Genomic DNA, 55,774 nt, shown 5'->3' with positions numbered 1-55,774 from the left:
ACGCGCACCACTTCCGCACCATCTGCGGCAGACAACCACGGTCAACGGCGGTCCCCCCGCCTTGAAAGATGAGCGACCGGATGACGGCCCGTTGACCGAGCAGGTACTTGCTTGGCTCGTCACTTCCAAAGGACGAGCCACTCCGATCACTGTGGACGCGCACGGGATGTGGACGACGCAGAGAGCGCTGACCGACTCTTTCCGCCTGGCGAGGAGTGAGGGGACCCTCCGCCGCCTGAGTGTCTAACTGTGTGACAACCACGGCGGACAACCGCGAACGACCGTGGACGTCAGCGGACCGTCAGTGCAGGTGACGAGTACGGCAGCCCAAGGCAGTGACCGCACCGAGTTGCTTCGGGACGAAGCAGTCCGCAGGCCGTCCTAGGTCGACAAGTCAGCCAGCAGAGCCAGAAGCCCATGGCATCTGATCTGGTCAGAGCCATGGGCCTCTCTTGCTGTGCTAGTCCGCGGGATCGTGGATCAATAGGCGGGCTTACGCGGATCGCTCGTTGCCCGGAGGTGGCCGCGGCTCGTTGCGACGCGGTAGACGTCCCGCAGAGCCCCGGTCAGCTCTTTGACCAGGCTCCGCATCCCTTCAAGGGACGTGTCCTGGTTGTCGAGAGCTTCCCAGGCCTCCTCCAACAGTTCTTCTGCCGTGCCGAGTTGGATCGTTTCGATGCTGTCGGCAAGGCGGGACATGTAGCCGTCCGGGTCGTCAGTGCTCAGGTAGCAGGGCTTGTCCCCCGGGCCCGACCATGGGAGGAGCCGAAGTTCGTTCGGAGTCGTCATCCTTGGGTTGGCCTCTCGTTGAGCACGTGGTGGGCGGTGAAGACGGCGTCGACTCGGTCTCCCGGAAAGGCCAGGAGCGCGGCTTCAACGACGCGACCGGTGGTGTCGGTGGCGATGCGCGTGATCGCGAGAACGCCCATGTTGTTTCCGATCCGGAGGGCCGACGCTTCGTCTGGGGTGGGAGAGCGGGCGGAGACCGTCTCTCGGATGGTGGCCGGCGACGGGCCGAGGACGGCGAATCGCGTGGCTGCCTCCCGGCATACGGCGTCGTCGTCGAGGACTCCGGCCGGGGCCAGGTCGCGCGGGATGTAGATGCGGGCCAGCCCGTGCGGTGACCCTTGTTCGAGGCTGAGGCAGGTGTACTCCGCGAGAGGGCTGCCCGTTGGCACCTTCAGCAACGTCGTCAGGTGCAAGGAGGCCGGAACCGTGCTGCTACGAACCGTGATGCGCAAAGTCGGCTCAGCGGCGGTCCAGGGGTCCAGCGTGCCCCAGCCGCCGACGTACATGATCTTGCGGCGGGGGCGACGGACGTAGTTGCCCTTGCCGTGGATCTTCTCGACGAGTCCTTCGCCCTGGAGCACGGCGAGAGCACGTCGCAGGGTCACCGTGCTGACCCTGTACCGGGCGGCAAGACCGGCTTCGGACGGGAGACGTTCGCCAGGCTTGATGCTGCCCGTCGTGATCTGGTGGCGTAGGTCGTCGGCGATGTCGAGATGGCGTCGGGGCACGGAGCCGGTCACCGCCTTCTCAACAGTCGCAGTGCGATGAGCCGGGTACGGGCGTGTATGGCCAGCAGTTCGCCCGACTCGAAGACCAGTTGCTTGGCCCCCTGGGGAAGCTGGAAGAGGTCGCTCACTCGGCAGACCTGACCGCCGAGTTCGATGATGTCGCCGCGCTGCACGGTGGCCGCAGTGACCTCGACGGAAGAGACCAGTGCACCACCGGGGGCCGGGGTCCTCATGCCATCACCTTCACGGGCACGGACGGGTCCGGGGTCGAATGGCACGGGCAGATGCACACCTCGTAGATCACCGGCACGTCGTCCGTCGCCGCAGGCGGGGACGGCTCGATGCAAGAGTGGTGCGTGCCAATCCAGCAGGCGATCGAGCGGTAGGGGACGGAAGCTGTGCCCGTCGGGTGCGGTTGTCGGCGAGGAGGCATCAGTGGGCCCCCGCGAGGACCGACCAGGCATCGGCCGGCAGGTGCGGGACGACGAGCACTGTGCGCGTCCGTGCACGCTGCTCTTCCCACGCCAGCAGGTACGGGCGGACAAGCGCGACGTCCTCTCCCCTCAGCGGGTAACGGTGGACTGTGCCGGCCGGAGTCCGTCCCAGAGCGACGGTCGAAGCGTCAGCGGGTGCGGGGCAGGTGAGAGGAACCAGCGGACGGGAGGGCGTTAAGGGGCGGCAGTGCCGACCGTTGGGGAAGCACCGCGCTCTGGTGCGCGAGATGGCTTGGCGGATACGGTTGAGCATGCTGTTCAGCTCCTATCGCTGATAGCCCGGTCCCCCGACGTCGCCTGTCGTGGGGACCGTTTTACGTACGACCGCCCATAAGGTGCGGCCGTTCAAGCTGGTGGCCACGAGCCCGAATCGATCGGCATCGGCCACCGCGTTCAGGACCTCCCGCCATGAGTCGGCGGAGAGTGTGTCTGGTACTTCTGCCTCGACGGTCGTGAACTGGGTGTGCTCCTCCACGCGTGGGCGGAGGCCAGCGGCAGACAAGCGGGCGGCGATAGCCGCCGCGGTCACTTCCGAAGCGGACACAGCACACCCTCCATTGCCAGCGATCACTTTCGGTAAAGCTAGTTAACTAGATTAGAGCTAGTGGACTAGATTTTCCATATGTCTGAGCAACCGCCGTACCTCCGCATCGCCGACGAACTCCGGCAGCGCATCGCGGAGCACGTCTGGGAACCGGGCGACCGCCTCCCATCCCGCGCCCAGATCGGCCAGGAGTGCGGCGTGGGTGAGAACGTGGTGCGCAGGGCACAGGAGTTGCTGATCTCCCAAGGCGTGCTGGAAGGCCGGGCCGGATCGGGCACCTACGTCGCCGAGCCCCGGGAGCGCGTGAGAGTCGTCCGGTCGTCGGCACGTGAGCAGCCCAGTGGATCCCCGTTCCGCCAGGACATGAAGGCCCTTCGCCGACAGAGCGACTGGGAGAGCCGGACCGACGCCAAGGTGCCGGCCCCGGCGGAGATCGCGACGCGGCTCGGCATCGCTGAGGGGGAGCTGTGCGTGCGGACGACGTACGAGTTCCTTGCGGACGGGAAGCCGGTTCAGCTGTCGACGAGTTGGGAGCCGTATGCCGTCACCGGCGGCACCCTCGTCGTTCTCCCCGAGGGAGGGCCCCACGCGGGGGCCGGGGTCGTGAACCGCATGGCCGAGATCGGAGTCACCATCAGCCACGCGGTGGAGCAGCCCGAACCCCGGCACGCGACCGCCGAGGAAGCATCGCTACTCGGCATCCAGAAAGCCGCACTCGTGACGCACATCCGGCGGACGTACTACAGCGACGACGGCCGTCCCGTGGAAACAGCGGACATCGTGGTGCCCGCAGCGCACTGCGAGATCGTCTACGAGATCCCGATCAACCGCTGACGAGCTGCCCCGGCAGCTCCAAAGCCGTGGCCCAGCCGTGCCCCCTGCGTGCCCCTTCCGTGCCCGAAAGAGCGGGAAACCAGGGGGAACAGCGGTGCCCGGCGGGGAGCGGGCATGGCAAAGGCCCCCGACCATACGCACTGGTCAGGGGCCTCTCGCCTGCGGTGGGTGTGGGATTTGAACCCACGGTGACATCGCTGCCACGACGGTTTTCAAGACCGTCTGCGTTCTCCTACGCGCAAGCCTGTGGCCTGGCTCTTTGCCCGCAACTGCCCAGATCCGCACTGCCGTGGCCCACACATGGCCCACCGCGCCGCGACTCGCGCCCCACCGGCCAGTCCGGGCACCACTCTCAGCAGGGCCGACGAGATGGAGGAACATGGCAAGCTTGGACCGACTACGACGGAGAGAGGGGAGACTCGTGTCGCAGCAGGCCAGCCCTCGCGGAACCTTCCTGAAGATCGCTGAAGTCGTCAGAGCTCGGATCGATGCCGACCCGAAGATGTCCGAGCTGCCAACGGCTGCGGACCTGATGGGCGAGTTCGGCGTCTCCCGGGGCGTAGCTCTCCGGGTCTTCGATGTCCTCCAGGAGCAGGGCGCCGCAGAACGCGTTGCTGGCAGTCGCTTGCGAGTAGTGCGACGCGGGGAAGCCGTCGACCGCCGGCCGTTGGCCGAACGACTCACCGACGTGATCACGAATGACCAGCTCCCCGTGGGGGCGACCTTCCCGAGCTCGACCAAGCTGTGCGCGCGGTTCGGCGTCTCCCGGCCCACCCTGGCCAAGGCGCTTCACAAGCTGGAAGCCGCCGGGCTTCTGTCGGAAAGCAAGCAGGGCAAGCCTCGCACCGTACTGTCCCTGCCGAAGCGAGAGGAGAGTGCCAGCCCGTGAGCACCAAGGCATTGACCGATTGGGCATACCCCCTTGCCGAATCGCTGCTCTCAGAGCCTCTGCCGCGTCGGTGGGCGCACTCGCAGGGCGTGGCAGAGAGAGCCCGTGTGCTTGGCCCGATCCTCGGTTCGAACGCCGATCTGCTGGAAGCAGCAGCAGTGCTTCACGACATCGGCTATGCACCCGATCTTGCCAAGACGGGCTTTCACCCGCTGGACGGGGCGCGGTATCTGCGGGATGTCGCTCGCGCTGACGAGAGGGTGGTGCGCCTCGTGGCTCATCACTCCTGCGCGTGGATGGAGGCGGAAGCCCGAGGGCTCCGGGACGAACTGGAAGAGGAGTTCCCCCGGGAGGATCCCCACCTGAGCGATGCTCTCTGCTTCTGCGACATGAACACCACGCCGGACGGCACTCCGACGAATCCGGTGGACCGGATCAATGAGATCGCTGGTCGCTACGGTCCGGAGAGCTTGATCGGGATGTTCATCCGCCGAGCCGAACCGGAAATCCTCGGCTGCACGGTGCGCGTCCTTGAGCGACTCGCCACCGTCAAGCGTCAGCCGACGTAGGGCGCAGTCCGCTCCCGGTCCAGAGCGTGCTCGATCCTGAGCCGCATGGTGGGGTGGATGTCGAACTCCCGCAGGTCCGATGGGCTGACCCATCGGACCTGCGTCGTCTCATCACTAGTCCGGACGTCTCCACCGACCGGGCGGGCGCGAAAACAGATGCTGAACTGCTGACGTGCCTCGCCGTCGTCGTACAGCATCACGTGCCCGGGGTCGGTGTAGATCCCAGATAGGTCGACGACTTCGGCTTTGATGCCGGTCTCTTCCCACACCTCGCGCACCACGGTGTCGCTGATGGACTCACCCACGTCGTGCCCGCCGCCTGGCAGTGCCCAGCGGCCGTTGTCCGACCGCTGGATCAGCAGCACGTCGCCTGAGTCGTTCTGGACGAAAGCGACGACGGAAGGCACGACCGAGTTGGCCGGCGGGGCGTCGGGATCGTGAAGGTAGTCGATGCGTCCCATGTTCAAGCTCCCGTGATGTCGCGGTCCGTGACCGGGCGGGCACTGCCCCAGGCCTGTTCGATGCTATTCGCATAGGTGTCGAAGAGCCCGCCGCCTGGCAGCCGCCTCAAGTGCAGGACGGGTGCCATGTAGGCGCCGATTCCGTAGACGTGGGTATTCACCAACATCTCGTCGTCGGATCGGAAGAGCGAGTTGTAGAGCGTTCCGTCATGCAGACGGAAGCCGATGTCCGGGTGGCTGACGAAGAGCGGGCGGTAGTTCACCAGTGCGTTGCGGATCTTGCCGTCCATGATGCGGTGACCTTCGTCTATGCCGCGCTGTCGCACTGCCTCGCAGTCCGGGTCCCCCAGCAGGATCCGCACCTGCGTGGCCTCCTCGGCCTTCTCCTTCAAGAGGTCATGAAACAAGGGGTCTTCCGAAAGCCAGAGCCCGGAGTACACGAGGACGTCGACCCGAGACTCGGCTCGCTCATAGATCTCGCGCCACAAGGTGTTCGGCACCTGGTGGCGGTGCGGGTAGATGGTAACGATCTCAGCCTTGCTCAGATCGGCTGATGTAGCGACAGCACGCGAGTCGTCCCACAGGGTCGTCACATCGACGTTGAGCTTCGCGGCCGTGGCGTACTGATGACGCCTGTACGGGACTTTGCCCTGCGTGATCCAGCGTTCGACTGTCTTCGGGTTGACCTCGATCGAGTCGGCCAGTTCCTGAATGGTCACGCCCTGAGCGAGCAGGGCCGACCGCAAGCGTTCGTTGGACATCTCAACCCCCGTGGGACGTCTTGGGACCTCTCGAAGGTAGTCAGATGAACTTCAGCTGTCCACGGACGGGGTAAACAACGCCCCCGACCTGGGCCGATGCTGATGGTGCGCCAGGAAGTCAAGGCGCGAAACAAGAAGTCACCACCGCCTCGCTTGACAGAACCCCGATGCGGGACCTGTAATACAGGTATCGCATCAGCCCGCAGGCGGAAGCGAAGGAGGGCCCTCTCGGGGGTGCTTCGACGTGCACGACCAGAGCGCCCGGAGGGTCCCGGTATCGGGAGTGAGCCCAAAGGAAGCCCTGTTCCTTGAGAACTGAAGATCTGCTGTGTCCCGCTGGTGACAACCCCACAGGTGATGTGGGCGGTGACAGCGGTTGAGCTGGTCGGCGCGCTAGGACGCGTCGGGAGCGAGCAGGGCAGGTCAGAACGGCGGCCGGGGAGGCCAGAACTTCCCCGGGAACGTGGCGCGTGGTGGCTTCGGGTAAAACCGGGGCCGCCGGGCTGAGCGAGCGGACCATCCCCGTACCCGCAAGGGCAGACGGGCGCGATGACCGAGGCGAGCGGGCCACGCAGCAGTAAGGGCGGCACACGGGCACCTGGAGAGGGCCTGTCGGAATGCCGCACCTGCGAAGGCGATCCCCGCGTGATGAGCACCGGATCGCCCTCGTCAAGCAGGCAGGAAGACACCCCGATGGGGCTGTCTTCCTGCCTGCTTGATGAGGCACCACCACCAAATCTGAAGGAGCCCACCATGTGGGGAAGCGTGATCGCGGTACTGGGGACCCTGCTGGGTTCGGTGACCGCCTACCTGCTCCAGCAGCGCACCGCCCGCACGGACCGTGCGGATGTCCGCCGGCATGAGGAGCGGCGGGACCGGATCGCGGCCGTCACCGCGTTGACGGTGGCGCTGGCTGATCACCGCCGGTCGATGTGGGTCCGTGAGGACCTGCGGTTGTCCGGCGCTTCGGACGCCGACTACCAGGCCGCCCGTGCGGCCAGTCACAACACCCGCTCCGCTCTGACCGCGCCGCTGACCACGCTGGCGATCCTGGCCCCCGAACTTGCCGGGGTCGCTCAGGACGCGGCCGGTGCGACGTACGCCCTGCGGAACACCGAGAACCGCGAACTCCTCGACTTCTACCGCCGGGCCGCGATCGAGGCCGCGGACGAACTCGTCCGCGCCGCCGCCACCGCCTGACACCCCCACCACTTCACAACGCAGCGCGGCCCCGGGATGCACCCCGGGGCCGCTGTTGAGCCGCCACACCTTCACAGGGAGAGAACGACTCATGAAGACCATCGTTGCTGGTCGCGAGCCCGTTACCGCGACCGAGTTCGTTGAGCTGGCTCTGGGCATCGACCTGGAGCTGTTCACCGGTTCGCCCACCGAGTCCGTGATGGACCGGGCGGCCCGTCTGGACGTCGCCCGGGAGGTCCTCGCGGACCTGCGGGAGAGCGACCCGGAGACCGCGGCCTACGCCGAGAGCCTGATGCGGGCCCTCCCGCTCAAGCAGCCCCGCCCCAGCGGCCGGCGCGCCCGCCGCACCGCCCGGCGCCCGCTGCACGAGCGCACGGCGGTGGCCGCATGAGCGAGCACACCGCGCAACTGTCCATCCGCACCGGCAGGTGGACCCTGTACGTCGCTCTACTGGGTGTTCCGGTCTCGCAGTGGCCGGAGCACGACTTCGGCACCGAGGTGGTGCCGACCCCGGCGGAGCGTTCACGAGCGCTCACCGATCTCGGGTTCGTGTTCACGGACGGGGCCGAGTGGGTGTGGCAGGAGTACCCGGAGGGGCCGGACGACGACACGTCGCCGGTCCGGCTGCTGGCCTCGGTCCGGGTGTGTTCACGGGACGGTGACCTGTCGTGAACAGTGTTCAGATCCGTTCAGCAGAGACCGCGCTGTCGGTCGGGACGTGGCTGATCGTGGGCGGCGCGATGCTGTTCTCGATCCTCACGGTCACCCCGCTGATGGAGCGCCACAGCCCGAAGGGCTGGGAGTGGACGGCCCCGATCCTGCCGCTCGTGGTCGATGCCGCGGTCGTCATCGTGGTCCGCCTGGACTCGGTGCTGGCGGCCCTGGGCGGGGACGGGGGCCGGTGGCCCATCGCTCTGCGGTGGATGACCGGAGCGATGACCCTCGCCCTGAACGTCGCGGACTCCGCGTTGAAGAAAGAGCTGGTCGGGGTCGCGGTCCACGCGGTGGCCCCGCTGCTGCTGATCGTCACGGCGGAGACCGGTCTCGCCTACCGGCGGGCCATCACCGCCGCCCACACCGCCCGCGAAGCGCAGCTCAAGGCCGAGCGCACGGAGCGGGAGCGGGCCGCCGACGAACGCCGTGAAGCCGATGAGCGGCGGCGGCGTGAGGAGCGGGAGCACGCGGCCCAGTTGGTCCGTGAACAGCGCGAGCACGAAGCCCTGATCGCCCGTGAACAGACCGCCCGGGAAGAAGCCGCGCGGCGTGAGGAACGCGAGCGGGCCGAGGCGAAGGAGCGGGCCGAGCGGGAGGCCCGTGAACGCCGTGAACAGATGCGTGAACAGCAGCAGGCCGAGCGTGAACGCCTCGACCGCGAAGCCGCCCAGCGCCGGGAGCTGGAGGCCCGGGAGCGTGAGGCTCGTGAGCGCCGCGAGCGTGAGCGTGAACAGCAGCAGGCCGAGCGTGAACGCCAGGCCCTGCTGTCTGCCGGCCCCGCCGTGGAGAAGCAGGACGAGGAGCGGGCGCGGGCCACGGTCCGGGCCGCGTTCGACGCCGGGCTTCCCGTCCGTACGGCTGCCGAGCTGTGCGGCTGGTCGGTCGGCTGGGTCTCCACCCGCTACCAGGAACACCGCGACACCACCACCACCGCCGTCGCCCTGGACCTTGAGGGAGCCACCGCATGATCACCCTGATCCGCACCCGCACCCTGAACGCCCTGCGCACCGACCTCACCGAGGCCGAGACGGAGGCCGAGGCGGCCCGTGTCGAGGCCGAACTGTGCCTGGAGCAGAGCGGAAACCTCCTCAACTCCATGGAGCGGGCCGAGGACGAGGCGGAGGAACTGCGGGCCGCACTCACCCGCGCGACCACGGATGCGGCCCGGCTCGAAGGCGAGCTGGCAGCCCTGCGGGCCCAGTCCCTGCTGGACACCGAGGACCGCCAGGCCCTGCGCACCCTGCTGCGCACCACCCGCAAGCAGAACAACAGGGCGGATCGGGTCTACGTCCTGTTCCACCACGGGAACCTCCACAGCATCCATCCCACCGTTGAAGCGGCGGAGATCGCCGCTGAGGCCGAGGGAGCCCCGCGCTCCAGCTGGACCACCCACACCCCCGGGGCCGCCCTGCCCCCGGCCTGTGAGGTCACCTGGCGGGTCCAGCCCCTCCCCTTCGGCACCACGACACCGTGAGCGGCCTGCCCGCCTACCGGTGGCACCTCGCCCCCGATGGTCTGGCCACCCGCCGACAGCTCCGCGCGCTGGGGCTGCGGCCGGGTGGTCAGGACGTCGTCGCCGAACTCCACCGCCCGCGCCGCCGGCGCGACCCGCTGGTCGCCTACCTCTACCGCGTCGACCGGGCCAAACCGGTCCGCCCGATGACACCTGCCCGCCGAGCTGCGCTGGCCGCGGCGATGCTCGCCCGCCGCACCTGCCCCACCTGCCGTCTCGACGCCGGGTACTGCATCCCGCGCTCGCTCGGCATGTGCGTGACCTGCCACGACCTTCCGCTGAACCGAGAGGACACCCCCTCATGAACGCCGCCGAGTACCGCGCCGCCGCCGAACTCATCGTCAGCAGGGACACGTACCGCTTCGGGGGCATCCACCCCGACGATCTCCGCAAGGCCGAGATCTTCGCCCAGCTCGCCATCGCCGCCGCGACCTCCGAGACGGCCGGCGCGCACACCGGGTCGGAGCACACGGAGACGTTCGAGACCATCCGCTACACCGCCGACGTGGTCTGCATCCGCGGTGGCGACGTGCTGGTCATCGAGCGGGGCTGGGACCCGCACAAGGGCATGAACGCACTGCCCGGTGGTCACGTCGACCCGGGCGAGTCCTCCCGCGCCGCCGCCGCCCGCGAACTGCTGGAGGAGACCGGCGTTCAGGTCGACGCCTCCGACCTGACGTTGGTCGGGGTGTGGGACGCCCCGGACCGCGACCCCCGCGGCCGATACATCACCGCCGCCTACCTGGTCACCGTCCCCGAGGACACCACCGCCCGGGCCGGTGACGACGCCGCGGCTGTCCGATGGGTGCCGCTTGGCGCCCCCGGGGCGCTGGCGTTCGACCACGGGCAGATCGTGGCCACCGCCCGACGCCAGCACCCCGCCTGCGGCCGGGCCATCGGCACCGCCCGCCGGGCCTGACCACCAGCTGGGGGCTGTCGTGTTCGCTTCGCTCTTTGTCCTGCTCTACCTCGGTCATCTGCTGGCGGACTACCCGCTGCAGACCGACCACCAGGCCGCCCACAAAGCCGACTGGTGCGCGACCGGCTGGGCCGCAAACCTCACCCACGCCGCCACCCATGTCGCGACCTGCGGGGCCGCGCTCGCCCTGGGCGCGGTCGTTCTGGACGACGTGGCCCTGTCTCTCCCGGTTGCCCTGGTGGCGCTGGGGTGGATCGGCGGAAGTCACGCGTTCATCGACCGGCGGTGGCCGGTGCAGTGGTGGATGACCCGCACCGGCCAATCCTCCTGGGCCGCCAACGGCGGTGCCGCGCACGTCGACCAGACCGCGCACATCCTCGCCCTGGTCCTCGCCGCCCTCGCACTCACCGCGGCCTGACCGCAGGCAACCCGCTCAACGTACGTGCCGCACACAAACGCAGGGCCCGGCCCACTCCTGGACAGATTCGGCCGGGCCCTCCTACTCCGCAAGGGAGTGCGCACAGCATGACGGACACCACGATCACTCCGGTAGTGGCCCCCGAGGCCACCCCCGACATCCCGCCACCCACACCGCCCGAACAGAAGCCCGAACCCACCACCCCCGCCGTGGAGCACACGCCGGGCGGGTGGCCGGTCGTCCCGCTCGCCGTGACCGGCACCAACACCGGCACGTCCCTGGTCGCCGCCGCCGCGTTGGTCGGCGGCGGTCCGGCCGCTCTCGCGGTCGCCGCGACCGGCGCCGCCGTCCTCGGCACCATCGCCATCGCCCGCAAGCACCGCGACAAGAAGAAGCCCCGCAAGACCACCAACCGCACGTCCCACACCGCGACCGGCCTCGGATCGACCGGCCGGGGCAGTGGCTCCCGGCGAGTGCCCGGGCAGGCCCGGGGCGGAACCGCCGGCAGCGGTAAGAGCGCTGGTCGCGGGCGGGGTAAGTCTGGGCGGGGCAGTGCTGGTTCGGCGCTGGGCTCCGGAGCGGTAAGCCGACCGAAGAACACCACGCCCCCCAACCGCAAGTCCACGGCCAAGCACGGATCGGCCGGGGCCGGGGCTGGTGCGGGGAAGTCCGGCGGTCGTGTGGGGCAGGTCAAGGCGCTCCGGGACTCCGCTCGCACCTCGTCCCCGTCCCGGGCTGCGCGCCGGTCGGAGACGGCCGGTGCGCGCCGCTCGGTCGCGGACGCCCGCAGGAACGCGAAGAACAACGCCCGGACCGGTTCCCTGAAGGGGAAGGGGAAGGGGGCGTTGGGCCGGGCCGTGGGCAAGGCCGCGGGCCGGATCAGCGCCGCCAAGGGTGCCGCTGTCGAGCGCAGCCGGAAAGCCCGTGACCGCAAGGCCGCGGGCACGGTCGCATCGCGGCGGGACGCGGTCCGTAAGGCGCCCGCCCGCAAGGCAGCCCGTAAGGCGCTGCGGCGCTCCGCGATGCGGTTTCAGGGCCGCCGCCTGCTGGCCGCTGTGCTGGCGGGGGCGTTGGGGCTGGTCGGGCTGGTGTCCACCCCGCTGGGCCGCAAGCTCGGCTGGGCCTGGCTCATGTACCCGGGCCGTCGTCTGTACGCCCGGCTGATGCGCACCGCCGAGGAGCAGCGCCGTCTGCGCGATGAGATCGCTATCGCCGCCCTTGGCGAGGCGGAGGCCGCTGTGGATGCGGAGGCGGCCGAGGACAGCGAGGAGATCGGCGACACGGCGGAGCGGCCTCAGGGGCCGACGCCGGCAGCACCCACCACCACTCCGTTTGAGGGAGAGATCGTGTCTGGTTTCCGGTTCGAGGAGTACGCCGCGGAGATGGAAGCGGCAGCCCAGCAGTACGACCCCGAGAACGCCATGGAGATCCTCGCCATGGTCGAAGGGCTCCCCGCGGCGCTGGCGAGCGTGGCGAACGTGATGCAGATCCTCGCCGAGCGGGCCGACTTCGAGTTCCCGCTGGAGAAGCAGGTCGCGGACGGCTTCAACGACATCTACGGGGCGCTCATGGCCGCCGTGGCGGTCGCGGAGGACATGGGGCCGCTGTTCCGCCAGGCCCACGAGCAGGACATCGCCCGCCACGAGGACCCCCGCAACGGAGTCGAGGCCGAGAAGGGCTGGAACGTCTGACCATGACCACCAACACCACCACCGCCAAGAAGGACAAGGACGCTGCTGGTGGTCCGGTGTGGGACTGGGCGGCCGGTCACGGACCCGTGACCGGCGCTCTGTCCGCCACCACCGGATGCCTCGCCCTCGCCACCACCGGGGCCGCCACCGGCATGCCCCCCGCCTGGGCCCTCACCGTCGGCGCCGCCGGAGCCATCGGCCACACGGCCAGCAGCCTGCGCGACCGCCTCTCCGCCCGCACCATCGCCATGCGCTCCGCCTCCTGGCTCGTCGGCGCCGGATGGACCACCTGGGCCATGACCAGCGGCCCCCTCACCTGGGCCGCTCTCGGATCCCTCGCCACGATCGGCGTCGGCATCGGAGCCGCAGCCCGCACCACCCTCCTCCACGAAGAGGCCCGGGAACTGGAAGCCATCGCCGCCGACGAACGCCAGGTCGCCCGCGAACTGTCCGCGGAGCGGCGGGCGATCGCCGCGGAGTGGGTGGACCGGGTCCAGCGGGTCTGCCGCATCACCCTCCGCATCGTCGCCGTCGAAGCATGGCCCACGGGCACCGGCTTCACGATCGACGCCGAACTCCCCGCCGGCGGAACCACCTACGACCGCATCGCCCAGCACTCCGCCGCCCTCTCCGCCGACGCGAGGCTGCCTCACGGCTGCACCGCCGTCGCCTCCCAGGGCATCGACCAGGGGCGCGTCCTGATCGACGTGACCACGGTCAACGTCCTCGCGGAGGAGCGCACCTACCCCGACACCTACACCCCGCTGTCGCTCTACACCGGCATCCCGTGGGGCTACCGCACCAACGCCGAAGAGATCTGCGTGTTCCTGCGCGAGCAGTGCGCGCTCGTCGTCGGCCCCACCGGGTCCGGCAAGACGAACATGGTCCACATCATCCTCGCCGGATTCGCCCGCGCCACCGACGTCCTCACCTGGGTCATCGACCTCAACGCCGGATCCGCCGGCCTCCCCTGGGTCCGCCCCGCACTCGACACCAACGGAGCCCCCGTGGACGGGGTCCGGCCGGGAGTCGACTGGCTCGCCTCCACCTACGAAGAGGCGGTCCTGATGCTCGACGCCGCGCTCGCGGTCGGGCTCCGTAGGAAGGTCGCCTACCAGGACCTGATGGCCCGGGCGAACACGGACCTGTTGCCGGTCAGCGCGAAGATTCCGCAGATCATGCTGGTGGTCGATGAGGGTGCGGAGATCCTGACCAGCACCGACCGGCGCATGAAAGACCTCGCCAAGAAGATCCTTGAGGTCATCCGGATGCTGCGGGCCATGGGCGTCCGCACCGTCCTCACCGCCCTCGGAGCCACCGGCTCGGTGCTGGGGAATCTGATGATCCGGCGCGAGGCCAAGGCCCGGGTCTGCCTCACCGGCGGGGAGACCGAGGGCATGGACCTGTCCAAGGTCTTCCCCGGCGCCCGTGGGCTGCGCCCCGACCAGGCCCCGTACAAGGGGGCCGGGTTCATGGGCACCCCCGAATCCGTCGCGGCCCTGTTCAAGGTATGGCGGATCCTGCCCAACCAGATCCGCGACATCGTCCACGCCACCACCGACATCCACCCCACCCTCGACGACATCAGCAGCAAGGCCGCCGGGCCCGCCTACGCGACCCGGTGGGACCCGGACCGAACCGCGTGGATGCGCGACACCAACCCGGCCCCGGCCACCAACAGCCCCGCAGACGACCAGCCCGCCGCTGCCGGGGGTGGGCTGAACCTCTCCGCGTTGCGGGGGGAGTCGGCGGAGGAGGCGTTGGCCCGGAAGTTCCGGGAGCAGATCGACGCCCAGTTCGCCACCTTCGACCAGCCCGCAGCACCCGGGGAGCCGGACACCGAGCGGCCCGCGCCGCCCAGGCTGAACCTGTCCGCCCTCCAGCCCGAGGACAACGCCGCCCGGCAAGCCGCCCTCGCCCTGCTCCTCGCCGCCGGCCCCGACGGCACCGGAGCATCGGCCATCGCCCGCGGCCTCGCGGACGAGCACGGCACGACCCGTCAGACGGTTGTCGGCTGGCTCAAGACATGGTCGGAGGACGGCACCGCGGTCCGCGTCGGCACCGGCACGAAGACCCGCTACGTCCACCGCGACCACGCCCCCGGCAACCCTGCCGAGGGGTGAGCGCTTGTCGCTTGTCGGCACCGGCCCGGGAAGGGCCCTGGACGGCTCCGTGAGGGCCGGAAACGGCTTGTGACCTGCAAGGCGACAAGCGACAAGACAAGACAAGCGACAAGGCACACGACAAGCGACACGACAAGCCAGCACGGCCCACACCCCCACCCAACGAGGGTGTGGGCCGTGCTGCTGAAGGAGCCCCGTCGTGCATGAAACCGCGTACCAGATCACCACCCTCACCTCCCAGCAGCCCACCGCGAACCCCGGTCTGCTGCCCACCGAGATCCCGCCCGGCGTTCAGATGGTCACGCTCCCTGGCGGCATGCGGACCCTGGCCTACACGCCGCAGCAGGCCCCGCCCGCGCCGCCGGTGCCGGTTGCCCAGCCGATCCCGACGTGGGCCAAGACCACCGCCCTGCTCACCCCGACGATCGGCGGCGGCATCGCCGCCGCCGGGATCGGGCTCTCCTACGCAGCCCCGGGACTGATCGCCATGACCGACGCACTCTGGGCCGCCGTAGCCCTCATCGCCGCAGCAGCGATCGGCGTCCCCATGCTCCTCCGCATCGGACGGGCCAGCGCCGCAAAAGGCACCACGACCATCACGCAGAACATCACCGCCAGCGGGATGTTCGGCAAGGCCAACGGAACCATCAACCACCGCTGACAAAGGGCGGCCCCCGTCTCAGCCAATGATCCGGGGCCGCCCTCGTCTGCCAGCACTCATCAGAACTGGAGACCTCCAGCATGACGCATCACGTACCAACCGCAATGCTCTCCGCAGCCTTACAGGCCGCCGAGCACGGCTGGCACGTCTTCCCGCTCCGCCCCGCGGACAAGCGCCCCGCCCTCCACCGTGAGGCGGTCTGCCCGCTGATCGGGGACTGCGCGAGCGGTCACCGCAAGTGGGAGGACCGGGCCACTACCGACCCGGACCGCATCCGCCGGGCCTGGTCCCACGGCCGGTTCAACATCGGGATCGCCACCGGCCCCTCCGGGCTGATCGTGGTGGACCTCGACATGCCCAAGCACAACAGCAGTGCGGACACGCCTTCCGGCGTGACGACCTTTGAGGCGCTCTGCGAGCGCGCCGGGCAGCCCGTCGCCACCACCTACCGCACCCGGACCCCGAGCGGCGGACACCACCTCTACTTCACCGCCCCGACCGGCATCCGCCTCGGGAACACCGCGGGCACCCTGGCCCCCCTGGTGGACACCCGGGCATGGGGGGGATACGTCGTCGCCCCCGGCAGCACCACACCGTGGGGCCGCTACGAGGTCACCGACCCGGTCCCCGTCGTGCCGCTGCCCGGCTGGCTGCTCGCCCTGCTCCGTCCCGCTCCTCGCGGGCCGGTCGGGCCGCTGGCCATGCCGGTGGTCAGTGGCAGCCGGGCCGGGCAGGCCGCTTTGGAGCGGGAGTGCCGGCGGGTTGTCGCGGCGCCGGAGAAGCAGGGCAACAACACCCTCAACCGCAGCGCGTTCAAGGTGGGGCGATTCGTCGCGTGGGGCGACCTCGCCCGGCACGAGGTTGAAGAGGCCTTCCAAGGGGCGGGAGAGGCCCGGGGACTCACCGCTGCCGAGTGCCGCGCCACGATCCGCAGCGCCCTGGACAGCTCCATCCGCACCGCCCGGCCCCGGGAGACGGCATGAGCGCCCCGCCCCGCCCCCGCTTGGAAGGCCATCCGCCTACTCCCCGGCTCAGGCTCGCCGGACCAGCCCCCGCCGCATCCGGCAGTGGTGCGCCGAAGGTCGTCGCCGAAGGCGTCCCCTCTGCTGTTCGCCCTGACCAGCAGAGGGGTGACGGCCGCTACCCCATCGCCTGGCTCACCATCACCGCACCCCGCGGCGCGACCCCCACCGCCACCAGCATCTGCGCATGCGGCCGCAACCTCTTCGCCGCCGGCCACCACAAGGCCCTCGCGCTGATCGCCGACCACACCGACCACAAAACCCGCTGCCCGCTGCGTGCCACTCAGGAAAGGACCGCGTCATGACCGCGACACCGACCTCTGCGCCCATCGACGGTGCCGCCCTCCTCGACGAGGTGGAAGCCTTCCACCGCCGGTTCAACGTCTTCCCCACCGAACACGCCTACGTCGCCGTCGCATTGTGGGACGCGCACGCACACCTGATGGACGCCCTCGACGGCACCGCCCGCATCGCTTTCCTCAGCCCCGAACCCGGCTCCGGGAAGTCGCGTGCGCTGGAGATCATCGAGACGCTCACGCCGCGCGCGGCGACGACCGTCAACGCCTCCGCGAACGCCCTGTTCCGGCTCGTCTCCGCAGACGAGGGAACGCCCACGCTCCTCTTCGACGAGATCGACACCGTCTTCGGCCCGAAGGCGGGCGGGAACGAGGAAGTCCGCGGCTTCCTCAACTCCGGCTACCGGCGCGGCGCCAAGTCCCTTCGCTGCGTCGGAGACGGCTCCGAACAGAAGGCAGCGTTCTTCCCCTCGTTCTGCGCGGTCGCCATGGCCGGACTCGGCTCCCTGCCCGACACGATCCTGACCAGGTCCGTCATCATCCGCATGCGGAAGAAGGCCCCCAACGAGAAGTGCGAGCCCTACCGGCGCCGCGTCCACGAGAAGCAGGGCCACCTCCTGCGGGACCGGCTCGCCGACTGGACCGCCACCCTCCACGACCAGGTAGCCGAAGCCTGGCCCGAGATGCCCGAAGGCGTCACGGACCGGCCCGCCGACGTGTGGGAACCGCTCCTCGCGGTCGCGGACGCGGCCGGAGGGCACTGGCCGTCCCGGGCCCGCGCGGCGTGCATCGAGCTCATCAAGTCCGCGTCCAGCAACGACGAAGCCTCCCTCGGTGTGCGGCTGCTGACCGACCTGCGCGACAAGGTGTTCTGCGGCGTCGACAAGATGCCCACCGCCGCCATCCTCGAAGTCCTCCTCTCCCTCGACGACTCCCCGTGGGCCGACCTGAGCGAGGACGGGCAGGCCATCAAGCCGCTCACCGCCCGGCGGCTCTCCAAGCTCCTGAGCCAGTACGTGCGGCCCGACAACAGTCCGATCAAGCCCAAGGGGATCCGGGTCGGCAGCACCACCCCCAAGGGCTACTACGCCGAAGACCTCACCGACGCGTGGAACCGCTACTGCCGCCCCGACCCCCAGGAATCCGCAACATCCGCAACATCCGCAACACCGCAGGTCAACCAGGGTGAATCTGTGGCGGAAGACCCTTCCGGGACCCGCCACATGTTCGCTGAATCCGACACACCCAGCCTTCGCTGCGTGGTCTGACACCACCCGCCCGACAGGTGCCGCCGCACCCACGTGCGGCGGCACCTATCCGCAACAGAAACAGCATCCGCCACAGATACAAGCCGCTGACCAGCAATGTTGCGGCGTGGCGGATGTTGCGGATCCCTCAGAGCGAAGACGAGAGACCACCTCGAAGAGGAGTCGCAACGTGGCCCGCCCCCAAATGCTGAAGCTGCCCGAAGTCCTCATCGAACTCAACATGAGTCGCGCCGCCTTCTACCGCCTGCGCGCCCGGGGCCTCGCGCCCAAGCTCATCAAGCTCCCCAACCATCAGGTGCGCGTACGCCGTGCCGACCTCGACGCCTGGCTCGCCAGGTACGAGGAAGCTGCCTAAGTCCGCACCGACCAGATCTGAGAGGGCCCGCCACGGCGGGCCCTCTCTTCATGGAGAGACATGCTCACCTTCGACGTCGTCATCTGGTCCATCCGGCAACGGAAAGGCCGGCCGAAGCCCTGGGAGCTCCGCTGGCGCGTCGGAGCCGAGGGGCACTCGAAGAGCTTCACCCTCAAACCGCAGGCTGACGGTCGGCGCTCACAGCTCATGTCCGCTCTGCGAGCGGGGCAGCAGTTCGACGAGGCGACCGGGCTCCCCGAGAAGGAGCTTGCCGCCCTCGCGATGCCGACGTGGTTCGAGCACGCCAGGGCGTACGCGCTGATGAAGTGGCCTGGTGCGGCGGCGAAGCATCGGGCGAGCATCGCGGAATCCCTTGCCGTCGTAACGCCTGTCTTCACGACCGGCACCGGCACCCGACCTGATGCCCGCGTGCTCCGTGCTGCTCTGTACCAGTGGGCGTTCCGAGCCGTGGACGGTCCGAAGGGTCAACTCGTCTCGCGAGCCGACGCCCAGGAGCCTCCCGCAGACGTCCGGAAGGCGTTGGATTGGGTTGCTCAGCATTCGATGCGGGTGGACGAAGCTGCGAAGCCGGAGCACGTACGCGCGGCGCTCGCGGCCCTTTCCCGGCTCCTGAACGGGAAGCACGCGGCGGAGAACACCGCCAACCGGAAGCGCATGGTGCTGAGCAACGCCTTCCGCTTCGCGGTTGAGGAACGCGCCCTCCTCACCCGCCACCCGTTTCTGTCGGTGGACTGGGCTGCTCCCCAGACTTCGGATGAGGTCGATTTCCGGTGGGTACCGGGCCCTCGAATCGCTCGCGCGTTGCTCGCCGCCGTGGCCGCGCAAGGTCCCCGTGGTGAGCATCTGGAGGCGTTCTACGGGGCCGTCTACTACGTGGCGACGCGCCCCGGCGAAGCCGCGGCGCTCAAGGAGTCGGACTTCATCCTGCCGTCTGAGAGCGAGCCGGAGGCGTGGGGCGAAGTGCTGGTGTCAGAGAGCCACCCGGAAGTCGGGGGAGGCTGGACCGACAGCGGGAAGTCCCACGACGAACGAGGCCTGAAGCACCGGGCACGGAAAGCCGTACGGGCCGTTCCCGTCCCGCCGATATACGTGCGCATGGTCCGCGCCCACATCGCGCGCTTCGGTGCAGCGCCGGACGGCCGACTGTTTCGGGCGGTGCGCGGCGGCCGTCTGACGTCGAACGAATACTCCGAGGTCTGGAGCGAGGCGCGGAAGGTCGTACTCAGCGAGCAGGAGCTTCGGACCGCGCTGGCAGAGGTCCCGTACTCCCTGCGGCACGCCGCCATCTCGCTATGGATCAAGTCCGGCATGGACCCGGTGGAGGCCGCCTACCGCGCCGGCCACAGTCTCGCCGTGCTCTACCGGTTCTACGCCAAGCTCCTCAAGGGCGGATCGGCGGCGGCCAACCGGCTCGTTGAGCTGGGGCTCAGTGCCGAGGAGTAGGGCCGATCCTGGCCCACACATGGCCCACACGCTCTGGTCGGCACCGGGAATCAGGGGCACGAGGTGAGACAAGGTGAGCACAGAGGGCGGGCCCCCGTTCCGGAGACCCGCCCTCTGACCTGCTACTTCTCTTACCTGGCGGTGGGTGTGGGATTTGAACCCACGGTGACATCGCTGCCACGACGGTTTTCAAGACCGTTCCCTTAGGCCGCTCGGGCAACCCACCCCGCGTCGGCGGTCCGGTCGCTGTGCAAGCCGATGGGCCGTCAGGCCCGCATGGGGCCGGTTCGACGCGTGGGACAGCCTAGCCGGTCAGCTGTCGCCCTCGCGCTGGCCCAGGGTGACTTCGGCCGTGGCCGTCTTGCCGTCGCGCTCGTACGTCAGGGTCACCTTCTCGCCCGGCTTGCGGGTCCAGATCTCGCCGATCAGGGTCGGGCCGCTGTCGATCACGGTGTCGTTGAACTTCGTGATCACGTCGCCGGCCTTCAGGCCCGCCTTCGCCGCCGGGCCGTTCGGGGTGACGGCGGGGGTGCCGCCCGCGCCCTCGGCGGAGATGGCCGCGCCGCCCGTCTTCTCCTCCATCGTGACCGTCGCGCCGATCACCGGGTAGACCGGCTTGCCGGTCTTGATCAGCTGCTCGGCGACGTTCTTGGCCTGGTTGACCGGGATCGCGAAGCCGAGGCCGATGGAGCCTGCCTGGGACTGGCCGAGGCCGCCGCCGGTCGACTGGATCGCGGAGTTGATGCCGATGACCGCGCCCGTCGCGTCCAGCAGCGGGCCGCCGGAGTTGCCCGGGTTGATCGAGGCGTCGGTCTGCAGGGCGCTCATGTACGAGTTCTTGTTGCTGGAGCCGTCCCCGGACGCCACCGGGCGGTTCTTCGCGCTGATGATGCCCGTGGTGACCGTGTTGGAGAGGCCGAAGGGCGCGCCGATCGCGATCGTCGAGTCCCCGACCGCGACGCCCTCCGAGTTGCCCAGCGGCAGCGGGGCGAGGCCCGCGGGCGGGTTCTTGAGCTTCAGTACGGCCACGTCGTAGCCCTGTGCCCGGCCGACCACCTCGGCGGCGTACTTCTTGCCGTCGGAGAAGGTCGCCGACAGTTCGCCGGACTCCGCGGCGGACGCCACCACGTGGTTGTTGGTGAGGATGTGGCCTTCCTTGTCGTACACGAAGCCCGTGCCCGTGCCACCCTCGCCCTCGCCGCCCTGCGCGTCGATGGTGACCACGCTGGGGAGCGCCTTCGCCGCGACCCCGGCCACCGTGCCCGCCGGGCGCTTCAGGTCCCTCGGGGTGTCCGACGCCGAGATGGTGGTCGAGCCGCCGCCGTTGCTGTCGTTCCGGTCGGCAGCCCAGAAGCCGAGGGCCCCGCCGATGCCACCCGCGACGAGCGCCGCGACGGCCACGGCCGCCACCAGACCGCTGCCGCGGCCCTTACCGCTCCTTCCGCCCGGGGCTTCGGATCCGGGCGGGACCGGAGCGCCCCAGACCGGGCCGTGACCGGTGCCGTTGCCGATACCGCCGGACGCGTGACCGGCGCCCCCGTCGGCGTACGACGGGACGGCGGGCGGGGGCGGCGGCCAGGACGCGGCCCCCGGGGGAAGCCCGGGCTCCGCTCCGTATCCGGGCTCCGCTCCGTATCCGGGCGTCGCTCCGTACGGGGAATGCTGCGGTGGCTGGGCCGGCGGCGGGGTCTGGTGGGCGCCCTGGGCGTACGCGGGCGTGGCCGGAGAGGCCGGGGCGCCTTGGTGCGTGGGGTCGTGGCGCGGCGCTTCGGCGTGCGCCAGCGCCCCTGGTGCCGGAGCACCCGCGCCAGGGGCGGGCGGAGCGGCCTCGGCTGCTCCGGCGTCGTGCAGGGGAAGGCGCGCTGTGTCGTGCGCGGGGTCGTGCGCCGTCTTGTGCGCGGCGTCCTGGGCCGGAGCCGGCGGCGGCGTGGTTCCGTCGGTCGCCGGTTCGGGAGTGACGGCCGGCCCGGGAGGTGCGGACGGCACGGCCGGTACCGCGTTGCCCTCGTTGCCCTCGTTCTCGGTGCTCACAGCTCTTTACTCCTCGGTTCCACTCGGCATCCAGTCGGCGTTCGGCAAGAAATCCGCTGTGCACGTGTCTGCGGTCAGCTTTTCCCACAACACGTCGGGCCACTGTAAGCAGGACCTGTGCATCCGCACACCAATCTTCACATCCGACAAAACGGACCCCCAGGGTGACATGTGCTCAGCCTTCCCCGCGGCGGTGACACCATGGCGCGGGTGACCCACGCACGGCAGCACAGCGCGCACACCTCCATCCAGGTCATCGCCCACCGCGGGGCCTCCGACGACGCCCCCGAGCACACCCTGGCCGCCTACCGCAAGGCGATCGAGGACGGTGCCGACGCCTTGGAATGCGATGTCCGGCTCACCGCCGACGGCCACCTCGTCTGCGTCCACGACCGGCGGGTGAACCGTACGTCCAACGGGCGCGGCGCCGTGTCGGCCCTGGAGCTCGCCGACCTCGCCGCCCTCGACTTCGGCTCCTGGAAGGACCGCGAGGAGTCGCCCGATTGGGATCCGGTGCCGGGCGAGCTCACCTCCGTACTCACCCTGGAACGGCTCCTGGAGCTCTTCACCGAGGTCCGGGCCTCCGGGCGGCCGCTCCAGCTGGCCATCGAGACGAAGCACCCCACGCGCTGGGCCGGGCAGGTCGAGGAGCGACTGCTGCATCTCCTGAGGCGCTTCGGGCTGGCCGATCCGCCCGCTGACGGGCCCTCGCCCATCCGCGTCATGAGCTTCTCCGCCCGCTCCCTCCACCGAGTCCAGGCCGCCGCGCCCACGCTGCCGACGGTGTACCTCATGCAGTTCGTATCGCCCCGGATGCGCGACGGACGGCTGCCCGCCGGGGCCCGGATCGCGGGGCCGGGCATGCGGATCGTGCGCAGCCACCCCGGATACATCGAGCGCCTGCACCGTGCGGGGCACCGGGTGCACGTGTGGACGGTGAACGACCCTTCCGACGTCGACCTGTGCGCCGAACTCGGCGTCGAGGCGATCATCACCAACCGTCCGAAGCAGGTTCTGTCCCAACTGGGCCGCATTTAGTACGGATGAGGACCCGCCAGGGCCCCGACCTCGGCTGTTACGGGGTGTGCACCGGCGCACTCGGTGCGCGTTCGATCGTTACGAGTGCGTCACCGGCAGTGCATTGGCCGGTTTCCGGTGCAGCTCAGTGGGGCATCCAACCCGTGGCGTGGGGCAAAGGAGGTCTCGGGGGTGGCGTTGGTGGTGGCACAAGAGGTGCCCGCGTCGTCGAGCATGGCCATTCCTCATGGCCCTGCCGGCGTGGGGCAGGCACGACACCGGATGCGTGAACAGTTGCGCGGCAACGGAGTGTCGGACGCGGTCGTCGACGACGCTGTTCTGATCCTGTCCGAACTTCTCAGCAACGCCTGTCGGCACGGCAGGCCCCTGGGGCGGCACACCGACGTCGGCGACGGAGACGTCCGCGCCGCCTGGCGGGTGGACACCGCCGGCGCGCTCACCGTGGAGGTCACGGACGGCGGCGGCCCGACCCGCCCGGTTCCGGCCACTCCTTCGGTGACGGCACGCGGTGGCCGGGGCCTCAACATCATCAACGCCCTGGCCCAGGAATGGGGCGTACGGGACGACTCCTCCGGCGAGGTCACCGTCTGGGCCCTGGTCTCCTCGAAGAAGCCGCCCGGAATCGGCGGCACCGGCCCCGCCCCGAACGGAACCGGTGCCAACGGCTCCGGCACCGGTGGCATCGACGCCAACGGCATCGGCGGGCTCACCGGGTTCGAGGGGCTGGACCTCTCCGAGGCTTTCGACGACGTGGGCTGAGCGCGCGGGCGACGGGGCCGAGCCCGCACGGCGGAGGAGCGGCGCTCCCCGGGCGGCTAGGCTCGCGCCGAGTCCGCACTGTCGCAATCGGGAGAATGCCCACCATGGCCAAGAAGCGCCCTCAGTCCAAGGCCGGGAAGCAGCAGCTCAAGGACGGTGAGATCCCGGTCGTCGGGGCCCGTGAGCCCTGCCCGTGCGGATCGGGCCGCCGCTACAAGGCGTGTCACGGACGCGCCGCCGCCCAGGCCGTGACCGAGCTCGTGCACCGCCCCTTCGAGGGACTCGCGGGCGAGTGCGACTGGGTCGCCCTGCGCGAACTGGTGCCCGCCGCCACGGTCGAACTGACCCTCAAGGACGGGCTGCCCGAGGGAGTTCCGTCGGTGACGCTCGCGACGGTCCTGCCGATGGCCTGGCCGGCCCTGCGCCGCGACGACGGTTCCGTCCTGCTCGCCCTGCAGAACGACACCTCGTCCGGCGACCTCAGCCGCGATCTCGCGGACACCCTCCAGCGCGCCCTGGAAGCCCAGCCCGGCTCCCCGGTCACCGCACGGCGCGTCCCGGCCGACGGCCCGCGCCTCCAGGACCTCCTCGCCCCGGACGCCACGTTCGAGCCGAACGTGCACTCCGGATTCGAGTTCTGGGTTCCGGACGCGGAGAACGCCACGCCGGAGGTGTCCGCCTCGCTGGAGCGCGCGAACGCCGCCGCACTCCCGACGACGCTGCTGTCCGGCGTCGACGCCGCGTACTGGTGCGAGACCCCGGAGAAGAACCACCTGCGCTGGGTCATGCCGCACCCCGAGGAGCAACTCCTCGACGCGCTCGCCCGGCTGCACGCCGCCGGCACCTCCTCGCTCGGCGACGACACCCGCCTGGTCGGATCGTTCCGGGCGCACGGGCTCGTGGTCCCCGTCTGGGACCTGCCCAGCTCGATGGGGGCCGAGGCGTGCGAGAAGCCCGCCGTCGAGTTCGCCGAGCGACTGGCGACGGCACTCGCGTCCGACGCCCCGCTCACCGCCGAGGAACGGCGCGCCCGGGGCGGTCTCACCAACCGCCAGGTGACCCTCAGCTGACAGTGACGACGGAGCGCCGCCGACGGTGACCCTCGTCACAACTCGCCGTACTGGCAAGTAAATCGGCGTCCTTACAGGCGAGATCGAATTTGCGAACGGCAGATCTCTTGTTACGGTTCTAGAAGCCCGGTCGCTGGTGCATCCCCCGTCGCCAGCGACCGGGCGTCTTCGTTTCCTGCTGCGGACCGCCCCGTGACACCCCCGGGCGCGCAGGCCGCACCGCTCCCGAAACCCCGCCTGCCGCGTCGGAGCCCCCGGTCGGCGCGCCATCGCGGCACCTGTCGCCCTCGCGGTCCATGCCATGCATGCCGCCCATGCCGTCCATGCCGTCCATGCCGTCCATGCCGTCCATGCCGTCCATGCCGTCCATGCGATCGTCACCGCCAGAAGAGGCCTACCGATCAAACTCAGGCAGAGATTCGGCCTCTGCGCTCATTCCCGGTGACGATTTCAGCAACGCCGGAGACAGGGCGACAGATTTATCTCCGGATAGCCCATCAGGAGCCTTTTCCTCTGCCCTTTCTGGCGATCCACCAGACGGTTGAGCCCCGGCTGCCGGATCACCCGATACGGCAACCGGAGCACCGGAGCAACGACGGGTTCCGCGAAGCGGCCAGCGGCACCAGGCAGGCGAACACGACGGCGACCGCCGGACCGATGACCGTCGGACCGTCGGACCGTCGGACCGGTCGTCGGACGGATCAGGCGGAGATTCACGATGGCGCAACTGGCGACTGCGCGGAATTCCTGACGGCGGGGCGCCGATATCGACGCAATGCGCACCGTCAGGCCGCGCGGCACCGTCTTGTCGGGGATCCGGCCCGGCTCACACCCGTTCGAGTGAGCCGGACACCGGACCACGAGCCGGCCACCGCGATCCGGGCTCCTCCCGGTCGCCACGATTCCCGCCGTTCGGCTGGCTCAGTGGGCCAGCCGACTGCCGCCGCCCGGGGCGCCGGTGCTCGCCTCGACCAGGGCGTCCAGGACCGCTTCCACGTCCGGGAGCCAGGGCGCCGCGACCGCGGGAGCACCGCCCTTTGCCCGCCCCCGGGACACCGGGGCGGCGACGGAGGTCCCTGCCTTCGCGGGGGGCCGCTCCCAACGGACCTGGCCCGAGCCGGTCCGGGACGGCGGCAGGACGAGATAACCACCCTCACCGTGGAACCGGAGCGAGCTGGGCACCCAGTCCTTCGCGTACAGCAGTTCCCCGAGCCGTTCCAGGCTGTACGGGGCGACCAGCAGCGACCACCGGGTGGGCGTCGCCACGACGGGGCCGAGCCGCATACCGAGGACATCGAGGGCGCTGAGCGCTCTGGCGCCGGCCACGGCGGGCAGGCTCACCGCGCAGGGCGCGCGGCCGCCGGTCGCCAGCATCACGGGGGCCGTGGGGCGGTGGGTCCACCACCAGCGCACCATGCGCTCGTCCGTGGTGGCTGCCAGCAGGCCGGGATCGAAGGGGTGTGCGCCCGGTACGGCGCAGTCGGGTTCGGGGCAGGCGCAGCCTGGGCCGCCGCTCTCGCCGCGCGGGCCGGCCTGCGCCGTCCCCACTCCGGGGAGCACGGGCCATTGCCATACGGTGGCACAGGTCAGGGCCGCGTCGAGCCGTGCGGTCCCCTCCTTGCGCCGGAGCCGGAGCCTGCGTCGCCTTCCGAGGATCTCGCGCATGAGCGCTCGTTCCTTTCCGTTGAACGCCGAGTCCACATGACACACGCGTGTGTGACACCACGTGCGTATCTCTTCGCTGTGCGTACGCGCTCATCAGTTCTGCGGTACGGGCGTGCCGTCGATACCGCGCGTGAGCCGAGCCGAGCCGAGTGGAACCGATCCGAATAGAACCGATCTGGGGTGAAACAGAGCCGAACCGAGCAGAGTCGAGCGGGTCGAGCGGAGTCGAACCGAACGGGGCCGAACTGACCGATCGGTCCGAACCGACCGAGCGGAGTCGTGCTGCCCTGGCAGAGTCGTGCGGGTCGAACCGAGCGGGTCGAGCCGGACCGGCGATCGCTGGGCGAGGGCGGCGTGCGCCTCGCCTGCCGCCCCTGGTGCGAACCCCGCCGTCCGGGGCGAGGCCGTCACCTTCACGGGTAAGGACGCCCGAACCCGCTGCCGGGTTCCTGAGCGATCACCACCGCACCCGCGCATCACCGTTTACGTACCCAGCATGCCCGGAATGACGCTCCTCCGGCGACTTGACCCCGGAGGTCCCCCTGTTGAGCAGCCCCAGTCGATCGTAAATAGCGTCCATAGGGTGCAATTTTCAGCCAAGTTAACCGACACTGAGAGAGCACGAATCGCCCAGCACCCGAAGGGACAATGCTGGACATCAGGTTACTTGTGCGTGTACATGTGGATGTATTGATAGTGGCGCAGAATCACATGGGGGTTTGCGATGCTATTCGACGAATCACACCGGTCGGAAAGCTGGCTGCCATGAGCGCCCCACACCTGCCGAAAGTGGCTGGAATCGATCCAGAGGTTCCGGTTTCAACGCACACTCCCGCTCCTCTGACGGTGGTCCCGGGACCACCCGGAGCCTTCATCCAGGACCGGCTCGCGGGCTGGGTCTCGGACCTCACGACCCTGCACGAACTCACCGAGCGGCTGGCCGGGACGAACACCCTCGACGACGCCCTGAACGAGCTGCTGCACGCCGGAGCCGCCCTCGTCGGCGCCCGCCGCGGACTTCTCGTCCTGGAGCCGGCGAACGGCGAAGGCCCTTCCGCCACCCTCGGCCTCGGCCTCGGCCACGCCGAACTCGGCAACATCGAGACCGTGCCGCGCGCGGCCACCGCGCTCGGCCGCGTCCTCGACGGGCGGCCGGACACCGCCGACGGGGTCGCCAGCCCCGACCTGCTCGGCGAGAAGGACCTGGACCCCCGGCACCGCGAAGTCGCCACCCGCCTCGGCTACGCCGCCAGCTACGCCCTCCCGCTCGCCTCCGAGACGGCGGGCCGCCTCGGCGCGGTCCTCTGGCTCTACGACGAACCGGCCGAGCCCGCACAGAAGCAGCGCCACCTCGTCGGCCTCTACGCGCGCTACGCCACCGAGCACCTGGCCCGCCTGATCGAGCTGGAGCGCGCCCGCGCGGATGTCGCCGCCGTCGCCGAGGAGCTGCTGCCCAGCCGGCTGCCCCGGGTCCCCGGCATCCGGCTCGCCGCCCGGCACCGCACCGGCCCCCGGGGCGGCGGCGACTGGTACGACGCCCTGCCGCTGCCCGACCGCACGCTCGGCCTCGCCGTCGGCTCCGTGGGCGGGTCCGGACCGAGCGCCATGGCCGCCATGGGCCGACTGCGCGCCAGCCTGCGGGCGTACGCCGTGATGGAGGGCGAGGACCCCGTCGCCGTCCTCTCCGACCTGGAGCTGCTGCTGCGGCTCGCCGAACCCGCGCGGACCGCGACCGCCCTCTTCGCCTACTGCGATCCGGCCGCCCGCAAGGTCGTGCTGGCCGGGGCCGGGCACAACCCGCCCCTGGTGCTCGGCGAGCGGCGCTGCGAGTTCGTCGAGACCACGCTCTCCGCCCCGCTGGGGATGCTCGCCTGCTGGGAGGCGCCGAGCGTGGAGTTCAGCCCGGCGCCCGGCGAAACGGTGCTGCTCTACACGGACGGGCTGCTGCGCCGCACCGGGGACGCGATGGACCGCGCCTTCGCCCGGCTGCACTCCGCCGCCGCCTCCGTACCGAAGTCGGCCCGACACGATCCGGCGGCCGTCGCCGACCATGTCCTGCGCACGATGCTGCCCGACGGCCTCGATCGGAGTGACTCGGCCGAGGACGTCGTGATCCTCGCCGCCCACTTCGACTGACCTCCCACTTCGACTGACCTCCCGCGTCGGCTGACCTCCCGCGTCGGCTGACCTTCGATCGATCCGTCGGCGGTATCCGGTAACAGGTCCTTCGGCCCTGGGCCCCCATCCGTACGCCCGTACGATGGGTGATGGTCCAGTGTCGTACTCAAGGAGAGACAAAACGTGTCTGAGGAGCTCATCCCGGAGAACCCGGAGCAGGAGACCGAGGAGAACGAAGCAGAGGAACCGGTCAAGCAGCGGAAGAACGGCCTGTACCCGGGCGTCTCCGACGAGCTCGCCGACAACATGAAGTCGGGCTGGGCCGATACGGAGCTGCACGACCTCCAGCCGATCGCCCAGGCAGAGCACACCGCCGCCCGGCGCGCCGCACTCTCCGTCCGCTTCCCCGGCGAGCGCCTGGTCATCCCCGCGGGCAACCTGAAGACCCGCTCCAACGACACCGAGTACGCCTTCCGCGCCTCCACCGAGTACGCGTACCTCACCGGTGACCAGACCCAGGACGGCGTGCTCGTCCTGGAGCCGAAGGGCAGCGGCCACGAGGCGACCCTGTACCTGCTGCCGCGCTCCAACCGGGAGAACGGCGAGTTCTGGCTCGACGGCCAGGGCGAGCTGTGGGTAGGCCGACGGAACTCCCTCTCCGAGGCCGAGCAGCTGCTGAACATCCCCGCGAAGGACGTCCGCGAGCTGACCGCCGTGCTGGCCGAGGCCACCGGCCCGGTCCGCAACGTGCGCGGCCACGACGCGTCCGTCGAGGCCGCGCTCACCGACAAGGTCACCGCGGAGCGCGACGAGGAGCTGCGCGTCTACCTCTCCGAGGCCCGTCTGGTGAAGGACGCCTTCGAGATCGCCGAGCTGCAGAAGGCGTGCGACGCCACCGCGCGCGGCTTCGAGGACGTCGTCAAGAGCCTCGACAAGGCCGAGGCGACCAGCGAGCGCTTCATCGAGGGCACGTTCTTCCTGCGCGCCCGGATCGAGGGCAACGACATCGGCTACGCCTCGATCTGCGCCGCCGGTCCGCACGCCACCACCCTGCACTGGGTCCGCAACGACGGTGACGTCCGCGCCGGCGAGCTGCTGCTCCTGGACGCCGGCGTGGAGACCAACGACCTCTACACCGCCGACGTGACGCGCACCCTGCCGATCAACGGCACCTTCTCGCCGCTCCAGCGCAAGATCTACGACGCGGTGTACGAGGCCCAGGAGGCGGGCATCGCCGCCGTGAAGCCCGGCGCCACCTTCCGCGACTTCCACGACGCCTCGCAGCGCGTGCTCGCCGAGAAGCTCGTCGCGTGGGGCCTGCTCGGCGACCTGGACGTGGACAAGGTCCTGGAGCTCGGCCTCCAGCGCCGTTGGACCCTCCACGGCACGGGCCACATGCTCGGCATGGACGTCCACGACTGCGCCGTCGCGCGCACCGAGGCGTACGTCGACGGCGTCCTGGAGCCGGGTGTCTGCCTGACCGTGGAGCCGGGGCTGTACTTCCAGGCCGACGACCTGACCGTGCCCCAGGAGTACCGGGGCATCGGCGTCCGGATCGAGGACGACATCCTCGTCACCGAGGACGGCAACCGGAACCTCTCCGACACGCTGCCCCGCCAGGCGGACGAGGTCGAGGCCTGGATGGCTCGGCTGAAGGGCTGACCCATCGCCGTACCTCTCGGGAGGGCGCGCCGTTCACTACGCCGTGAGCAGCGCGCCCTCGCGCCATTTCAGGACCTTGTCGAAGCGCACCACCGCGCCGTGGCCCGGCCGGTTGCCGAACTGGACGTGATCCGAGAGCTGCTGGATCAGGTCCAGGCCCCGGCCGCTCTCGGCTTCGGCGCCCCGCGGGGGGAGTGGCTGCTGCGGGTTCTGTGACTGCTGTGGGTGCTGTGAGTGCTGCGACTGCTGTACTGAATGCGCGGCTGGGCGAAGCGCGCGGCGGGCAGGAAAGCCCGGCCCCGAGTCGCTGACCTCGATACGGCATTTCTCGCCGTCCAGATAGGCCGTGACCCGGTACTGCCCGGAGTCCGCGGCAGGGTGTCCGTAACCGAAATCTCCCGACTCCCCGAGAGCCGTCCGGTCGCCGCCGTGTTCGACGGCGTTCGCACAGGCCTCGCTGAGCGCGACCGACAGGTCGAAGGAGATGTCCGGATCCACCCCTGCGGTTTCCATGGTGCCGAGCAGAAAACGACGGGCGAGCGGGACGCTCGCGGCTTCGCGCCGCAAATGGAGAGACCACCAGATGCTCATCTTTCAGCCTCCTGGCTGCGGCTCGACGTATCGATACGTATTGCCGCCCTCGGCACTTCGTAAGCACGGATCGGGTGTGAGAGCCCTCATTCGGCGGATGCGGATATTCGGCCGCCCGGTGTATGGAACCGCCCGACCCCAGGTCACCGGGCGTCCGACCGGTGACCTGGGGTACCCGCCCCTGGTCCGTACATCCCCCGCGAACGGGCGCAACAAGCACGGTTGGGGACGGAGCCTGATCTTCCGGACCTGCCGTACGGCACAGGGGGGTGCAGTGCGATGATGTCCCGGCCATGTCCACGCCTCTCGCACACGCAGGAGCCGGTCTGCGGCTCATGAGGGCCGCGGTGTTCACCGCGGCCTGCGTCGTGCTGTCCGCGGCCGGACACGCGCTCGCCGCCGGAGCGCCCGTCCCCGCGTGGACACTGCTCGCCGGATTCCTCGGCGTCCTCGCCGTCGCCACGCTCCTCGCCGGACGGGAACGTTCCCTTCCGTCGATCGTGGGCGCGCTGGTCGGCGGACAGATCCTCCTGCACGTGCTCTTCGCGTACGGCAGCCACGCCGACGCCCCGGCCGCCGCCGCGCCCACCGGCGCCGACAACCCGGTCATCCGGTTCGCCGCCGGACTCGTCTGCGGTGCCGGACCGGAGCAGCTGAACGCGACCGACGCCCATCGCATCGTCTCCTCCGCCGGCATCGACCCGTCGACGCTCGCGGGGGCCCACGGCCATCTCGCGGACGGCGGGGCCACAGCGGTCGGGAGCGCCGCGTCGGTGGCCCCGGACGGCGTCTTCGGCATCGCTCAGCTCTGCGCCGCGGTCTCCGCGCTGCTGCCGAGCCTGCCGATGTTCCTGGCCCACGTCCTCGTCGCGGTCGCCACCGGCTGGCTGCTGCGGCGCGGCGAGATCGCCCTCTTCGGACTGGCCCGGCTCTCCGCCCACAGCGCCCAGGCGCTGGCGGCCGGGGCCCGGCTGCGGTCCCTGCGGGCCGCGCTCGCCCTCGTCCGCGCACTGCGGGCAGGGGCACGCGAGCAGCTCATGGCCGGGCCGCGCGTTCCGCGCCACTCCGACGATGTGCCGGTACCGGCCGTCGGAGATCCTCTGCAACACCTGGTGATCAGGCGCGGGCCCCCGGCCCCGTACGCCCTCGCAGCCTGACACGACACCTCCGACGGCCCCGCGGATCACATCCGCGCACGTTCCCGTGCACGCATGTTCCCGTGCACGCATGTTCCCGTGCACGCATGTTCCTGTGCGCGCACGCCCACGGAACCGGACCACGAGGTGTCGTGATGCCGCCGCGCATCCGCGCGACGGACCACCGTGTTCCCCTTCCCCTGTGGAGATTCCTGCCATGAAGCTTTCCCGTATCGCCCTCGCCGGCGGCGTCGCCGCGTCCACCGTCCTGCTGATCGCCGGTCCGGCCGCCGCCCACGTCAGCGTCCAGCCGGTCGGCGAGGCCGCCAAGGGCGGATACGCCACGCTCAACTTCAAGGTCCCCAACGAGCGCGACCAGGCCTCGACCGTGAAGCTCGAAGTGAACTTCCCGGCCGACCACCCGCTGTCGTCCGTGACCCCGCAGGCCGTCCCCGGCTGGAAGATCGACATCTCCAAGAGCAAGCTCGACAAGCCTCTTGAGGTGCACGGCAAGAAGATCACCGAGGCCGTTTCCAAGGTGACCTGGACCGCGGACGAGGGCGAGATCGCCCCCGGCTACTTCCAGCAGTTCCCGGTCTCCGTCGGCGCCCTTCCCGAGGACGCCGACCAGCTCGTCTTCAAGGCGATCCAGACGTACGACAACAAGGAAGTCGTCCGCTGGATCGAGGAGCCCACGGCCGGCGGCGAGGAGCCCGACAGCCCGGCCCCCGTCCTGAAGCTGACCGCCGCCGCCGAGGACGGCCACGGCGGCGCGGCCGACGACGCCAAGAAGACCGACGACCACAAGGCCGCCGACACCGACGCGTCGGCCAAGGAGAGCAGCACCGCCGCGTCCTCCTCCTCCAGCGACACCACCGCCCGCACGCTGGGCATCATCGGCATCGTCATCGGCATCGGTGGCATCGCGTTCGGCGTGCTCGCCGGACGTCGCCGCTCGGCCTGACCGGCCGGTTCCCTCACCCGCACCACGTTCAGGACACCTCATCCCATGCGCAACAGAAAAGCAGTGACGGCCGTGGCGTTCGCCGCCGCGGCCGCACTGGCCCTCTCCGCCTGCGGCACCGGTGACGACAAGGCGGGCTCATCGGCAGTCGCCGACGTCAGCGCCGCGCCGAAGGACAAGGCCGCGACCGTCCTCGACCAGCCGTTCACCAAGCCGAACCTCGTCCTCACCGACACCCACGGCAAGGAGTACGACCTCCGGGAGGCGACCAAGGGCAAGCCGACGCTCATCTACTTCGGCTACACCAAATGCCCCGACGTCTGCCCGCTGACCATGAGCAACATCTCGCTCGCCAAGCGGGAACTGCCCAAGGCCGACCAGGAAAAGCTCCAGGTCGTCTTCGTCACCACCGACCCCGAGCGCGACACCCCCGCCTCGCTCGGCGCGTGGCTCTCCGCCCAGGACCCCTCCTTCACCGGCCTCACCGGCGACTTCCCGACCATCCAGGCCGGGGCGCGGCAGATCGGCATCGGCATCGACGCGCCGAAGAAGGAGAAGGACGGGACCGTCGTCTCGATGCACGGCGCCCAGGTCATCGCCTTCTCCCCGAAGACGGACAAGGGATATGTGCTCTACGGCGAGGACACCACCGCCGAGGAGTACACGAAGGACCTTCCCAAGCTGCTCAAGGGGGAGGCTCCGTGAACCGCCGCGCGGCCCTCGTCGGCGTCCTGGCCCTCACCACGGGGCTGACGCTGGCCGGGTGCTCGTCGGACAGCACGCCCGACCTGGAGGTCGTCGGCGCGTATCTGCCGCAGCCCGTCAGCGACATGGCCGCCGGGTTCCTCGTCGTCCAGAACAAGGGTGATGCCGGGGACCGGCTCACCTCGGTGACCAGTCCGCTCTCCGACGACGTCACGATCCACGAGACGAAGAACCAGAAGATGCGCAAGGTCTCCTCGTTCGAGGTGCCCGCGGGCGGCGAGCTCGACCTCGAACGCGGTGGCAACCACATCATGTTCATGAAGCTCAAGCAGAAGCCCAAGCAGGGCGAGAAGGTCTCCGTCGAGCTGCACTTCGAGAAGGCCGGCCTCATCACGGTCGACCTGCCGGTGAAGGAAACCACCCACAACCCGAAGAAGCAGTGAGGGACTGAACCGATGTCTGCCACCGCCCCGTACGCCGGACCGTCCCCGATACGCCGGCCCGTCGCCGCCGCCGCACTCCTCACCGCGCTGGTCAGCCTGGTCTTCGGACTGCTGCTGGCCGGCGCGGGCCCGGCGTCCGCGCACGCCGCCCTCACCGGGAGCGACCCGCAGGACGGGGCGGTGGTGGACACCGCGCCCAAGGAGGTCACCCTCAGCTTCTCCGAGGCCATCGCCGTGGGCGACGACTCCATCCGCGTCCTCGACCCCAGCGGCAAACGCGCCGACACCGAGGCCGAACCGCGCGATCTCTCCGAAGGCTCCACCGTCCGCTACGGCGTCGCGCTCCACTCCGGTCTGCCGGACGGCACCTACACCGTGGCCTGGCAGGCGATCTCCGCCGACAGCCATCCGATCTCCGGCGCGTTCACGTTCTCCATCGGCGCCCCGTCCGAGACCACGGTGGCCCTGTCCTCCCAGGAGGCGGGCGGCGGCCCGGTCGGCGTCGTCTACGACATCGCGCGCTACGCCGCCTACGGCGGTTTCGTGCTGCTCGTCGGCGGCAGCGCGTTCGTCCTGGTCTGCTGGCGGAGCGGCGCCACCGCCCTGCCGATGCAGCGGCTCGTGGTCCGCGGCTGGCTCACGCTGACCGCGGCGACCCTGGTCATGCTGCTGCTGCGCAACCCGTACACCGGCAGCGGGCAGTTCGCCGACGCCTTCGACCTCGCCGGGCTCCAGTCCGTCCTGGACACCAAGCCCGGCGCCGCCCTCGTCTCCCGGCTGCTGCTGCTCGGGGCCGCCGCCCTGTTCATCGCCGTGCTCTTCGGCACGTACGCCCGGCGCGAGGACGAGCAGGAGAAGAAGGACCTCACCTTCGGCCTCGCCGTCGGGGGCGGGGTGGTCGCGGCGGGCATCGCCGCCACCTGGGCGATGTCCGAGCACGCCTCGACCGGCATCCAGGCGTCCATCGCCATGCCGGTGGACGTGGCGCACCTGTTGGCCGTCGCCGCGTGGCTCGGCGGGCTCGCCTCGCTCCTGGTGGCGCTGTACCGGACGCCGGACATCAAGAGCGCCGCGGTCCGGCGCTTCTCCGCGGTCGCGTTCGGCAGTGTCGTGGTCCTGGCGGCGACCGGGATCTACCAGTCCTGGCGGCAGGTCGGCTCCTGGTCGGCGCTGACCGGGACGCGTTACGGGCAGTTGCTGATCCTCAAGGTGGCGCTGATCGCCGTCCTGCTCGCGGTCGCCTGGTTCTCCCGGCGCTGGACCGGACGGCTGACGGACACCGCTGTCACCCCCTCCGCGGCCGAGGTGGAGGACGCCGCGACCGAAGACGCCGCGACCGAGCCGGGGAACACCGCCCCGGTCACGTCGGAGGACGCTTCCGCTGCTTCCGCTGCTTCCGACGACATCGCCCCCGAGCGCGCCGCGCAACTGGCCCGTCAGCGGGCCGTTCTGACCGCGACGAAGAAGAAGCGGATACGGGACGCCGATCCGGAGCGCTCCGGACTGCGCCGCTCGGTCCTGGCCGAAGCCGCCGTCGCTGTCGTCCTGCTGGCCGTCACCACCATGCTGACGTCCACCGAACCCGGCCGTACGGAGGAGGAGGCCGCGGCCGGCGCCACCGCGGCCACTGCTCCCGCCGCCGGCGGCGCCCCGGTCAACCTGAGCATGCCGTTCGACACCGGCGGCGAGAACGGCAAGGGCACCGTCCGCATCGACATCGACCCCGGCCGCACCGGGTCCAACGATCTGCACGTGTGGATCGACGGCAGCGACGGCGAGCCGATGGACGTTCCCGAGCTGAAGCTGGCCCTCACCCTGGAGTCGAAGGACATCGGCCCGCTGCCGGTGGTCCCCGACCGGCTGGCCGAGGGGCACTGGACGGCGAGCGGCGTGCAGATTCCGATGGCCGGGGACTGGAAGGTCGACGTGACGGTACGGACCTCCGACATCGACCAGGTCACCATCGACAAGAACGCGAAGATCGGCTGAGCACGGTGAGCAAGACCAAGAAGCTGAGCACGGTGAGCAAGAACAAGAAGCAGACCTCGGACGAGACCGCCGCCACCGGCTCCCCGGGCAGCCCCGCCACCGGCTCCGCGGGCGCCGACAACACCGGCGGTACCGGCGTATCGCGGCGGCGGCTCCTGGGCACGGCCGGTGCGGCGGGCGCCACGGGGCTGGTGCTCGGAGCCGGGGGCGGGGCCGCCGGTTACGCCGCCACCCGCCCCGAGGAGACGGTCGCGCTGACGACCGTCGGGGCGACCGAGGCGATGTTTCACGGGAAACACCAACCGGGGATCACCACTCCGCTTCAGGCCCGGGGCCATCTCGTCTCCTTCGACCTGGCGGCGGGTGCCGGGCGCAAGGAGGCGGCGGCTCTGCTGCGGCGCTGGTCCGCGGTGGCGAAGGAGCTGATGGCGGGCCGCCCCACCGCGGGCGGGCCGGACGGCCCCGGACACGACACCGGGATCGCCCTGGACGCGGGGCCGTCGTCCCTGACCGTCACCTTCGGCTTCGGCCGTACGTTCTTCGCGCGCACCGGTCTGACCGCCCGCCTGCCCGCCGCGCTCGACCCGCTGCCCGCGTTCTCCGCCGACGCCCTCCACGCAGAGCGTTCGAACGGCGACCTGTGGGTGCAGATCGGCGCGGACGACGCGCTGGTCGCCTTCCACGCGCTGCGGGCCCTCCAGAAGGAAACCACGGGCACGGCACGGGTGCGGTGGCAGATGAACGGCTTCAACCGCACCCCCGGCGCGACCGCCCGGCCGATGACCGCCCGCAATCTGATGGGCCAGATCGACGGGACCGGCAACCCGAAGCCGGCCGACGAGGACTTCGACCGTCGCGTCTTCGTCCCCGCGTCCCCCGGAGAGCCGCAGGAGTGGATGGAGGGCGGCTCGTACGCCGTCGTCCGCCGGATCAGGATGCTCCTGGACGACTGGGAGAAGCTTCCGGTGGAGCGCCAGGAGCGGGTCATCGGGCGGCGCAAGGCGGACGGGGCGCCCCTGAGCGGGGGGACCGAGACCACGGAGATGGACCTCGACAAGGCGGGCCCGGACGGCAGGCTCGTGATCCCCGACAACGCCCACGCCCGGATCTCCTCGCCCGAGAAGAACGGCGGGGCCGCCATGCTGCGCCGCCCGTTCTCGTACCACGACGGCATCGCGGAGGACGGCGCTCCGGACGCGGGGCTCCTCTTCGTCTGCTGGCAGGCGGACCCGTTCCGCGGTTTCGTGCCGGTGCAGCGCAAGCTCGACCGGGGAGACGCCCTGTCGCCCTTCCTCCGGCACGAGGCGAGCGGGGTGTTCGCGGTCCCGGGCGGGGCGGCGGAGGGCGAGTACGTGGGACAGCGGCTGCTGGAGTCGTAGAGGGAGCGCCCGCCGAACCCTTTCGCGCTCTGCCCCGCCCTCCCGACCGCATTCTGAGACAGCCCGGCGGGCCTCGCGGGGCGCATTAGGGTGACCGTATGTCAGCCACGCGCTACGCCTATCTCGGTCCCGAAGGCACCTTCACCGAGGTCGCCCTCCGCACGCTCCCGGAAGCCGCCACCCGGGAACTCGTCCCGATGGTGTCCGTGCCGGCCGCCCTGGACGCCGTGCGCAACGGCGAGGCGGCGGCGGCGCTCGTGCCGATCGAGAACTCCGTCGAGGGCGGCATCACCGCGACGCTGGACGAGCTGGCCGGCGGGGAACCGCTGATGATCTACCGCGAGGTGCTGCTCTCCATCACCTTCGCGCTGCTGGTACGCCCCGGGACCAAGCTGTCGGACATCAAGACGGTCACCGCCCACCCGGCCGCCCAGCCGCAGGTGCGCAACTGGATGGCGACCCACCTCCCGGGCGCCCTGTGGGAGTCGGCGGCGTCCAACGCGGACGGGGCCAGGCTGGTCCAGGAGGGGCGGTACGACGCCGCGTTCGCCGGGGAGTTCGCCGCCGCGACCTACGGCCTGGAGCCGCTGGTGACGGAGATCCACGACGCGGAGAACGCCCAGACACGCTTCGTCCTGGTGGGCCGGCCCGCCCGGCCCTCCGCACCGACCGGCGCGGACAAGACCTCCGTGGTGATCTGGCTGGGCGACGACCATCCCGGCGCCCTCCTGGAACTGCTCCAGGAGTTCGCGGTGCGCGGCGTCAACCTGATGCTGATCCAGTCCCGCCCGACCGGCGAGGGCATCGGCAACTACTGCTTCGCCGTGGACGCCGAGGGACACATCGCGGACCGGCGGGTCGGAGAGGCCCTGATGGGGCTCAAGCGGATCAGCCCGAAGGTGCGATTCCTCGGCTCGTACCCGCGGGCGGGCGTCTCCCCGGACGAGGTACGGCCGCTGCGGGCGGGCACGTCGGACACGGCGTTCACGGAAGCCTTCGACTGGCTGGCACGGAGCCAGGACGGCCGGATCTGACGGAAGGGCGGGCGCAGCTTCGGTGCGCCCGCCTTCCGGGGCTGCCTTCTTCGCGCGCTCCGCGACGATCCGATCTACAGATAGTCACGCACTCCGGAGAGTTATCCACAGGCGGGCTCTCGACCTGGGGACAAGTCGACACGCCAATGCGACATCGTCGACAAATCCACCCAGCAACCCTGGAGCCATCCACAGAGTCACGAGGCGCCACGGGGTGCCACGGGGTGCCCGCATGACCCCGAATTCCCTTGATCAACTCTTTAGGGCGGCGAATTCCCACCCGAACGAGCACGCGGGACGGGTTTGGGTGAGGATTCCGCAGGGCTTCGTCCGAGTTCCGGAACAATGCCCTCCGGCATCCACAGAACTTCCACACAGCCTGTGGACAACTATTCCGACCTGAGGGTCCCCTGTGGACAACAGCGCTCCCCATGTCCCCAACTCCCGCCCCGCTCAAGGCGGATACGTCAAGGTGGACCGCACCTTGTGCCCTGTTCAGGGGAGTTAACCACCGTTATTGACACCCCTCCCCACTCCGGCGCGACGCCGACACCGACACTCGCCTGAGGGCCGGTAAGGATGTCCGCACGGGAGTCGGCGCCAATGCCCCCGGGGCCGGCATCGACACCCCCGGAGGCCGAGGCCAACACCGACTTCCGCACCGCCAGCGATTCCCCTTCAGGAATATCAATTCCGGCAATTCGGTCAAAGTGACACGCTCGGCAATATCGGTTCGAGTGCAAACCGCGCACCGGTAGCCTGGTGGGGTGATTGACCTTCGCCTGCTCCGTGAGGACCCCGACCGTGTTCGCGCCTCCCAGCGCGCCCGTGGAGAGGACGTCGACCTCGTCGACGCCCTGCTCTCCGCCGACGAGCTGCGCAGGTCGTCCGGCGTCCGCTTCGACGAACTCCGCGCCGAACAGAGGTCGCTCGGCAAGCTGATTCCCAAGGCCACCCCCGAGGAGCGCACCGAGCTCCTCAAGAAGGCCGAGCACCTCAAGGCCGACGTCAAGGCGGCCGACGTCGCCCAGGACGAGGCCGACGCGGACGCCAAGCGCCTGCTGCTCCAGCTCGGCAACATCGTCCACGAGGACGTGCCGGTCGGCGGCGAGGAGGACTTCGTCGTCCTGGAGACCCACGGCACCATCCGGGACTTCGGCGCCGAGGGCTTCGAGCCCAAGGACCACCTGGAGATCGGCGAAGCGCTCGGCGCCATCGACATGGCGCGCGGGGCCAAGGTCTCCGGCTCCCGGTTCTACTACCTCACGGGCGTCGGCGCGCTCCTGGAGCTCGCCCTCGTCAACGCGGCGATCGCGCAGGCCACCGAGGCCGGCTTCATCCCGATGCTCACCCCGGCACTGGTCCGCCCCCGCGCCATGGAGGGCACCGGCTTCCTCGGCCAGGCCGCGGAGAACGTGTACCACCTGGAGAAGGACGACTACTACCTGGTCGGCACCTCCGAGGTCCCCCTCGCCGCGTACCACATGGACGAGATCATCGACGCCGACAAGCTGCCCCTGCGGTACGCCGGGTTCTCCCCGTGCTTCCGCCGTGAGGCCGGCACGTACGGCAAGGACACCCGCGGCATCTTCCGCGTCCACCAGTTCGACAAGGTCGAGATGTTCTCGTACGTCGACCCCGCGGACGCCGAGGCCGAGCACCGCAGGCTCCTGGGCTGGGAGAAGCAGTGGCTCACCGCCCTCGAACTGCCCTTCCAGGTGATCGACGTCGCCACCGGTGACCTCGGCTCCTCCGCCTCGCGGAAGTTCGACTGCGAGGCGTGGATCCCGACCCAGGGCAAGTACCGTGAGCTGACCTCCGCGTCCAACTGCGACGGCTTCCAGGCCCGCCGCCTGTCCGTCCGGATGCGCGAGGGCAAGAAGGTCCAGCCGCTGGCCACGCTGAACGGCACGCTCTGCGCCGTACCGCGCACGATCGTGGCGATCCTGGAGAACCACCAGCTCCCCGACGGTTCGGTCCGGGTGCCCGAGATGCTCCGTCCGTACCTGGGCGGGCGCGAGGTCCTGGAACCGGTCGCCAAGTGACCTTCCCCTACAAGCTCGTCGCGACCGACCTCGACGGCACACTGCTGCGCGGGGACAACACGGTCTCCGAGCGCACCCGCGAGGCTCTGGCCGCCGCCACGGCGACCGGTGCCGCGCACATCATCGTCACCGGACGTGCCGTCCCCTGGACCCGGCACATCCTGGACGACCTCGGTTACGAGGGGCTCGCGGTCTGCGGTCAGGGCGCGCAGGTCTACCACGCGGGCGAGCACAAGCTGCTGACCTCGCTGACCCTGGACCGGCAGCTCGCCGGTCTCGCGCTGTCCAAGATCGAGGCGGAGGTCGGCCCGCTGCATCTGGCGGCCAGCCGCGACGGTCTGGACGGCGAGGTGCTGGTGGGCCCCGGCTACCAGGTGCAGGAGGGGCCGCTCCCGTACCTCTTCGTGGACGACGCCACCGAGATGTGGACCGCTCCCCTCAACAAGGTCTACATACAGCATCCGGAGCTGGACGACGACGCGCTGGCCTTCGCCGCGCGGGCGGCGGTCGGCAGCCTGGTCGACGTGGTCATGGCCGGGGCCGGCGTGGTCGAGATCCTGCCGCTGGGCCTGAGCAAGGCGACCGGCCTCTCGCTGGCCGCCCGCCGGCTCGGCGTGAAGGCGGCCGACACGATCGCCTTCGGCGACATGCCGAACGACATCCCGATGTTCGGCTGGGCCCACCACGGCGTGGCCATGGCCAACGCCCACGACGACCTGAAGGCCGTCGCCCACGAGATCACGGCGTCCAACGAGGACGACGGCATCGCGGTGGTGCTGGAGGAACTGCTCCGCTCGGCGCCCGTGCAGTAGGGCGCCCACCCTCGCCACCGGACAGCGCGGCAGCGGCCCGGCACCGTTTCCCACGGTGCCGGGCCGCTGGTGTATCAGCGCTACCCGCGCTGCCCGCTACGACGGCGCAGATCCTTCAGCTGTCGGGCGAAGGAGTCCAGCCGCCCGTCCACGCGGACGACGTCCTGCTGCACATCCGTCAGCCGCAGACTCATCGCTCCGATCACCTGGAGTGTCCCTTCCACCTTGCGGTCCAGACTGTCGAGCCGCTCCGACATCCGCACCAGCACCGGCCCCAGCTCCTGCAGCGCGCTGCCGACGCCGGTGAGGCAGCTCTCGATGCGCGTGACGCGCTGGTCGAGCGAGGCGTACCGGGTGCGCAGCGACTCCTCGGCGTCGAGGAGATACGTACGCACGCATCGGGCGATGTCGCTGTCGCGAAGAAGCATGGCGACATTGAGGACGGTGCGGCGGGTGTAGAGCCGCAGCTGCGTGGCCGCCTGTGGATAACTCTCCACCCCTTCGCGGGCCCATAGCGACATCATGTCGCTATGGAAGGACTGCAGGTCAGCGCCGCGCAGCACACGGAGCCCGCTCTCGATCAACTCCTCCTGGTGCCGATCGGTCAGCCTCTTGACGGCACCTGTGGATACTTCGAAGTAACGAGCCACATCCTCTGTGCGAACGTGAATCCCGTCCGGGAGCATGACCAGGCTCTTCACCTTGTCGAGGACGTCGACGCGCCCGATCTGCTCCACGCGCAGCGCGCGTGATTCGAGCAGGGCGACTTCCGTGGGCATGGGTATGCCTTTCGTACGAGGGAATGACGAGGACGGCCCACACCCCGGGCTTCAGGGGTGGAGGACGCTCACGGTTGCCACTCACTCGATGACCGGTCCGGTGGGCTGGGCCTCACCCGGTGCCGGCATTCCCCGATTTCACGATCGCTACGACGCCACGGATTCCAGTTGCCTCCACGCACCCTGCCCAACGACCCGATAAACGTACGGTCACGCGCACATCTGTCCGCTCATACGACGACCCCCGCCCAGGTCCGAACGGGCGGGGGTCGTCGAAGCGCACGAGGGCTCAGGCCAAAGCCCTCACTCCTCGCCCGCCAGCTTCAGCGTCCGCAGCTTCTGGCCCGCGTACCAGGTGGCGGCGACCGTGACCACGACCAGCAGGACCGTGGCGAGCGGCAGGCCGACGTCCGAGGTCACCGCGCCGTCGCCCGCGACCTTCTGGGCGACCGCCAGCGACCACTGCTGGACGCTGAGCGTCCGCGCGCCGGGCACCAGGCTGCCGAACAGGGCCTCCCAGACCAGCGCGTAGACCAGGCCGAGGACGACAGCGTGCCGGCTGACCGTGCCGAGCAGCAGGAACAGGGCGCTGTACGCGATCGAGGCGACCAGCGCCGCGATCGTGTAGGCGACGGCGACCTGCTGGCCGTTGCCGTTGAGGATCAGGCCCGCGAGAAGCGTCGGCAGGGCGGAGAACACCATGGTCACCGCGATGGCCACGATCAGCTTGGTGAAGATGATCGTGGGCCGCTTCACGGGCTTGGCGAGCAGGTAGACGATCGAGCCGTCGTCGATCTCGGGGCCGATCGCCCCGGTGCCCGCGATCACGCCGATCAGCGGCACCATCGTGGCGATGGCGAACCCGCCGAGGACGTCCGAGGCGATCTGGTCATCGGCTCCGGCGAACATGCGCACGGCCGCGGCGATGACCAGCAGCAGTGCGGGCAGGACGAACAGGATGGCGGCCCGGCGCCGGCCGAGCAGGGCCCGGTAGGTGAGCCGGGCGACTGTGGGGTCGTACATGACGGTGCACAGCTCCTTTCAGGCCACTACTCAGGCCGCTACGAGGTAGGAAAAGACCGATTCGAGGGACTCGTCGGACGGTGAGACGGTGAGCAGCCGGATGCCCTGCTCACGGGCCACCCTCGGCAGCAGCTCGGTGAACCGCCCGAAGTCGACGGCCTGGACGCGCAGCGCCTTCTCGGTCACGTCGACCTCGATGCCCGCCGTGGACGGGTCGGCGATGAGCGCGGCCGCGAGGGCCCGGTCGTCGCTGGAGCGCACCAGGTAGCGGTGCGGCCGGTCCGTCATCAGCCGGCGGATCCTCCGGAAGTCGCCGGACGCGGCGTGCCGGCCCGCCACGATCACCTCGATGTGCGAGGCCAACTGCTCGACCTCTTCGAGGATGTGTGAGGAGAACAGGACCGTGCGTCCCTCGTCCCCCATGCGCCGCAGCAGCTCCATCAGCTGCATCCGCTGGCGCGGGTCCATCCCGTTGAACGGCTCGTCCAGCAGCAGCACCGAGGGCTCGTGGACCAGCGCGGACGCCATCTTCACACGCTGGCGCATGCCCTTGCTGTACGTGGAGATCTTGCGGTCCTGCGCGTACTCCATCTGGACCGTGGCGAGCGCCTTCTGCGCCTCGGCTCCTCCCAGACCCTGGAGTTCGGCGTTGGCGACGACGAATTCCTTGCCGGTGAGGAAGTCGTACATCCCCTCCCGCTCCGGGACGATGCCGATCTTCTTGTAGACGGCTTCGTTGCGCCAGATCGGCCGGCCGTCGAGCGTGACCTTCCCCGTCGAGGGGGCGAGGAATCCGCCCATCATGTTGATGAGGGTGGACTTTCCGGCGCCGTTCGGGCCGAGAAGCCCGGTGACGCCGGGCCCCACCGTCATGGAGACGTCGTTGACGGCGACCACGTTGCCGAACCAGCGCGAGGTGTGGTCGATCTCGATGGTGGTCACAGCCCGACCCTCCGGTAGCGGCGCATCAGAACGGCGTACGAGCCGGCGACGAGCGCGAGAACAACGAACAGGTAGACCACGCCGGTGCCGGCGCCCGGGCCTTCCCCTCCGGGGAAGGCGGAGGAAGCACCGAGGAACGCGGTCTGGACGCCGTCGATCAGCGTGATCGGCGAGAAGAGGCCGAGCCACTGCACGGCCCCTTCCGACCCGGTCTCCCAGGCGATGGCCTGGATCGTGGAGACGGCGCCGTAGGTGATGGTCAGGAGGGCGATCACCGCGGCGACGCCGAAGCCGCGCCGCGGGGTCAGGGCGGCCATCACGAGGCCGAGGCCGGCGAACAGCACGGACAGCAGCGCCACCGACACCAGTCCCTGGCCGAACCACTTGGTCTGATCGGCGAAGTCGAACTTCGCGAGCAGAGAGCCCACATAGAGGATGAGCAGCGGCGCGCCGGTGAGGATGAAGAGCGCGGCGGCGGTGGCGGCGAACTTCGCCATCACGTAGTCGGCGCGTTCGATCGGCCGCGAGAAGTACAGGGGGACGGTCTTGAAGCGGAGGTCCCTGGATACCGCCTGCGGCGCCTGGGCGGCGATGAACAGGCCGATGACGGCCTGGAGGTAGATCGCGTACGAGGTGTACTTGACCACCAGCTTGCTGGCGTCCGGGGTGGCCATGGAGACCGCCACCAGGATCGCCGCGACCATCGCCATCACGCCGAACAGCAGCATGGGCAGCACCTTGGACTTGGCGGAGCGGCCCAGTCCGAAGGAGCCCCGCAGCGTCTGCGAGAACAGGGAGCGGCGGGCGTAGGCCCGGCCGAGCCGCGGTCCGTCGTAGGAGCGGTAGCCGATGTTGTGGATCCGGGAGGCGTCGCGCCCGGCCGCGGTCCCGGTCTCAGTGCTCATCGCGACCGCTTCCCTTCTGCTGTACGGCCCCGGCGGTGCCGGCCGCGGCCGGGACGGCGGTGCTGTGCGCCCCGCCCTGTTCGGTACGGAAGACCTCGGCGATGTGGTGGCGGCGCTGTTCCATGCGGACCAGGCCGAGCCCGAGCCCGGCGACGCTGTCGCGGACCAGGTCGTACGTGTTCTCGTCGGCCGCCTCGATCAGCAGGATGTGGCCCGCGCCCGGCAGCCCCTCCGTGTCGATCCCGTCGTGGCCGATGAGGGTGATCCCGGCGTCGGTGAGGACCTTGCGCAGCGCGCCGGTGCCGTCGGGGTGGGTGTCGCTGTCGGTCACCTCGACCGCGAGGGTCGCGGTGGTCTGCGTGAAGTCGCTGGTGGAGCTGGAGCGCAGGAGGGTGCCGCCGTCGATGACGACGACGTGGTCGCAGGTGCGTTCCAGCTCGCCCAGGAGGTGCGAGGTCACCAGCACGGAGATGCCGAAGTCGGTGTGGATCCGACGGATCAGACCGAGCATCTCGTCACGGCCGACCGGGTCCAGGCCGTTGGTCGGCTCGTCGAGGAGGACCAGCTGGGGGTCGTGGACGAGTGCCTGGGCCAGCTTCACCCGCTGCTTCATGCCGGTCGAGTAGCCGCCGATGGGGCGGTAGCGCTCCTCGTAGAGGCCGACGTGGCGCAGGGTGTCGGCCGTGCGCTCGCGGGCCGCCGTGGGCGGCAGCCCCGACATGCGGGCCATGTGCACGACGAACTCGGTCGCCGAGACGTCGGGCGGCAGGCAGTCGTGCTCGGGCATGTACCCCACCCGTTCCCGGATGGCGGCGCCGCTGGTCGCGACGTCGAGCCCGAGCACTGCGGCCCGGCCTTCGGTGGCGGGGGAAAGACCCAGCAGGATCTTGATCAGTGTGGACTTGCCGGCTCCGTTGGAACCCACCAGACCGGTCACACCCGGTCCGATGTCCAACGTGAGCCGGTCAAGCGCGGTCACCCGGGGGAACCGCATGCTCAGGGCTTCGGTAGCGATTACGGCTGTCACGGAAACGACGTTAGTGGCGCGGACCACAGGGGTCGTCAGCCCTGACGGCTGGATCCGCGTCAGACTCCAGGCGTACGCGCCCGTAGGGGGACCCCGCGAAGGACGAGGCCCGGACTCCGGGCCGGGCGGGGCGTGGCGTGGCGTGGCGGAGCGGCCGAGGTTCGCCAGGTGCCGGCGGCTGGGGCCCACGTGCGGGGGCGGAGTTTTCCACAGACGGGCGCCCTGAGCCCGTGCTTGTCCACAGGGCGTGCAGCCCTCTTGACGCAGCCGCCGGACATTGTCACATTCATCAGTGTCACGTTACGGACGCGTACCGCACACGGCAGGGAACGGACGGTGGCATGACCGGCATGGCCTCGGCAGTGCAGCACGAAATCACCCCGGAGCTGCGGGGGTTCAGGGAAGTCCAGCGCCTGGCCTATGCCTGCGCGGAGGCGGTCGCCGGTCAGCTGCGGTCGGGGGTGACCGAGCGCGAGGCGGCCCGGATGCAGCGCGATTGGCTGCGTGAGCGCGGCGTGCGCGACTGGTTTCACCTCCCGTTCGCCTGGTTCGGGGACCGCACGGCGTTCGCCGGGTTCAAGGTGCCGCTGCAGTTCTTCCCGACCGACCGGAGACTGGAGCCGGGGATGCCGTTCATCCTCGACATGGCCCCGGTGTACAAGGGCTTCACCGCCGATGTCGGGTATTCGGGGTGCCTCGGCCTCAATCCGCTGCACGACAAGCTGCTGGCCGATCTGGAGTCCCACCGCGAGCTGATCCTGCGGGAGGTGCGCGAGCGCCGTTCGCTGCGCGAGATCTACGAGGACGTCGAACGCCTCATGACCGCGCAGGGATACGCGAACAGGCACCGGGCCTACCCCTTCGGCGTGATCGCCCACAAGGTCGATCGCGTCGCCGAGCGCCGCTGGTCGCCGCAGGTGTTCGGATTCGGCACCCAGGCCCTCAAGGGGCTGCTGAGTGACGCCCTGCACGGTCACCGGGACGGCTGGTCGCCGCTGTGGAGCCCCTACCGTTTCTCCGACCACCCGCCGCAGCCGGGCCTGTGGGCGGTCGAACCTCACCTCGGGTTCCGGGGTACGGGCGCGAAGTTCGAGGAGATCCTGGTGGTCACCGACTCCAAGGACCCCGAGCAGGGCGCCTTCTGGCTGGACGACGATCTGCCGCACGTGCGGCGCTGGGCCGAGGAGAAGGTGGCGGCGTGAATCTGTCTCAGGCGCGTGAGCGACGCGTGGTCACGGGAGGCGTCGAGCTGTGCGTCGCCGAGTTGGGCGACGCGGGCCGGCCGACCGTGGTGCTGGTCCACGGCTATCCGGACAGCAAGGAGGTCTGGTCGGACGTCGCCGTCCGGCTGGCCGAGCACTGGCACGTGGTGCTGTACGACGTGCGGGGGCACGGCAGGTCGACCGCCCCGAAGCCCCTGCGCGGCGGCTTCACCCTGGAGAAGCTGACCGACGACTTCCTGGCCGTGATCGACACGGTCAGTCCGGACCGACCGGTGCACGTGGTCGGTCACGACTGGGGGTCCGTCCAGGCCTGGGAGTTCGTCACGGTCGGCAGGACCGAGGGCCGGATCGCCTCCTTCACCTCGATGTCCGGGCCGTCCCTGGACCACTTCGGGCACTGGATCAAGCACCGGATGAGCCGCCCCACCCCACGCCGGGTCGGCCAGCTGCTCGGCCAGGGCGCGAAATCCTGGTACGTGTACATGCTCCACACACCGGTCCTGCCCGAGCTCGCCTGGCGCGGCCCGCTCGGGAAGCGGTGGCCCCGGATTCTGGAACGGATGGAGAAGGTGCCCGCGGGCGACTACCCCACCGCCTCCCTGCCGAACGACGCGGCACACGGGGCCTGGCTCTACCGCGACAACGTCCGTGCCCGGCTGAGCAGGCCCCGTGCGGACGCCTACGCCCACGCCCCCGTCCAGCTGATCACGCCGACCGGGGACTCCTTCCTCTCCGAGCGGCTCTACGACGGGCTGGAGGACTGGGTCCCCACGCTGGTGCGCCGCTCGCTTCCGGCCAAGCACTGGGTGCCCCGCACCCGGCCGGACCAGCTGGCCTCCTGGGTCGACGGGTTCGTCACCGCGAACGAGTCCGCCGGACGGGAGGGCGCGTCCGTGCAACAGGCGCCCGCGCAGGGCCTCTACGCCCAGCGGTTCGGCGGCCAGCTGGTCCTGGTGACGGGCGCGGCCTCCGGGATCGGGCGGGCCACGGCCTTCGCGTTCGCCGAGGCCGGCGCCCGGGTCGTGGCCGTGGACCGGGACGCGGAGGGTGCCGCCCGGACCGCGGAGATGGCGCGGCTGATCGGGGCGCCCGCTGCCTGGGGCGAGGCGGTCGACGTCAGCGACGAGGCCGCGATGGAGAAGCTCGCCGCCCGGGTCGCCGCCGAGTACGGCATCGTCGACGTCCTGGTCAACAACGCCGGGATCGGGCTGTCCGGCTCCTTCCTGGAGACCACGAGCGAGGAGTGGAAGAAGGTCCTCGACGTCAATCTGTGGGGGGTCATCCACGGCTGTCGGATCTTCGGCAAGCAGATGGCGGACCGGGGCCAGGGCGGTCACATCGTCAACACCGCGTCGGCCGCGGCCTTCCAGCCCTCGCGGGCGCTGCCCGCGTACAGCACGTCGAAGGCGGCCGTGCTCATGCTCAGCGAATGTCTGCGGGCCGAGCTGGCGGAGAAGTCGATCGGGGTGAGCGCGATATGCCCCGGCATCGTCAACACCAACATCACCGCCACCACACGTTTCGCGGGGGCCGACGCGGCGGAGGAGGAGCGGCTGCAGAAGCGGACGAGCCGTCTCTACAGGCGGCGCAACTACCCGCCTACGAGGGTCGCCGACGCGATCCTGAGGGCGGTCGTGCGCAACCAGGCGGTGGTGCCGGTGACCCCGGAGGCGCGCGGCGCGCGACTGCTGTCCCGACTGAGTCCCGGGGCCCTGCGCTCCGTCGCCCGGCTGAAGCCTCCGCTGTGACCGGGGACGGGGCCCGGGCCGCCGAGTACCGGATCGAGGACCTGGCCCACGCCAGTGGGGCCACGGTGCGCACGATCCGCGCCTATCAGGACCGGGGGCTGCTCCCGACGCCCGAGCGGCGCGGACGGGCCAATGTGTACCGGGAGACCCATCTGGCCCGGCTGCGGCAGATCGCGGACCTGCTCGACCGGGGTTACACCCTGGCCAGCATCAAGGAGTTGCTGGAGGCGTGGGACGCGGGGCGGGGGCTGGGCGGGGTACTCGGTCTGGTCGCCGAGGTACACGGTCCGTGGACGGACGAGGAGGCCGACCGGATCAGCCGTCGTGAGCTGGACGCGAGATTCGGCGGCCGGCAGGACGACGAGGCCATCGCGGAGGCGGTGGAGCTCGGCGTGCTGGAGCGCGTGCCCGGCCGGGACGACGAATTCCTCGTACCCAGTCCGCAGGAGCTGGCGGTGGCGGTCGAGTTGTACGGGGCCGGAGTTCCCCTGCCCGCGATCTCCGGCCATCTGAGGGAGCTTCGCGGTCAGGTCGAGCACATCGCCTCCCGCTTCCTGGAGTTCACCACCGAGCACGTCTTCGCCCGCTATCTCGGCCATCGGCCGCCCACCGACTCCGACGCGGCCGAGGCAGCGACTCTCGTACGTCGCCTGCGGCCGCTCGCACAGCAGACGGTGGACGCGGAACTGGCCCGCGCCATGCGGACGTTCGCCACGCGGCATCTGCACCACCACCTCGGAGCCGAGGAGACGGCGATCGCCGAGGACGCGACCCGCCCCGTGCTGCTTCCGGCGCGGACAACACAAGCCGTGCGCGAGCTGGTTGGCGCGGAGCGCATCGCGGCCTTCGTGGCGGCGGCCACCGAACGGGAGATACGGGCACGCACCTTGGACGACCTCGCAGCAACTCACGCCAAAGAGTGCAAAAATGGCGAAAGCCCCTAAAGTGCAAGCGCGTTGTCCACAGAACCGTCAAATATCCTGTGGATAACTCAAGTTGACTGTGGATCAAACCTGATGGAGGAAAAAGGCCGAAGAACCGCAGAAGAACGAAGAACCGACGAGCCGAAGAGGCGACAAGCCGACGGGCCGATGGGCCGATGGGCCGATGGGCCGAAATGCGGGTGCACGGACCGGGCCGCCACGGGCACTCTGGCGCCCATGGACGAACGTCGCACCGTCAAGGTGTCCAAGTACCTCTCGAAGCATCTGCGGCATCAGCCGGAACGCATCGGCCTCACCCTCGACGAGAACGGTTGGGTGGCGGTCGAGGAGCTGCTGCGTGCGGCGGCCCGGCACGGGTTCGCCTTCTCCCGCGCCGAGCTCGACCACGTCGTCGCCGCCAACGACAAGCGGCGCTTCACCGTCGAGAGCGGCATGGGGAGCGGCGTCCAGGGCGGCATCGAAGGCGACCGCATCCGCGCCAATCAGGGCCACACCGTCGCCGTCGACCTGGACCTGCCGCCGGCCGAACCGCCCGTGTACCTCTACCACGGCACGGTCGCCCGGGCGATGGAGGCGATCCGGACCGAGGGCCTGCGCCCCATGGCCCGCCACCACGTCCACCTGTCTCCCGACCGGGAGACGGCCACCCGGGTCGGCGCCCGTCGCGGCCGCCCCCTCGTCCTCACCGTGGACGCGGGCGCGATGCACCGCGCCGGCCATGTCTTCCGGGTCAGCGCCAACGGCGTCTGGCTCGCCGACGCCGTGCCGCCTCGGTTCCTGCGCCTGCGCGGCTGAGAGACCCCGGTCGCCAGGCCACTACGCCACTACGCCACTACGCCAACTGTGCGGGCGCCTCGGTCGCGATGCGCTCGAAAACCTTCGGGTCGACGTCGAAGACCGAGTCCGGGATCGGGGCGTGGATGACGATCTCGGTGAAGCCCAGTTCCGCGTGACGCCCCGCGAAGTCGACGAACGCGTCCACGGACTCCAGCGGGCCGTTGCGGTCCGGGGTGAAGGCGGTGAGCAGGATCCGGTCCAGCTCGGAGGCGTCCCGGCCGATCTCCGCGCAGGCCGCCGTGAGCCTCTCGTTCTGCCCCCGCAGCGCGACCCGCGACTCCTCCGGGGTGCCGTTCTCGTACAGCTTGGGGTCGCCGGTGGTGACCCAGGCCTGCCCGTGGCGGGCGGCCAGCTTCAGTCCCCGCGGCCCGGTCGCGGCGACCGCGAAGGGCAGCCGGGGGCGCTGGACACAGCCGGGGATGTTGCGGGCCTCCTCCGCGGTGTAGTGCTTCCCGCGCTCGGTCACCGCGTCCTCGGTGAGCAGCCGGTCCAGGAGCGGGACGAACTCGGCGAAGCGGTCGGCGCGTTCGCGCGGGGTCCAGGCGTCCTGGCCCAGGGCGGTGGCGTCGAAGCCGCTGCCGCCGGCGCCGATGCCGAGGGTGACCCGGCCGCCCGAGATGTCGTCCAGGGAGATGAGCTCCTTGGCCAGCGTGACCGGGTGACGGAAGTTCGGCGAGGTCACGAGGGTGCCCAGCCGGAGACGTTCGGTGGCCGTCGCCGCGGCGGTGAGCGTGGGCAACGCCCCGAACCACGGGCCGTCCCGGAAGGTCCGCCAGGACAGGTGGTCGTAGGTGTAGGCGGTGTGGAAGCCGAGCTGCTCGGCTCGCACCCACGCCTCCCGCCCCTGGCCGGCCCAGCGATAGATCGGCAGGATCACAGTGCTCAGTCGCAGACTCATGCCGCCGAGCCTACGGTCCGGGCTCCGCCGAAGCGGCCGGAGGCTCGTGGTCACCCGTACCCCGTGACGTGTCGCCCGGCCGCGCGCGTTCGCCCGGCATTTCGCCGGCAGGCGCTACGGCACGGAGTCACCAGGGGCTGCGGTCGGGATCGTAGCTGCGGAGGATGCCCACGAACCGGTCCAGCATGGCCAGCTGGTCACCACGGAGAGGGCCGCCGTTGAAGTGCATCACCGTGTTCCGGACATCCTTCACATGCCTCAGGAGACCGACGAAGTGAGTACGGTCCACACCGGGCCAGTTGAGCTTCTTCCAGCGCAGTTCGTCATCGAGCAGCCGGATGTACTCACCGAACATCAGCTGGTCGACGCTGCGTCGACGGCGGTCCTTGTGCACCTGCCGGACGTCCTCCTCGCCGTAGACACGTCCCAGGCATCGGCGGAGCCGGCGCTCGATCTCACCGAGGGTGAAGAAGGGGCCCGCGACAGACACGAACTCGGACGCGAGGTCGGCGGTTGTGACGATGCCGATCAGCTCGCCTCCGCGATTGCGGACGAGGACGAATCCATGTGCCTGGATGAACGGCAGCGCGGACAGCAGATGCGTCGCGGCGTCCACGACGTGGAATTCGCTGGTGAGTGCGTTCGGGACACTTGGTGTCCGACCGGTGGCGTGCATGTGGGCGATCGAGGCCCAGGTGACCACACCCTGGAGTTTGCCGATCGAGTCCAGCACCGGTAGTTGCGAGTAACCGAGCTCGGCCATGGCACCCATGGCTCGTGCCAGTGAGTCCTCGGGCATCACCGAGGAGACCCCCTGGCCAGCACTGGGAATGGCGCCGACCCGCATGGCTGACTGCGGCAACAGACCGAGAGGGTCCTCACCTTGCCCGTACTCCGGCGGAGGGGATGCGCGGCCGTCCGCCCCACCGGCGTCGCCGGGCGCGTCGGCCGAATCCGAAGCGGCCGGCTCCGGCGACGGTCCCGCCGAGGCGGACGAAGGCACCGACGCCGTTGCAGGATTCTCGGACGCCTTGGCGGGGCGGCCGTCCTGCTTCCCGATCGGGGGTGCATCCGGAACGCTAGGGGTAGTGGGCATCGCGTCACCCAGCGATACCACTCGGATCTCGTCGTCGAGCGGGCCCGTCGCGAAGTCCGGTTCTGTCGCCAGTCCCGCGTTGGCCAGGTCGAGGGCCACTCGTGAGACCACCACATGGTTGCGGAATCGGACATCCCAGAGTGCCAGGAGCTGACGTCGGCTCAATGTGGAGCCTGCCAGGCCTGCCGGGATCCTCGCGTCACTCACGGCCGCTGTCCGCCCCTTCACGGACGACGGCCTTGCCCATCGCTCTCTCCACCAGGCCCAGCAGGCGCTCGGCCCGGTCGCGATAGAACGCGTCGAAGTCGTCCGTGCGCAGGATCATCGGGTCGATGTGATGGGTTCCGACCACGTCGTCGAGCCAGTCCCCACTGGTGCCGGCCTCCTTCTCCAGGGCCGTGAGGTAAACGGAAGGAGAGTTGGCGCCGATGGTCTGGTACGCCCGGTAGGAGAGCGCGGTCTTGTTGACGATGCTCGTCATCCGGGTGGGGTCCGGTGCGGTGCGCTCGAACCACGCCTTCGGGAAGATCTGCCGAATGTCGACAGACCATCCGGTCAGGTTCTGTTCGCTGATCTCCTCCTCCTGGAAGGCCCAGTCCACTGCCCCTTCCTTCATCAGCAGCGCGTGCACGCCCTTGTAGGCAGCGCTGTTGCGTGAGGTGAGCCGGTGAAGGCGTTGTTCCTGGAAGGACGCCTCGGAGATGGTGTCCGGCTCGGGACCGCCTTCCGTCAGCCAGGGGACCACCTGTTCCACGTCACGGACGAACCGGGTGTCCGTGACTCCGCCGTAGAGTTCGCCGAGGACGCCGCACCAGTACCAGCGGGCCAGTTCCCCCTGGACCTTCGGCTCTCGGCGGACGTTCCCCAAGAGCGCCGCGATGGCGGCGAGCGGGACCAGTTGCGACCCATAGGGCAGATCGCGCTCGCGGAAGATGTGCTGCGACGCCAGGAAGCGGCCGGCCCAGGCGAAGGCACTGGTGACATCGGGGGCGAGCGCAGTGTAGTCGGACAGCGGAAGGTGGAGCAGGTCGCGGCGCTTGCAGCTGACTGCTGGCGGGCTGGCGGCGCCGGGGTTGGCCGCCAAGTACTGTTGCTTGCGCTGCCAGGTCTGGGTCAGCGCCATCGCTTGAAGGAAGTCCAGACTTGTCAGCCCGGTCTCCTGCCTGGTGTCCCGGTCGATGGAGCCGAAGACCGGAAACGCGGTGCCGAGCAAGGACTTGGTCGTCAGCCATTCCTGACTGAGGCTGAAGTCCTTTCCGTGTTCCCGCGTGTAGTCGGCGTCCCCGGCATAGGTAGCCGTGAGGAGTTCGAACACGTTGAGTACGACGCCCCCGGTGTTCACTCGCTCGAAGACCGAGCAGACGGCGTCCTTCCGCGTCTCCTTGGGCAGGCGGATCAGCGGCACTTTGAAGCCCTTGACGGTGTCGATGACCTTGGCCTGGAAGGCCGACCAGATGTCCCACCGGTCATCGGCTGCACTGACGTAGGTGCGCTGCCACTTGCCGGTGCTGTCGGCATCGAAGATCAGGTTCAGGGGGAAGAAGCCCTGCGCGCACTCCTCGTCCCGGCTCCTCAGGTCGAGCAGCGTCCGACCGAAGGGGCCCCGTACCAGGCGGTCTTCGGGGATCGAGCGGATGGCCTCGTCCCGATCGGTGCCTTCTCCGACGGCCATGGAGATGTCGATGTAGTACCAGCGGCGCACGGGCTTGTTGCGCGCATCGCTCGTCTCCACAGCCCGGCCCGACCGCAGGGCCTGGAAGAGTGAGGTCAGACGCTGCTGCCCATCGAGCAGGAGCTGTTCCGGCACGGTTCCCGGGGAGACCGGGGTGCCGTGGAGCGGCCTCGCCTTGAACTGGGACTCCCCGCCGGTCTCGAGCGTCATGGCCACACCGAGCGGGTAGTCGAGCGTCACGGTGGCCAGCAGGGCCCTGATGCGGTCGTCGTCCCACTTCCACTGACGTTGAAAGTCCGGTAACTGAATCTTTCCAACAGCAACGTCATCGAGCATCCTGCCCAGGCTCGGGCCGTCCAGTGCCACCACTAGTGCTCCCCGGCTCCCCATCCGCATCATCACGCGCCACGCTCCACCGGCCAGGTGGTTGACGGACGCCTCACCCACGATCTTCCCGAATGCTGACCGTTTCCGAAGGCGTTTCTGTTCAGAAAGCACCTTCTTCGCAGCTTCACACATTGTGTACTACATTGCGGCCCATGAGCACTCCCCGATCCGGCAAGACCCGGGTCACCAGCGTTTCTCTGCGCGCCGAGACCCTGGAAGCGATTCGCGCTCGTGCTGGCAAGCAGGGCGTTTCGTCGTACATCGAGGAAGCGGTGCAGCGTCAGCTCCAGCGTGAGGCCGTTGATGACCACATCGCGGCGCACGAAGCCGAGCACGGCCCCATCGACCAGGCTGAGGTGGCGGCCCGGGCCGAAAGAATCCGGGCACACCATGCCGCACACCGGGGCTACGCCTCGCCGGCGGACGCTGCGTGAGCGGCACTCTTGTTCTGGACAGCGAGGCCCTGTCCAAGCTGTCCGGAAGACACCGCGACATGACGGTGTGGCTGGACGTCGCCCGCACTCTCGATCTGCTGATCGTGACCAGTGCGGCAACGCTTGCCGAAGCGCGCGATCCGAAGATCGTCCAGGCTGCGTTCGACTCCGCGGTCTCCCTCACAAAGGTGCGACCGGTCACGGAAGAGGTCGCCCGGGTCGCAAGCAAGCTCCTGGCCGCCGAAGGGCTTCACGGTCACAAGTACGCCATCAACGCGATGTTGGCCGCTACCGCCCACGCAGAGCAAGGCGATGTGACAGTCGTGAGCAGCGACGTGGACGACCTGCGCCGGCTCTGCCACCCTCGTATCGCGATCGAGCCGATCTGAGGCCTTCAGACCCTGGCGATGCCGCATACCGCGATCCCAGCAGGTCAGCCTGTGATGTGCATGAACGAGGCTGGACCGAGGCCACGAGGGTGCCCAGCCGCAGGCGCTCGCCGTGCTCAGACGCATGACCTCGACGAGACGCGGGCCTCCCGCTGCCGCGGATCTACCGACGGAGCAGATACGGGAAGCGGTCTGGTCACCCTTGGTTGAGGGGACAGGTGATTGTAGGTGTGGAGGGGGTGGGGAAGCTCAGCTCCTCCGCGCGCTGTCAGCGGTCGCGACCGCCCTCGCGCCGGCGATGCACAGGTGAGGATCA

At 70.0% G+C, this 55,774-nt stretch carries 57 protein-coding genes and 1 tRNA gene; 39 read left to right on the top strand and 19 right to left on the bottom strand.

Annotated features, from left to right (window positions below):
* Positions 1 to 480: 480 nt before the first annotated feature.
* From ACIRJT_RS15925 to ACIRJT_RS15910, 4 genes are all read right to left on the bottom strand, one after another.
* Positions 481 to 789, bottom strand: coding sequence for a hypothetical protein (locus ACIRJT_RS15925; protein WP_015609929.1), 309 nt, complete (start codon positions 787 to 789; stop codon positions 481 to 483).
* Positions 786 to 1,529, bottom strand: a complete 744-nt coding sequence (locus tag ACIRJT_RS15920) for a GntR family transcriptional regulator (RefSeq protein ID WP_403909247.1) — start codon at positions 1,527 to 1,529, stop codon at positions 786 to 788. Before ACIRJT_RS15920 ends, ACIRJT_RS15925 begins: the two co-directional genes overlap by 4 nt.
* Positions 1,526 to 1,750, bottom strand: coding sequence for a hypothetical protein (locus ACIRJT_RS15915; protein ID WP_397842255.1), 225 nt, complete (start codon positions 1,748 to 1,750; stop codon positions 1,526 to 1,528). Before ACIRJT_RS15915 ends, ACIRJT_RS15920 begins: the two co-directional genes overlap by 4 nt.
* A gap of 526 nt (positions 1,751 to 2,276) precedes the next feature.
* Positions 2,277 to 2,555 (bottom strand): hypothetical protein, encoded by a 279-nt coding sequence (locus ACIRJT_RS15910; protein WP_403909243.1) that lies wholly within the window; start codon positions 2,553 to 2,555, stop codon positions 2,277 to 2,279.
* A 78-nt stretch (positions 2,556 to 2,633) separates the two neighbouring features.
* Here ACIRJT_RS15910 and ACIRJT_RS15905 point away from each other — a divergent pair, with 78 nt between their 5' ends.
* The 3 genes from ACIRJT_RS15905 (at position 2,634) to ACIRJT_RS15895 (ending at position 4,847) form a co-directional block, all read left to right on the top strand.
* Positions 2,634 to 3,389 carry a GntR family transcriptional regulator gene (locus ACIRJT_RS15905; protein ID WP_358725836.1) on the top strand — a complete coding sequence of 252 codons (756 nt, stop codon included), beginning with the start codon at positions 2,634 to 2,636 and terminating at the stop codon, positions 3,387 to 3,389.
* A 421-nt stretch (positions 3,390 to 3,810) separates the two neighbouring features.
* On the top strand, positions 3,811 to 4,278 hold the full coding sequence (locus tag ACIRJT_RS15900; protein ID WP_403909239.1) for a GntR family transcriptional regulator: 468 nt from the start codon (positions 3,811 to 3,813) through the stop codon (positions 4,276 to 4,278).
* Positions 4,275 to 4,847 (top strand): HD domain-containing protein, encoded by a 573-nt coding sequence (locus tag ACIRJT_RS15895; protein ID WP_403909236.1) that lies wholly within the window; start codon positions 4,275 to 4,277, stop codon positions 4,845 to 4,847. The genes ACIRJT_RS15900 and ACIRJT_RS15895 overlap by 4 nt, the downstream gene beginning before the upstream one ends.
* Here the strand turns inward: ACIRJT_RS15895 and ACIRJT_RS15890 are convergent.
* Entirely contained in the window at positions 4,835 to 5,308 is a 474-nt protein-coding gene (locus tag ACIRJT_RS15890; protein ID WP_403909233.1) for an NUDIX domain-containing protein, read from the bottom strand. The two genes, ACIRJT_RS15895 and ACIRJT_RS15890, sit on opposite strands and share 13 nt — an antisense overlap.
* Positions 5,309 to 5,310: 2 nt before the next feature.
* Positions 5,311 to 6,069 carry an XRE family transcriptional regulator gene (locus tag ACIRJT_RS15885; protein ID WP_403909230.1) on the bottom strand — a complete coding sequence of 253 codons (759 nt, stop codon included), beginning with the start codon at positions 6,067 to 6,069 and terminating at the stop codon, positions 5,311 to 5,313.
* Positions 6,070 to 6,822: 753 nt separating this feature from the next.
* On the opposite strand from ACIRJT_RS15885, the gene ACIRJT_RS15880 reads away from it, so the two are divergent.
* The 16 genes from ACIRJT_RS15880 to ACIRJT_RS15805 all read left to right on the top strand — a co-directional run bounded on the left by ACIRJT_RS15880 (position 6,823) and on the right by ACIRJT_RS15805 (position 19,713).
* Complete coding sequence (locus tag ACIRJT_RS15880) at positions 6,823 to 7,269, top strand: protein kilB (protein WP_403909227.1); 447 nt, start codon at positions 6,823 to 6,825, stop codon at positions 7,267 to 7,269.
* A gap of 91 nt (positions 7,270 to 7,360) precedes the next feature.
* Positions 7,361 to 7,660 (top strand): hypothetical protein, encoded by a 300-nt coding sequence (locus tag ACIRJT_RS15875; protein ID WP_403909224.1) that lies wholly within the window; start codon positions 7,361 to 7,363, stop codon positions 7,658 to 7,660.
* Positions 7,657 to 7,941, top strand: a complete 285-nt coding sequence (locus ACIRJT_RS15870) for a DUF6303 family protein (protein ID WP_403909221.1) — start codon at positions 7,657 to 7,659, stop codon at positions 7,939 to 7,941. Before ACIRJT_RS15875 ends, ACIRJT_RS15870 begins: the two co-directional genes overlap by 4 nt.
* Positions 7,938 to 8,951, top strand: coding sequence for a DUF2637 domain-containing protein (locus ACIRJT_RS15865; RefSeq protein ID WP_403909218.1), 1,014 nt, complete (start codon positions 7,938 to 7,940; stop codon positions 8,949 to 8,951). The genes ACIRJT_RS15870 and ACIRJT_RS15865 overlap by 4 nt, the downstream gene beginning before the upstream one ends.
* The gene (locus tag ACIRJT_RS15860; RefSeq protein WP_403909215.1) at positions 8,948 to 9,457 is read left to right on the top strand and encodes a hypothetical protein; all 510 of its coding nucleotides are present in this window, start codon (positions 8,948 to 8,950) and stop codon (positions 9,455 to 9,457) included. The genes ACIRJT_RS15865 and ACIRJT_RS15860 overlap by 4 nt, the downstream gene beginning before the upstream one ends.
* Complete coding sequence (locus ACIRJT_RS15855) at positions 9,454 to 9,801, top strand: RRQRL motif-containing zinc-binding protein (RefSeq protein WP_403909212.1); 348 nt, start codon at positions 9,454 to 9,456, stop codon at positions 9,799 to 9,801. Before ACIRJT_RS15860 ends, ACIRJT_RS15855 begins: the two co-directional genes overlap by 4 nt.
* Entirely contained in the window at positions 9,798 to 10,415 is a 618-nt protein-coding gene (locus ACIRJT_RS15850) for an NUDIX domain-containing protein (protein ID WP_403909209.1), read from the top strand. Before ACIRJT_RS15855 ends, ACIRJT_RS15850 begins: the two co-directional genes overlap by 4 nt.
* Before the next feature lie 19 nt (positions 10,416 to 10,434).
* Positions 10,435 to 10,833: a DUF3307 domain-containing protein gene (locus ACIRJT_RS15845; RefSeq protein ID WP_403909207.1), complete on the top strand. Its 399-nt coding sequence runs from the start codon at positions 10,435 to 10,437 to the stop codon at positions 10,831 to 10,833.
* A 107-nt stretch (positions 10,834 to 10,940) separates the two neighbouring features.
* On the top strand, positions 10,941 to 12,524 hold the full coding sequence (locus ACIRJT_RS15840; protein WP_403909204.1) for a hypothetical protein: 1,584 nt from the start codon (positions 10,941 to 10,943) through the stop codon (positions 12,522 to 12,524).
* A 2-nt stretch (positions 12,525 to 12,526) separates the two neighbouring features.
* Positions 12,527 to 14,647 carry a hypothetical protein gene (locus ACIRJT_RS15835; RefSeq protein WP_403909201.1) on the top strand — a complete coding sequence of 707 codons (2,121 nt, stop codon included), beginning with the start codon at positions 12,527 to 12,529 and terminating at the stop codon, positions 14,645 to 14,647.
* 199 nt (positions 14,648 to 14,846) lie between these two features.
* Positions 14,847 to 15,308, top strand: coding sequence for a hypothetical protein (locus ACIRJT_RS15830; RefSeq protein WP_403909198.1), 462 nt, complete (start codon positions 14,847 to 14,849; stop codon positions 15,306 to 15,308).
* An 80-nt stretch (positions 15,309 to 15,388) separates the two neighbouring features.
* Positions 15,389 to 16,291 (top strand): bifunctional DNA primase/polymerase, encoded by a 903-nt coding sequence (locus ACIRJT_RS15825; protein WP_403909195.1) that lies wholly within the window; start codon positions 15,389 to 15,391, stop codon positions 16,289 to 16,291.
* A complete protein-coding gene (locus ACIRJT_RS15820; protein WP_403909192.1) occupies positions 16,288 to 16,635 on the top strand; it encodes a hypothetical protein in 348 nt (115 codons plus the stop codon). Before ACIRJT_RS15825 ends, ACIRJT_RS15820 begins: the two co-directional genes overlap by 4 nt.
* Positions 16,632 to 17,894, top strand: coding sequence for a DUF3631 domain-containing protein (locus ACIRJT_RS15815; RefSeq protein WP_403909189.1), 1,263 nt, complete (start codon positions 16,632 to 16,634; stop codon positions 17,892 to 17,894). Before ACIRJT_RS15820 ends, ACIRJT_RS15815 begins: the two co-directional genes overlap by 4 nt.
* 169 nt (positions 17,895 to 18,063) lie before the next feature.
* Positions 18,064 to 18,249, top strand: a complete 186-nt coding sequence (locus tag ACIRJT_RS15810; protein ID WP_267942103.1) for an AlpA family transcriptional regulator — start codon at positions 18,064 to 18,066, stop codon at positions 18,247 to 18,249.
* Between the two features lie 60 nt (positions 18,250 to 18,309).
* On the top strand, positions 18,310 to 19,713 hold the full coding sequence (locus ACIRJT_RS15805; RefSeq protein ID WP_403909186.1) for a site-specific integrase: 1,404 nt from the start codon (positions 18,310 to 18,312) through the stop codon (positions 19,711 to 19,713).
* A 136-nt stretch (positions 19,714 to 19,849) separates the two neighbouring features.
* Here the strand turns inward: ACIRJT_RS15805 and ACIRJT_RS15800 are convergent.
* Positions 19,850 to 19,939: transfer RNA gene (locus ACIRJT_RS15800), tRNA-Ser, on the bottom strand.
* 86 nt (positions 19,940 to 20,025) lie between these two features.
* Positions 20,026 to 21,744 carry a S1C family serine protease gene (locus ACIRJT_RS15795; RefSeq protein WP_403909183.1) on the bottom strand — a complete coding sequence of 573 codons (1,719 nt, stop codon included), beginning with the start codon at positions 21,742 to 21,744 and terminating at the stop codon, positions 20,026 to 20,028.
* A gap of 201 nt (positions 21,745 to 21,945) precedes the next feature.
* On the opposite strand from ACIRJT_RS15795, the gene ACIRJT_RS15790 reads away from it, so the two are divergent.
* From ACIRJT_RS15790 to ACIRJT_RS15780, 3 genes are all read left to right on the top strand, one after another.
* Entirely contained in the window at positions 21,946 to 22,782 is an 837-nt protein-coding gene (locus ACIRJT_RS15790) for a glycerophosphodiester phosphodiesterase (RefSeq protein ID WP_403909882.1), read from the top strand.
* 84 nt (positions 22,783 to 22,866) lie between these two features.
* Positions 22,867 to 23,541 (top strand): ATP-binding protein, encoded by a 675-nt coding sequence (locus ACIRJT_RS15785; protein WP_403909181.1) that lies wholly within the window; start codon positions 22,867 to 22,869, stop codon positions 23,539 to 23,541.
* A 104-nt stretch (positions 23,542 to 23,645) separates the two neighbouring features.
* A complete protein-coding gene (locus tag ACIRJT_RS15780) occupies positions 23,646 to 24,611 on the top strand; it encodes a DUF5926 family protein (RefSeq protein WP_403909178.1) in 966 nt (321 codons plus the stop codon).
* A 118-nt stretch (positions 24,612 to 24,729) separates the two neighbouring features.
* Here ACIRJT_RS15780 and ACIRJT_RS15775 read toward each other — a convergent pair whose 3' ends face one another.
* Together ACIRJT_RS15775 and ACIRJT_RS15770 are read right to left on the bottom strand one after the other, a co-directional pair.
* The gene (locus tag ACIRJT_RS15775; protein WP_403909175.1) at positions 24,730 to 24,981 is read right to left on the bottom strand and encodes a hypothetical protein; all 252 of its coding nucleotides are present in this window, start codon (positions 24,979 to 24,981) and stop codon (positions 24,730 to 24,732) included.
* Between the two features lie 551 nt (positions 24,982 to 25,532).
* A complete protein-coding gene (locus tag ACIRJT_RS15770; protein WP_403909172.1) occupies positions 25,533 to 26,276 on the bottom strand; it encodes a bifunctional DNA primase/polymerase in 744 nt (247 codons plus the stop codon).
* 648 nt (positions 26,277 to 26,924) lie between these two features.
* On the opposite strand from ACIRJT_RS15770, the gene ACIRJT_RS15765 reads away from it, so the two are divergent.
* Complete coding sequence (locus ACIRJT_RS15765; protein ID WP_403909169.1) at positions 26,925 to 28,412, top strand: PP2C family protein-serine/threonine phosphatase; 1,488 nt, start codon at positions 26,925 to 26,927, stop codon at positions 28,410 to 28,412.
* Positions 28,413 to 28,577: 165 nt separating this feature from the next.
* Positions 28,578 to 30,056, top strand: coding sequence for an aminopeptidase P family protein (locus ACIRJT_RS15760; RefSeq protein WP_403909166.1), 1,479 nt, complete (start codon positions 28,578 to 28,580; stop codon positions 30,054 to 30,056).
* A 36-nt stretch (positions 30,057 to 30,092) separates the two neighbouring features.
* Here the strand turns inward: ACIRJT_RS15760 and ACIRJT_RS15755 are convergent, their stop codons facing one another.
* On the bottom strand, positions 30,093 to 30,647 hold the full coding sequence (locus ACIRJT_RS15755) for an ATP-binding protein (RefSeq protein WP_403909163.1): 555 nt from the start codon (positions 30,645 to 30,647) through the stop codon (positions 30,093 to 30,095).
* 293 nt (positions 30,648 to 30,940) lie between these two features.
* On the opposite strand from ACIRJT_RS15755, the gene ACIRJT_RS15750 reads away from it, so the two are divergent.
* The 9 genes from ACIRJT_RS15750 (at position 30,941) to ACIRJT_RS15710 (ending at position 41,154) form a co-directional block, all read left to right on the top strand.
* Positions 30,941 to 31,804 (top strand): hypothetical protein, encoded by an 864-nt coding sequence (locus tag ACIRJT_RS15750; protein ID WP_403909160.1) that lies wholly within the window; start codon positions 30,941 to 30,943, stop codon positions 31,802 to 31,804.
* A gap of 196 nt (positions 31,805 to 32,000) precedes the next feature.
* Positions 32,001 to 32,747, top strand: coding sequence for a YcnI family protein (locus ACIRJT_RS15745; protein ID WP_403909157.1), 747 nt, complete (start codon positions 32,001 to 32,003; stop codon positions 32,745 to 32,747).
* A 45-nt stretch (positions 32,748 to 32,792) separates the two neighbouring features.
* Positions 32,793 to 33,452 (top strand): SCO family protein, encoded by a 660-nt coding sequence (locus tag ACIRJT_RS15740; RefSeq protein ID WP_403909155.1) that lies wholly within the window; start codon positions 32,793 to 32,795, stop codon positions 33,450 to 33,452.
* A complete protein-coding gene (locus ACIRJT_RS15735) occupies positions 33,449 to 33,895 on the top strand; it encodes a copper chaperone PCu(A)C (RefSeq protein WP_403909152.1) in 447 nt (148 codons plus the stop codon). The genes ACIRJT_RS15740 and ACIRJT_RS15735 overlap by 4 nt, the downstream gene beginning before the upstream one ends.
* Before the next feature lie 12 nt (positions 33,896 to 33,907).
* Positions 33,908 to 35,884 carry a copper resistance CopC/CopD family protein gene (locus tag ACIRJT_RS15730; protein WP_403909149.1) on the top strand — a complete coding sequence of 659 codons (1,977 nt, stop codon included), beginning with the start codon at positions 33,908 to 33,910 and terminating at the stop codon, positions 35,882 to 35,884.
* A 32-nt stretch (positions 35,885 to 35,916) separates the two neighbouring features.
* The gene (efeB, locus tag ACIRJT_RS15725) at positions 35,917 to 37,263 is read left to right on the top strand and encodes an iron uptake transporter deferrochelatase/peroxidase subunit (protein WP_403909879.1); all 1,347 of its coding nucleotides are present in this window, start codon (positions 35,917 to 35,919) and stop codon (positions 37,261 to 37,263) included.
* A 98-nt stretch (positions 37,264 to 37,361) separates the two neighbouring features.
* Positions 37,362 to 38,297, top strand: coding sequence for a prephenate dehydratase (pheA, locus tag ACIRJT_RS15720; RefSeq protein ID WP_403909147.1), 936 nt, complete (start codon positions 37,362 to 37,364; stop codon positions 38,295 to 38,297).
* Positions 38,298 to 39,064: 767 nt separating this feature from the next.
* Positions 39,065 to 40,342, top strand: a complete 1,278-nt coding sequence (gene serS / locus ACIRJT_RS15715) for a serine--tRNA ligase (protein WP_403909144.1) — start codon at positions 39,065 to 39,067, stop codon at positions 40,340 to 40,342.
* The gene (locus ACIRJT_RS15710; protein ID WP_403909141.1) at positions 40,339 to 41,154 is read left to right on the top strand and encodes an HAD family hydrolase; all 816 of its coding nucleotides are present in this window, start codon (positions 40,339 to 40,341) and stop codon (positions 41,152 to 41,154) included. Before serS ends, ACIRJT_RS15710 begins: the two co-directional genes overlap by 4 nt.
* Positions 41,155 to 41,234: 80 nt before the next feature.
* On the opposite strand, the gene ACIRJT_RS15705 is transcribed toward ACIRJT_RS15710, so the two are convergent.
* From ACIRJT_RS15705 to ACIRJT_RS15685, 5 genes are all read right to left on the bottom strand, one after another.
* The gene (locus tag ACIRJT_RS15705; protein WP_403909138.1) at positions 41,235 to 41,933 is read right to left on the bottom strand and encodes a hypothetical protein; all 699 of its coding nucleotides are present in this window, start codon (positions 41,931 to 41,933) and stop codon (positions 41,235 to 41,237) included.
* 303 nt (positions 41,934 to 42,236) lie between these two features.
* On the bottom strand, positions 42,237 to 42,956 hold the full coding sequence (locus tag ACIRJT_RS15700) for an ABC transporter permease (RefSeq protein WP_403909135.1): 720 nt from the start codon (positions 42,954 to 42,956) through the stop codon (positions 42,237 to 42,239).
* A 30-nt stretch (positions 42,957 to 42,986) separates the two neighbouring features.
* Positions 42,987 to 43,898: an ABC transporter ATP-binding protein gene (locus tag ACIRJT_RS15695; RefSeq protein WP_403909132.1), complete on the bottom strand. Its 912-nt coding sequence runs from the start codon at positions 43,896 to 43,898 to the stop codon at positions 42,987 to 42,989.
* Positions 43,895 to 44,803: an ABC transporter permease gene (locus tag ACIRJT_RS15690; protein WP_403909129.1), complete on the bottom strand. Its 909-nt coding sequence runs from the start codon at positions 44,801 to 44,803 to the stop codon at positions 43,895 to 43,897. The genes ACIRJT_RS15695 and ACIRJT_RS15690 overlap by 4 nt, the downstream gene beginning before the upstream one ends.
* Positions 44,793 to 45,797 carry an ABC transporter ATP-binding protein gene (locus tag ACIRJT_RS15685; protein WP_403909876.1) on the bottom strand — a complete coding sequence of 335 codons (1,005 nt, stop codon included), beginning with the start codon at positions 45,795 to 45,797 and terminating at the stop codon, positions 44,793 to 44,795. The genes ACIRJT_RS15690 and ACIRJT_RS15685 overlap by 11 nt, the downstream gene beginning before the upstream one ends.
* Before the next feature lie 374 nt (positions 45,798 to 46,171).
* On the opposite strand from ACIRJT_RS15685, the gene ACIRJT_RS15680 reads away from it, so the two are divergent.
* From ACIRJT_RS15680 to ACIRJT_RS15665, 4 genes are all read left to right on the top strand, one after another.
* Positions 46,172 to 47,032: a M24 family metallopeptidase gene (locus ACIRJT_RS15680; protein ID WP_403909126.1), complete on the top strand. Its 861-nt coding sequence runs from the start codon at positions 46,172 to 46,174 to the stop codon at positions 47,030 to 47,032.
* Complete coding sequence (locus ACIRJT_RS15675) at positions 47,029 to 48,801, top strand: SDR family oxidoreductase (RefSeq protein WP_403909123.1); 1,773 nt, start codon at positions 47,029 to 47,031, stop codon at positions 48,799 to 48,801. Before ACIRJT_RS15680 ends, ACIRJT_RS15675 begins: the two co-directional genes overlap by 4 nt.
* Positions 48,798 to 49,745, top strand: coding sequence for a MerR family transcriptional regulator (locus ACIRJT_RS15670; protein WP_403909120.1), 948 nt, complete (start codon positions 48,798 to 48,800; stop codon positions 49,743 to 49,745). Before ACIRJT_RS15675 ends, ACIRJT_RS15670 begins: the two co-directional genes overlap by 4 nt.
* 216 nt (positions 49,746 to 49,961) lie before the next feature.
* On the top strand, positions 49,962 to 50,540 hold the full coding sequence (locus ACIRJT_RS15665; protein WP_403909117.1) for an RNA 2'-phosphotransferase: 579 nt from the start codon (positions 49,962 to 49,964) through the stop codon (positions 50,538 to 50,540).
* Positions 50,541 to 50,577: 37 nt separating this feature from the next.
* Here the strand turns inward: ACIRJT_RS15665 and ACIRJT_RS15660 are convergent, their stop codons facing one another.
* The 3 genes from ACIRJT_RS15660 to ACIRJT_RS15650 all read right to left on the bottom strand — a co-directional run bounded on the left by ACIRJT_RS15660 (position 50,578) and on the right by ACIRJT_RS15650 (position 54,695).
* Positions 50,578 to 51,480 (bottom strand): LLM class flavin-dependent oxidoreductase, encoded by a 903-nt coding sequence (locus tag ACIRJT_RS15660; protein WP_403909114.1) that lies wholly within the window; start codon positions 51,478 to 51,480, stop codon positions 50,578 to 50,580.
* Positions 51,481 to 51,607: 127 nt separating this feature from the next.
* On the bottom strand, positions 51,608 to 52,675 hold the full coding sequence (locus tag ACIRJT_RS15655) for a CBS domain-containing protein (RefSeq protein WP_403909112.1): 1,068 nt from the start codon (positions 52,673 to 52,675) through the stop codon (positions 51,608 to 51,610).
* 100 nt (positions 52,676 to 52,775) lie between these two features.
* Positions 52,776 to 54,695, bottom strand: coding sequence for a DUF262 domain-containing protein (locus tag ACIRJT_RS15650; RefSeq protein WP_403909109.1), 1,920 nt, complete (start codon positions 54,693 to 54,695; stop codon positions 52,776 to 52,778).
* Between the two features lie 92 nt (positions 54,696 to 54,787).
* On the opposite strand from ACIRJT_RS15650, the gene ACIRJT_RS15645 reads away from it, so the two are divergent.
* Together ACIRJT_RS15645 and ACIRJT_RS15640 are read left to right on the top strand one after the other, a co-directional pair.
* A complete protein-coding gene (locus ACIRJT_RS15645) occupies positions 54,788 to 55,069 on the top strand; it encodes a hypothetical protein (protein WP_403909106.1) in 282 nt (93 codons plus the stop codon).
* A complete protein-coding gene (locus ACIRJT_RS15640; protein WP_403909103.1) occupies positions 55,066 to 55,458 on the top strand; it encodes a type II toxin-antitoxin system VapC family toxin in 393 nt (130 codons plus the stop codon). The genes ACIRJT_RS15645 and ACIRJT_RS15640 overlap by 4 nt, the downstream gene beginning before the upstream one ends.
* Positions 55,459 to 55,774 lie beyond the last annotated feature (316 nt).

Source organism: Streptomyces sp. NPDC102283 (assembly GCF_044766265.1).
Lineage (GTDB): Bacteria > Actinomycetota > Actinomycetes > Streptomycetales > Streptomycetaceae > Streptomyces.
This window is presented reverse-complemented; position numbering and strand designations above follow the sequence as displayed.

What these genes read in the sequence shown, in the direction of transcription:
- ACIRJT_RS15860 (WP_403909215.1), top strand. Translation starts at nt 8,948, where the DNA reads ATGATCACCCTGATCCGCACCCGCACCCTGAACGCCCTGCGCACCGAC.
- ACIRJT_RS15780 (WP_403909178.1), top strand. Translation starts at nt 23,646, where the DNA reads ATGGCCAAGAAGCGCCCTCAGTCCAAGGCCGGGAAGCAGCAGCTCAAG.
- ACIRJT_RS15835 (WP_403909201.1), top strand. Translation starts at nt 12,527, where the DNA reads ATGACCACCAACACCACCACCGCCAAGAAGGACAAGGACGCTGCTGGT.
- ACIRJT_RS15690 (WP_403909129.1), bottom strand. Translation starts at nt 44,803, where the DNA reads ATGAGCACTGAGACCGGGACCGCGGCCGGGCGCGACGCCTCCCGGATC.
- ACIRJT_RS15765 (WP_403909169.1), top strand. Translation starts at nt 26,925, where the DNA reads ATGCTGGACATCAGGTTACTTGTGCGTGTACATGTGGATGTATTGATA.
- ACIRJT_RS15870 (WP_403909221.1), top strand. Translation starts at nt 7,657, where the DNA reads ATGAGCGAGCACACCGCGCAACTGTCCATCCGCACCGGCAGGTGGACC.
- ACIRJT_RS15685 (WP_403909876.1), bottom strand. Translation starts at nt 45,797, where the DNA reads ATGCGGTTCCCCCGGGTGACCGCGCTTGACCGGCTCACGTTGGACATC.
- ACIRJT_RS15750 (WP_403909160.1), top strand. Translation starts at nt 30,941, where the DNA reads ATGTCCACGCCTCTCGCACACGCAGGAGCCGGTCTGCGGCTCATGAGG.
- ACIRJT_RS15730 (WP_403909149.1), top strand. Translation starts at nt 33,908, where the DNA reads ATGTCTGCCACCGCCCCGTACGCCGGACCGTCCCCGATACGCCGGCCC.
- ACIRJT_RS15875 (WP_403909224.1), top strand. Translation starts at nt 7,361, where the DNA reads ATGAAGACCATCGTTGCTGGTCGCGAGCCCGTTACCGCGACCGAGTTC.
- ACIRJT_RS15755 (WP_403909163.1), bottom strand. Translation starts at nt 30,647, where the DNA reads ATGAGCATCTGGTGGTCTCTCCATTTGCGGCGCGAAGCCGCGAGCGTC.
- ACIRJT_RS15660 (WP_403909114.1), bottom strand. Translation starts at nt 51,480, where the DNA reads ATGAGTCTGCGACTGAGCACTGTGATCCTGCCGATCTATCGCTGGGCC.
- ACIRJT_RS15825 (WP_403909195.1), top strand. Translation starts at nt 15,389, where the DNA reads ATGACGCATCACGTACCAACCGCAATGCTCTCCGCAGCCTTACAGGCC.
- ACIRJT_RS15820 (WP_403909192.1), top strand. Translation starts at nt 16,288, where the DNA reads ATGAGCGCCCCGCCCCGCCCCCGCTTGGAAGGCCATCCGCCTACTCCC.
- ACIRJT_RS15775 (WP_403909175.1), bottom strand. Translation starts at nt 24,981, where the DNA reads ATGGACGGCATGGACGGCATGGACGGCATGGACGGCATGGACGGCATG.
- ACIRJT_RS15705 (WP_403909138.1), bottom strand. Translation starts at nt 41,933, where the DNA reads ATGCCCACGGAAGTCGCCCTGCTCGAATCACGCGCGCTGCGCGTGGAG.
- ACIRJT_RS15850 (WP_403909209.1), top strand. Translation starts at nt 9,798, where the DNA reads ATGAACGCCGCCGAGTACCGCGCCGCCGCCGAACTCATCGTCAGCAGG.
- ACIRJT_RS15880 (WP_403909227.1), top strand. Translation starts at nt 6,823, where the DNA reads ATGTGGGGAAGCGTGATCGCGGTACTGGGGACCCTGCTGGGTTCGGTG.
- ACIRJT_RS15805 (WP_403909186.1), top strand. Translation starts at nt 18,310, where the DNA reads ATGCTCACCTTCGACGTCGTCATCTGGTCCATCCGGCAACGGAAAGGC.
- ACIRJT_RS15790 (WP_403909882.1), top strand. Translation starts at nt 21,946, where the DNA reads ATGGCGCGGGTGACCCACGCACGGCAGCACAGCGCGCACACCTCCATC.
- ACIRJT_RS15815 (WP_403909189.1), top strand. Translation starts at nt 16,632, where the DNA reads ATGACCGCGACACCGACCTCTGCGCCCATCGACGGTGCCGCCCTCCTC.
- ACIRJT_RS15890 (WP_403909233.1), bottom strand. Translation starts at nt 5,308, where the DNA reads ATGGGACGCATCGACTACCTTCACGATCCCGACGCCCCGCCGGCCAAC.
- ACIRJT_RS15645 (WP_403909106.1), top strand. Translation starts at nt 54,788, where the DNA reads ATGAGCACTCCCCGATCCGGCAAGACCCGGGTCACCAGCGTTTCTCTG.
- ACIRJT_RS15915 (WP_397842255.1), bottom strand. Translation starts at nt 1,750, where the DNA reads ATGAGGACCCCGGCCCCCGGTGGTGCACTGGTCTCTTCCGTCGAGGTC.
- pheA (WP_403909147.1), top strand. Translation starts at nt 37,362, where the DNA reads ATGTCAGCCACGCGCTACGCCTATCTCGGTCCCGAAGGCACCTTCACC.
- ACIRJT_RS15700 (WP_403909135.1), bottom strand. Translation starts at nt 42,956, where the DNA reads ATGTACGACCCCACAGTCGCCCGGCTCACCTACCGGGCCCTGCTCGGC.
- ACIRJT_RS15905 (WP_358725836.1), top strand. Translation starts at nt 2,634, where the DNA reads ATGTCTGAGCAACCGCCGTACCTCCGCATCGCCGACGAACTCCGGCAG.
- ACIRJT_RS15925 (WP_015609929.1), bottom strand. Translation starts at nt 789, where the DNA reads ATGACGACTCCGAACGAACTTCGGCTCCTCCCATGGTCGGGCCCGGGG.
- ACIRJT_RS15745 (WP_403909157.1), top strand. Translation starts at nt 32,001, where the DNA reads ATGAAGCTTTCCCGTATCGCCCTCGCCGGCGGCGTCGCCGCGTCCACC.
- ACIRJT_RS15680 (WP_403909126.1), top strand. Translation starts at nt 46,172, where the DNA reads ATGACCGGCATGGCCTCGGCAGTGCAGCACGAAATCACCCCGGAGCTG.
- ACIRJT_RS15840 (WP_403909204.1), top strand. Translation starts at nt 10,941, where the DNA reads ATGACGGACACCACGATCACTCCGGTAGTGGCCCCCGAGGCCACCCCC.
- ACIRJT_RS15740 (WP_403909155.1), top strand. Translation starts at nt 32,793, where the DNA reads ATGCGCAACAGAAAAGCAGTGACGGCCGTGGCGTTCGCCGCCGCGGCC.
- ACIRJT_RS15665 (WP_403909117.1), top strand. Translation starts at nt 49,962, where the DNA reads ATGGACGAACGTCGCACCGTCAAGGTGTCCAAGTACCTCTCGAAGCAT.
- ACIRJT_RS15770 (WP_403909172.1), bottom strand. Translation starts at nt 26,276, where the DNA reads ATGCGCGAGATCCTCGGAAGGCGACGCAGGCTCCGGCTCCGGCGCAAG.
- ACIRJT_RS15885 (WP_403909230.1), bottom strand. Translation starts at nt 6,069, where the DNA reads ATGTCCAACGAACGCTTGCGGTCGGCCCTGCTCGCTCAGGGCGTGACC.